48 protein-coding genes are annotated in these 56,513 nt (G+C 70.4%); 29 read left to right on the top strand and 19 right to left on the bottom strand.

The features are described 5' to 3' along the window. Nucleotides 1–11: 11 nt before the first annotated feature. A complete protein-coding gene (locus tag SLW55_RS16000) occupies nucleotides 12–1,136 on the top strand; it encodes an acyl-CoA desaturase (RefSeq protein WP_152235636.1) in 1,125 nt (374 codons plus the stop codon). A 167-nt stretch (nucleotides 1,137–1,303) separates the two neighbouring features. Beyond that, nucleotides 1,304–1,735: a low affinity iron permease family protein gene (locus tag SLW55_RS15995; RefSeq protein WP_017910123.1), complete on the top strand. Its 432-nt coding sequence runs from the start codon at nucleotides 1,304–1,306 to the stop codon at nucleotides 1,733–1,735. A gap of 79 nt (nucleotides 1,736–1,814) precedes the next feature. Here the strand turns inward: SLW55_RS15995 and SLW55_RS15990 are convergent, their stop codons facing one another. After that, nucleotides 1,815–2,042 (bottom strand): hypothetical protein, encoded by a 228-nt coding sequence (locus SLW55_RS15990; protein ID WP_017910124.1) that lies wholly within the window; start codon nucleotides 2,040–2,042, stop codon nucleotides 1,815–1,817. Nucleotides 2,043–2,239: 197 nt separating this feature from the next. On the opposite strand from SLW55_RS15990, the gene SLW55_RS15985 reads away from it, so the two are divergent. The 7 genes from SLW55_RS15985 (at nucleotide 2,240) to SLW55_RS15955 (ending at nucleotide 10,544) form a co-directional block, all read left to right on the top strand. Next, nucleotides 2,240–2,581, top strand: coding sequence for a hypothetical protein (locus tag SLW55_RS15985; RefSeq protein WP_152235635.1), 342 nt, complete (start codon nucleotides 2,240–2,242; stop codon nucleotides 2,579–2,581). A 128-nt stretch (nucleotides 2,582–2,709) separates the two neighbouring features. Continuing rightward, a complete protein-coding gene (gene poxB, locus SLW55_RS15980) occupies nucleotides 2,710–4,419 on the top strand; it encodes a ubiquinone-dependent pyruvate dehydrogenase (protein ID WP_320745470.1) in 1,710 nt (569 codons plus the stop codon). A gap of 75 nt (nucleotides 4,420–4,494) precedes the next feature. Next, a complete protein-coding gene (locus SLW55_RS15975; RefSeq protein ID WP_320745389.1) occupies nucleotides 4,495–5,931 on the top strand; it encodes a HAMP domain-containing sensor histidine kinase in 1,437 nt (478 codons plus the stop codon). Continuing rightward, entirely contained in the window at nucleotides 5,916–7,253 is a 1,338-nt protein-coding gene (locus tag SLW55_RS15970; RefSeq protein ID WP_320745388.1) for a sigma-54 dependent transcriptional regulator, read from the top strand. The genes SLW55_RS15975 and SLW55_RS15970 overlap by 16 nt, the downstream gene beginning before the upstream one ends. A gap of 325 nt (nucleotides 7,254–7,578) precedes the next feature. Next, nucleotides 7,579–8,367, top strand: coding sequence for a hypothetical protein (locus SLW55_RS15965; RefSeq protein ID WP_152235631.1), 789 nt, complete (start codon nucleotides 7,579–7,581; stop codon nucleotides 8,365–8,367). A 96-nt stretch (nucleotides 8,368–8,463) separates the two neighbouring features. Continuing rightward, the gene (locus SLW55_RS15960) at nucleotides 8,464–9,141 is read left to right on the top strand and encodes a hypothetical protein (protein WP_320745387.1); all 678 of its coding nucleotides are present in this window, start codon (nucleotides 8,464–8,466) and stop codon (nucleotides 9,139–9,141) included. Nucleotides 9,142–9,290: 149 nt separating this feature from the next. Beyond that, complete coding sequence (locus SLW55_RS15955; RefSeq protein ID WP_320745386.1) at nucleotides 9,291–10,544, top strand: MFS transporter; 1,254 nt, start codon at nucleotides 9,291–9,293, stop codon at nucleotides 10,542–10,544. A 3-nt stretch (nucleotides 10,545–10,547) separates the two neighbouring features. Here SLW55_RS15955 and SLW55_RS15950 read toward each other — a convergent pair whose 3' ends face one another. After that, entirely contained in the window at nucleotides 10,548–11,531 is a 984-nt protein-coding gene (locus SLW55_RS15950) for an NAD(P)-dependent oxidoreductase (protein ID WP_320745385.1), read from the bottom strand. 300 nt (nucleotides 11,532–11,831) lie between these two features. On the opposite strand from SLW55_RS15950, the gene SLW55_RS15945 reads away from it, so the two are divergent. Next, nucleotides 11,832–13,778: a PEP/pyruvate-binding domain-containing protein gene (locus tag SLW55_RS15945; RefSeq protein WP_320745384.1), complete on the top strand. Its 1,947-nt coding sequence runs from the start codon at nucleotides 11,832–11,834 to the stop codon at nucleotides 13,776–13,778. Nucleotides 13,779–13,985: 207 nt separating this feature from the next. Here SLW55_RS15945 and glgX read toward each other — a convergent pair whose 3' ends face one another. From glgX to glgA, 7 genes are all read right to left on the bottom strand, one after another. After that, entirely contained in the window at nucleotides 13,986–16,151 is a 2,166-nt protein-coding gene (glgX, locus tag SLW55_RS15940) for a glycogen debranching protein GlgX (RefSeq protein ID WP_295928453.1), read from the bottom strand. A 9-nt stretch (nucleotides 16,152–16,160) separates the two neighbouring features. Continuing rightward, complete coding sequence (locus tag SLW55_RS15935; RefSeq protein ID WP_153750618.1) at nucleotides 16,161–16,367, bottom strand: DUF2934 domain-containing protein; 207 nt, start codon at nucleotides 16,365–16,367, stop codon at nucleotides 16,161–16,163. 14 nt (nucleotides 16,368–16,381) lie between these two features. Continuing rightward, a complete protein-coding gene (treY, locus tag SLW55_RS15930) occupies nucleotides 16,382–18,997 on the bottom strand; it encodes a malto-oligosyltrehalose synthase (RefSeq protein ID WP_320745468.1) in 2,616 nt (871 codons plus the stop codon). Further along, a complete protein-coding gene (gene malQ / locus SLW55_RS15925; protein WP_152235626.1) occupies nucleotides 18,994–20,961 on the bottom strand; it encodes a 4-alpha-glucanotransferase in 1,968 nt (655 codons plus the stop codon). The genes treY and malQ overlap by 4 nt, the downstream gene beginning before the upstream one ends. Nucleotides 20,962–21,109: 148 nt before the next feature. Next, on the bottom strand, nucleotides 21,110–22,897 hold the full coding sequence (gene treZ / locus SLW55_RS15920) for a malto-oligosyltrehalose trehalohydrolase (RefSeq protein ID WP_193312530.1): 1,788 nt from the start codon (nucleotides 22,895–22,897) through the stop codon (nucleotides 21,110–21,112). A gap of 2 nt (nucleotides 22,898–22,899) precedes the next feature. Next, nucleotides 22,900–25,062 carry a 1,4-alpha-glucan branching protein GlgB gene (gene glgB / locus SLW55_RS15915; protein WP_320745467.1) on the bottom strand — a complete coding sequence of 721 codons (2,163 nt, stop codon included), beginning with the start codon at nucleotides 25,060–25,062 and terminating at the stop codon, nucleotides 22,900–22,902. Nucleotides 25,063–25,142: 80 nt separating this feature from the next. Continuing rightward, nucleotides 25,143–26,768, bottom strand: coding sequence for a glycogen synthase GlgA (gene glgA / locus SLW55_RS15910; protein ID WP_295934052.1), 1,626 nt, complete (start codon nucleotides 26,766–26,768; stop codon nucleotides 25,143–25,145). Between the two features lie 406 nt (nucleotides 26,769–27,174). On the opposite strand from glgA, the gene SLW55_RS15905 reads away from it, so the two are divergent. Next, nucleotides 27,175–27,399 carry a hypothetical protein gene (locus SLW55_RS15905; RefSeq protein ID WP_320745383.1) on the top strand — a complete coding sequence of 75 codons (225 nt, stop codon included), beginning with the start codon at nucleotides 27,175–27,177 and terminating at the stop codon, nucleotides 27,397–27,399. Between the two features lie 65 nt (nucleotides 27,400–27,464). Here SLW55_RS15905 and SLW55_RS15900 read toward each other — a convergent pair whose 3' ends face one another. Further along, the gene (locus tag SLW55_RS15900) at nucleotides 27,465–27,839 is read right to left on the bottom strand and encodes a response regulator (RefSeq protein ID WP_017907677.1); all 375 of its coding nucleotides are present in this window, start codon (nucleotides 27,837–27,839) and stop codon (nucleotides 27,465–27,467) included. Nucleotides 27,840–27,954: 115 nt separating this feature from the next. Between SLW55_RS15900 and SLW55_RS15895 the strand changes: the two genes are divergently transcribed. Beyond that, nucleotides 27,955–29,262 carry an ATP-binding protein gene (locus tag SLW55_RS15895; RefSeq protein WP_152235622.1) on the top strand — a complete coding sequence of 436 codons (1,308 nt, stop codon included), beginning with the start codon at nucleotides 27,955–27,957 and terminating at the stop codon, nucleotides 29,260–29,262. Between the two features lie 6 nt (nucleotides 29,263–29,268). On the opposite strand, the gene SLW55_RS15890 is transcribed toward SLW55_RS15895, so the two are convergent. Next, a complete protein-coding gene (locus SLW55_RS15890; protein WP_320745382.1) occupies nucleotides 29,269–29,871 on the bottom strand; it encodes an isochorismatase family cysteine hydrolase in 603 nt (200 codons plus the stop codon). Nucleotides 29,872–30,179: 308 nt separating this feature from the next. Between SLW55_RS15890 and mdoH the strand changes: the two genes are divergently transcribed. The 4 genes from mdoH to hemC all read left to right on the top strand — a co-directional run bounded on the left by mdoH (nucleotide 30,180) and on the right by hemC (nucleotide 34,651). Continuing rightward, complete coding sequence (gene mdoH, locus SLW55_RS15885) at nucleotides 30,180–32,129, top strand: glucans biosynthesis glucosyltransferase MdoH (protein WP_191091353.1); 1,950 nt, start codon at nucleotides 30,180–30,182, stop codon at nucleotides 32,127–32,129. 39 nt (nucleotides 32,130–32,168) lie between these two features. After that, a complete protein-coding gene (locus SLW55_RS15880) occupies nucleotides 32,169–32,834 on the top strand; it encodes an alpha/beta hydrolase (RefSeq protein WP_017907673.1) in 666 nt (221 codons plus the stop codon). An 88-nt stretch (nucleotides 32,835–32,922) separates the two neighbouring features. Further along, nucleotides 32,923–33,669: a LytTR family DNA-binding domain-containing protein gene (locus SLW55_RS15875; RefSeq protein ID WP_193312529.1), complete on the top strand. Its 747-nt coding sequence runs from the start codon at nucleotides 32,923–32,925 to the stop codon at nucleotides 33,667–33,669. A gap of 58 nt (nucleotides 33,670–33,727) precedes the next feature. Then, nucleotides 33,728–34,651, top strand: a complete 924-nt coding sequence (hemC, locus tag SLW55_RS15870) for a hydroxymethylbilane synthase (protein ID WP_320745381.1) — start codon at nucleotides 33,728–33,730, stop codon at nucleotides 34,649–34,651. A 378-nt stretch (nucleotides 34,652–35,029) separates the two neighbouring features. Here the strand turns inward: hemC and SLW55_RS15865 are convergent, their stop codons facing one another. Beyond that, the gene (locus tag SLW55_RS15865; RefSeq protein WP_017907670.1) at nucleotides 35,030–35,824 is read right to left on the bottom strand and encodes a DUF481 domain-containing protein; all 795 of its coding nucleotides are present in this window, start codon (nucleotides 35,822–35,824) and stop codon (nucleotides 35,030–35,032) included. Nucleotides 35,825–36,004: 180 nt separating this feature from the next. Between SLW55_RS15865 and SLW55_RS15860 the strand changes: the two genes are divergently transcribed. Then, on the top strand, nucleotides 36,005–36,976 hold the full coding sequence (locus SLW55_RS15860; RefSeq protein ID WP_010341069.1) for a YafY family protein: 972 nt from the start codon (nucleotides 36,005–36,007) through the stop codon (nucleotides 36,974–36,976). Between the two features lie 97 nt (nucleotides 36,977–37,073). Here SLW55_RS15860 and SLW55_RS15855 read toward each other — a convergent pair whose 3' ends face one another. Both SLW55_RS15855 and SLW55_RS15850 read right to left on the bottom strand, forming a co-directional pair. Then, nucleotides 37,074–37,490 carry a helix-turn-helix domain-containing protein gene (locus SLW55_RS15855; RefSeq protein ID WP_043094676.1) on the bottom strand — a complete coding sequence of 139 codons (417 nt, stop codon included), beginning with the start codon at nucleotides 37,488–37,490 and terminating at the stop codon, nucleotides 37,074–37,076. A gap of 243 nt (nucleotides 37,491–37,733) precedes the next feature. After that, nucleotides 37,734–38,279 (bottom strand): lipocalin family protein, encoded by a 546-nt coding sequence (locus SLW55_RS15850; protein ID WP_267084229.1) that lies wholly within the window; start codon nucleotides 38,277–38,279, stop codon nucleotides 37,734–37,736. Nucleotides 38,280–38,446: 167 nt separating this feature from the next. Here SLW55_RS15850 and SLW55_RS15845 point away from each other — a divergent pair, with 167 nt between their 5' ends. Both SLW55_RS15845 and SLW55_RS15840 read left to right on the top strand, forming a co-directional pair. Continuing rightward, nucleotides 38,447–38,746, top strand: a complete 300-nt coding sequence (locus SLW55_RS15845) for a hypothetical protein (protein WP_267084164.1) — start codon at nucleotides 38,447–38,449, stop codon at nucleotides 38,744–38,746. Nucleotides 38,747–38,813: 67 nt separating this feature from the next. Beyond that, nucleotides 38,814–40,919 carry a prolyl oligopeptidase family serine peptidase gene (locus SLW55_RS15840; protein ID WP_267121987.1) on the top strand — a complete coding sequence of 702 codons (2,106 nt, stop codon included), beginning with the start codon at nucleotides 38,814–38,816 and terminating at the stop codon, nucleotides 40,917–40,919. Nucleotides 40,920–41,081: 162 nt separating this feature from the next. On the opposite strand, the gene SLW55_RS15835 is transcribed toward SLW55_RS15840, so the two are convergent. Together SLW55_RS15835 and SLW55_RS15830 are read right to left on the bottom strand one after the other, a co-directional pair. Further along, nucleotides 41,082–41,564, bottom strand: a complete 483-nt coding sequence (locus SLW55_RS15835) for a GNAT family N-acetyltransferase (protein ID WP_226978440.1) — start codon at nucleotides 41,562–41,564, stop codon at nucleotides 41,082–41,084. Between the two features lie 38 nt (nucleotides 41,565–41,602). Continuing rightward, nucleotides 41,603–42,814: a pyridoxal phosphate-dependent aminotransferase gene (locus SLW55_RS15830; RefSeq protein ID WP_320745380.1), complete on the bottom strand. Its 1,212-nt coding sequence runs from the start codon at nucleotides 42,812–42,814 to the stop codon at nucleotides 41,603–41,605. A 457-nt stretch (nucleotides 42,815–43,271) separates the two neighbouring features. Here SLW55_RS15830 and SLW55_RS15825 point away from each other — a divergent pair, with 457 nt between their 5' ends. The 9 genes from SLW55_RS15825 (at nucleotide 43,272) to hslU (ending at nucleotide 51,475) form a co-directional block, all read left to right on the top strand. After that, nucleotides 43,272–45,362, top strand: a complete 2,091-nt coding sequence (locus SLW55_RS15825) for a S9 family peptidase (protein ID WP_295963985.1) — start codon at nucleotides 43,272–43,274, stop codon at nucleotides 45,360–45,362. Between the two features lie 523 nt (nucleotides 45,363–45,885). Further along, nucleotides 45,886–46,266 (top strand): YbaN family protein, encoded by a 381-nt coding sequence (locus SLW55_RS15820; protein WP_267092840.1) that lies wholly within the window; start codon nucleotides 45,886–45,888, stop codon nucleotides 46,264–46,266. A 61-nt stretch (nucleotides 46,267–46,327) separates the two neighbouring features. Continuing rightward, nucleotides 46,328–46,579: a lipoprotein gene (locus SLW55_RS15815; protein WP_017914634.1), complete on the top strand. Its 252-nt coding sequence runs from the start codon at nucleotides 46,328–46,330 to the stop codon at nucleotides 46,577–46,579. Then, the gene (gene dapF / locus SLW55_RS15810) at nucleotides 46,572–47,429 is read left to right on the top strand and encodes a diaminopimelate epimerase (protein ID WP_295944906.1); all 858 of its coding nucleotides are present in this window, start codon (nucleotides 46,572–46,574) and stop codon (nucleotides 47,427–47,429) included. The genes SLW55_RS15815 and dapF overlap by 8 nt, the downstream gene beginning before the upstream one ends. Continuing rightward, nucleotides 47,426–48,091: a DUF484 family protein gene (locus SLW55_RS15805; RefSeq protein ID WP_267084157.1), complete on the top strand. Its 666-nt coding sequence runs from the start codon at nucleotides 47,426–47,428 to the stop codon at nucleotides 48,089–48,091. Before dapF ends, SLW55_RS15805 begins: the two co-directional genes overlap by 4 nt. Nucleotides 48,092–48,183: 92 nt before the next feature. Continuing rightward, nucleotides 48,184–49,098: a tyrosine recombinase XerC gene (xerC, locus tag SLW55_RS15800; protein WP_320745466.1), complete on the top strand. Its 915-nt coding sequence runs from the start codon at nucleotides 48,184–48,186 to the stop codon at nucleotides 49,096–49,098. A gap of 89 nt (nucleotides 49,099–49,187) precedes the next feature. Continuing rightward, nucleotides 49,188–49,397: a DUF3079 domain-containing protein gene (locus SLW55_RS15795; RefSeq protein WP_295963981.1), complete on the top strand. Its 210-nt coding sequence runs from the start codon at nucleotides 49,188–49,190 to the stop codon at nucleotides 49,395–49,397. A 48-nt stretch (nucleotides 49,398–49,445) separates the two neighbouring features. Continuing rightward, on the top strand, nucleotides 49,446–49,997 hold the full coding sequence (gene hslV / locus SLW55_RS15790) for an ATP-dependent protease subunit HslV (protein ID WP_010341232.1): 552 nt from the start codon (nucleotides 49,446–49,448) through the stop codon (nucleotides 49,995–49,997). A 113-nt stretch (nucleotides 49,998–50,110) separates the two neighbouring features. After that, nucleotides 50,111–51,475 (top strand): ATP-dependent protease ATPase subunit HslU, encoded by a 1,365-nt coding sequence (gene hslU / locus SLW55_RS15785; RefSeq protein ID WP_152180727.1) that lies wholly within the window; start codon nucleotides 50,111–50,113, stop codon nucleotides 51,473–51,475. Between the two features lie 701 nt (nucleotides 51,476–52,176). Here hslU and SLW55_RS15780 read toward each other — a convergent pair. From SLW55_RS15780 to SLW55_RS15770, 3 genes are all read right to left on the bottom strand, one after another. After that, nucleotides 52,177–53,541, bottom strand: a complete 1,365-nt coding sequence (locus SLW55_RS15780) for a DUF2252 family protein (RefSeq protein WP_017910014.1) — start codon at nucleotides 53,539–53,541, stop codon at nucleotides 52,177–52,179. Between the two features lie 66 nt (nucleotides 53,542–53,607). After that, on the bottom strand, nucleotides 53,608–54,795 hold the full coding sequence (locus tag SLW55_RS15775) for a heparan-alpha-glucosaminide N-acetyltransferase domain-containing protein (RefSeq protein ID WP_320745379.1): 1,188 nt from the start codon (nucleotides 54,793–54,795) through the stop codon (nucleotides 53,608–53,610). A gap of 240 nt (nucleotides 54,796–55,035) precedes the next feature. Beyond that, nucleotides 55,036–55,491, bottom strand: coding sequence for a nucleoside deaminase (locus tag SLW55_RS15770; RefSeq protein ID WP_320745378.1), 456 nt, complete (start codon nucleotides 55,489–55,491; stop codon nucleotides 55,036–55,038). Between the two features lie 114 nt (nucleotides 55,492–55,605). On the opposite strand from SLW55_RS15770, the gene ubiE reads away from it, so the two are divergent. Further along, on the top strand, nucleotides 55,606–56,367 hold the full coding sequence (gene ubiE / locus SLW55_RS15765) for a bifunctional demethylmenaquinone methyltransferase/2-methoxy-6-polyprenyl-1,4-benzoquinol methylase UbiE (RefSeq protein WP_017910016.1): 762 nt from the start codon (nucleotides 55,606–55,608) through the stop codon (nucleotides 56,365–56,367). Nucleotides 56,368–56,513 lie beyond the last annotated feature (146 nt).

Genomic DNA, 56,513 nt, shown 5'->3' with positions numbered 1-56,513 from the left:
AGGACTTCCCCATGGCGGCTCCCCGCAACCGCGCACTCACCCCTGCCGAACTGCAGGCCTTCGGCGACGAACTGGATGCGCTGCGCATGCGCACCCTGGCCGACCTGGGCGCGCGCGATGCGCGCTACATCCGCCGCATCGTCGCCGCGGTGCGCTACACCGGCGTGGCCGGCCGTGCGCTGCTGTTCCTCGGGGCGTTCGTGCACAGCGTGCTGGTGCCGGCGTGGATCGCCGGCGTGCTGCTGCTGACCCTGTCCAAGATCCTGGAGAACATGGAGCTGGGCCACAACGTGATGCATGGCCAGTACGACTGGATGGGCGATGCGCACCTGAACGGCAACACCTACGAGTGGGACATCGTCGCCACCGGCGACAACTGGCGCAAGACGCACAACTTCAAGCACCACACCTACACCAACGTGCGCGGCATGGACGACGACATCGGCTATGGCCTGCTGCGCATCTTCCCCGAGCAGCGCTGGCGCCCGTTCTACCTGGCGCAGCCGTTCATCGCGGTGGTGTTCGCGCTGCTGTTCGAATGGGGCGTGGCGATTCAGGACCTGCGCCTGGGCCGCTGGCTGGCCGGCAAGATGAAGCGCGGCGAATTGAAGCGGACGTTCCTGCCGGTCGGGCGCAAGATGGGCCGGCAGATCTTCAAGGACTACATCCTGTTCCCGGCGCTGGCCGGACCGTTCTTCCTGCCGGTGCTGCTGGGCAACCTGGCCGCCAACGTGCTGCGCAGCATCTGGACCTTCGTGATCATCTTCTGCGGCCACTTCACTGCCGACGCCGAGACCTTCCCCAAGGAGTCGATCAAGAACGAGTCGCGCGGCCATTGGTACCTGCGGCAACTGCGCGGTTCCTCCAACCTGGCCGGCGGCAAGCTGCTGAACGTGCTGTCGGGCAACCTCAGCCACCAGATCGAGCACCATTTCTTCCCGGACGTGCCGGCCAACCGCTATGCGGCGCTGGCGGTGCAGGTGCGCGAGATCTGCGCGCGCTACGGCCAGCACTACAACACCGGCTCGCTGCCCAAGCAGTTCGGCCAGGTGGTGTGGCGGATCCTGCGCCACGCCTTCCCGAGCCGGCCGCGCCCGGTGCGGGCGCTGCAGCCGGCGACGCAACAGGCCGGCTGAGCCTCGCGCACAGGTCAAGCAAAAAGGCGGGGGGCGACCCCGCCTTTTTCATTGGCCCGGCGCTGGCGCGATATGCACGCCTCGCTCACGGGAGGCTGTCGATCATCCTTAGCCGCCTGCAGACGCTGGCGGCGGTGCAGGCGTCTCCCGTCGAGCGAGGGCCTGCGATGAAACCTGCCAAGCTGTTCAACGTGGTCGCCAAGAAGGCGTCGTATGCCGCCGGCACGCCCTGGACCTTCTGCATCGCGCTATGCATCGTGCTGGTGTGGGGCCTCAGCGGCCCGGTGTTCGGCTTCAACGACACCTGGCAACTGGTCATCAACACCGGCACCACCATCATCACTTTCCTGATGGTGTTCCTGATCCAGCACACCCAGAACGCCGACACCGCGGCGATGCAGATCAAGCTCGACGAACTGATCCGGGTCAGCGCCAAGGCCAACAACGAGCTGCTGGACCTGGAAGAGCTGGACGAGAAGCGGCTGGAAGAAATCCGCAAGCAATACGAGGAACTGGCGCGCAAGGCCAGCGAGGAACTGCGTGCGCGCAATGCGCGCCACGGCGATGGCCGCGAAACCCACGATCGCCCCAAAGGTTGAGCTGACGCCCACGCTCCTGCGACGCTGGCAGCAGCGTGTCGGCGGTGAGCGCGCGACACGCCGCTGCGCGTTGCAGGGATCAGGCCGGCACGGCGCCGTCCGGATCGTCTGTGGTCGCAGTTGTCGACGCGCGCTCGGCGCCCTGCAGGGTGTCGCCGTGCGGCGGCGTGGCCCGACCGTCATCCAGTTCGGCTGGTGGCATGGACGAGGCCGCGTCGGCCATGGTGGTGTGGGTGTTGCGGCGATAGGCGCGGATGGCGGCGTAAGCCGTGCCGGCCAGCGCAAGTTTCCAGAGTAGACCGGACATCGCAGGGCTCCAATGTGGAAGGAGCGGCCAGCGTCGGCCAGCACGGGTGGCGCAGGCGTGCAGGTCACGTGCGTGCGGCGTGGTCGCGCCGGTCGGCATCGCAGTCGCCGCTCGCGCGGCCTTCATCGCAACTTGCATGCCGGCTAACGTGCGCCGGCCTAGCGTGATCCGCTCACACGCTTCTGCAGGAGATCGTCATGGCGCAGCGCACTTCACCTCCCACCGGCACGCACGATGTACGCCAGGCCGCCTACCGCGGCACGCAGGGCGATGTGTCCGCCGACAGCGGCGTGCCACGCGGCCGCGACCGTGATGTGCCGTCGCAGCCCATGCCGCCGCCGCAGGCGCCTGCGCCACAGGATCACGGCGAAGACCGCAGCGGACGCAGCCAGCCGAACCTCGGCCAGGCCGGCACCTATGGCGCCACCGGCGAGCATCCCGGTGGCGCCCACGGCAAGGCCGCCACGTCCGGCAGTTATCACGAGGACGATGCGGACAATGCGGCGCACGATGCCGCCGCTGCACGCGGCGAAGACTAGCCGCACCGTGCGCTGAACATGGAGGCGGCAGGCACGGGCGTGCATCTGCTGCGCCACGCGTCGGTAACGCACGCGGTGCGACCATGCCGTTCCCCACCCGGAGATCAGCACGTATGTCCAAGCAGACCATGGCTCGCCTGCTCGCCGAAACCCTGCACAGCGCGGGCGTGGAGCGGATCTGGGGCGTGACCGGCGACAGCCTCAACGGCCTGACCGACGCGCTGCGGCAGATGGACAGCATCGAGTGGATGCACGTGCGCCACGAGGAAGTGGCCGCCTTCGCCGCCGGCGCCGAAGCCGCGGTCAGCGGCAAGCTGGCGGTGTGCGCCGGCAGTTGCGGCCCGGGCAACCTGCATCTGATCAACGGCCTGTTCGATTGCCACCGCAGCCACCAGCCGGTGTTGGCGATCGCCGCGCACATTCCGTCCTCGGAGATCGGCCTGAGCTATTTCCAGGAAACGCATCCGCAGGAACTGTTCCGCGAGTGCAGCCACTACGTCGAACTGGTGACCAACCCGGCGCAGATGCCGGAAGTGCTGCAGCGGGCGATGCGCACGGCGATCCTGCGCCGCGGCGTGGCGGTGGTGGTGATCCCCGGCGACGTCGCCCTGCAGGAAATGCCCAAGGGCACGCCGACGACGTGGCCGGCGCTGGCCGCGCCGCGCATCCTGCCGGCCGACGCCGACGTGGCGAAGCTGGCCGATCTGCTGCAGGCGAGCAAGGCCACCACCTTGCTGTGCGGCAGCGGCTGTGCCGGCGCGCACGACGAGGTGGTGGCGCTGGCCGACGCGCTGGGCGCGCCGATCGTGCACGCGCTGCGCGGCAAGGAACATGTGGAGTGGGACAACCCGTTCGACGTCGGCATGACCGGCCTGATCGGCTTCAGTTCCGGCTACCAGGCCATGCTCAACTGCGACACGCTGCTGATGCTCGGCACCGATTTCCCGTACCGGCAGTTCTATCCCAAGGACGCCACCATCGTGCAGGTCGACAACGATCCGGCCGCGCTGGGGCGGCGCACGCCGCTGCAGCTGGGCATCGCCGCCGACGTGCGCGAGACCATCGCCGCGCTGCTGCCGCGCCTGCAGCGGCGCGAGAACCGCGGCTTCCTGGAGAAGTCGCTGGCTCACTACCGCAAGGCGCGCGAGGGCCTGGACGACCTGGCCGTGGCCTCGGCCCCCGGCGAGCCGTTGCATCCGCAGTTCGTCACGCGCATGGTCGATGCGCTGGCCGATGCCGATGCGATCTTCACCTGCGACGTCGGCACGCCGACGGTGTGGGCGGCGCGCTATCTGACCATGAACGGCCAGCGCCGCCTGCTCGGCTCGTTCAACCACGGCTCGATGGCCAATGCGATGCCGCAGGCGTTGGGCGCGCAGGCGCAGTTCCCGCGCCGGCAGGTGATCTCGCTGTCCGGCGATGGCGGTTTCACCATGTTGATGGGCGACTTCATCACCCTGGCCCAGCTCGGCCTGCCGGTGAAGGTGGTGGTCTACAACAACGGCTCGCTGGGCTTCGTGGCGATGGAAATGAAGTCGGCCGGCTACCTGGATACCGGCACCGACCTGAGCAATCCGGACTTCGCGGCGATGAGCAACGCCATGGGCATCCTGGGTCTGCGCGTGGACGAGTCGGCGCAACTGGAGCCGGCCCTGCGCGAGGCGTTCGCGCATCCCGGCCCAGCGCTGGTGGACGTGCGCGTGGCCAGCCAGGAGTTGGCGATCCCGCCGGCGGTCAAGCTGGAACAGGCCAAGGGCATGGGCCTGTACCTGCTGCGCGCGGTGATGAGCGGACGCGGCGAAGAGGTGCTGGAACTGGTCAAGACCAACCTGCGCTGAGTCGCCGCAGGCACCGCGGCGCGGTTACGATCGCCGCGGTTCGCCCCGCCTCTTCCGTTGCGCCCAAGGACGTCCATGCCCCGTTCGCTGTTGCGGCAACTGCTGCTGATCTGGATCGTCATCGTCGCCGCCTGCGTGGGCATGGCGGTGGTGCTGGTCGGGCTGTACCGGCACAGCGAGGGCGTGCGCAGCGAACGCGCGCAGGCCGGGTTGCGCGAGGTGTGCACGCGCATGGTGCAGCGCTACAACGGCGCCAGCGCCGCCGCCCACGGCAGCGACGGCACCGGCCTGGCGGCGGTGGTCTCGCAACTGGTGCTCGCCGATGCCGCCGGCGTGGAAGGCGGCTTCTGGGACCGCCAGCGCGGCTTCGTCGCCTATGCCTATCCGACGTACGACGGCAGCGAGCACAAGACCGACGTGCCCTCGGCCGAGCGCAACGTCATTGTGTCCACCGTGCAGCGCGGGGTGGAGGCGCAGCACCCGGTCGACTACCGCCGCGACGGGCAGCGCGAGAGCCTGCTGATCGCGGCCTGCCCGCTGGACCGCAATGCCGCGGCCTGGGCCATGACCCGCGTGGCCTCCAGCGACGCCGCCGCCAGTCTGCCGCTGGCGTTGGGCATGGCGCTGATCCTGGCGCTGGTGGTGGTCTCGGCGCTGGCGCTGGGCTGGGTGGTGCGGCGCTGGAGCCAGCGCTTGCAGGGCATCCAGCAGGCCTTGGCGACGCCGGCCGAGGTACCGCAGATCCCCAAGACCGGCGCGCCGGAGCTGGACCGGCTCGGCGCCGCGGTCACCGACTATGCGCAGCGCAACGCGCAGGCGCTGGCCGAGACCCGCCGGCTCGGCGAGGAGCTGTCGCGGCACGAACGCCTGGCCGCGCTGGGGCGCATGACCGCGACCGTGGCGCACGAAATCCGCAACCCGATCGCGACCCTGCGCCTGGCGCTGGAAAACCAGATCGCCGCGCACGCGGACGGCGCCGCCGACGCCCAGGCGCAACTGATGCTGGCGCAGATCCAGCGCCTGGACGGCGTGGTGGAAAGCCTGCTCGGCATGGTCCAGCCGATCCGCCTGCACCGGCAGACGGTGGCGCTGCAACCGTGGCTGCAGGCGCTGCTGGACCCGGCCGACTGGGACGGGCAGACGCCGCCGATCGCGCTGCGCCTGCAAGCGGCGCCAGCGCAGTGGATGCTGGATCCGCAGCAGGCTGCGCGCGCCCTGCACAACCTGCTGCGCAATGCGCTGCAGCACGCCGCTCCCGGCACCGAGGTCACGTTGGCGGCGCAGGCCGAGAACGACTTGCTGCACCTGCGCGTGCGCAACCAGGGCGAGCCGGTGCCGGCGCCGGTGGCCGCGCATCTGTTCGAACCGTTCGCCAGCGGCCGCAGCGACGGCAACGGCCTGGGCCTGGCGCTGGTGCGCGAGATCGCCCGCGCCCATGGCGGCGAGGCGCACTACGCGCATCGCGACGGCATCACCGAGTTCAGCCTGGAGCTGCCATGGCGCGCATCCTGATCATCGACGACGACCTGGCCTTCCTCAGCACCCTGCAGGCGACGCTGCGCTCGTTCGGCCACGAGGTGGTGGCCGTGGCCGACCCGCGCGAGGGCCTGGCGCGCCTGGGCGAGGGTGGGCTCGACCTGGCCTTCGTCGACTTCCGAATGCCCGGCATGGACGGCATCGCACTGATGCGTGCGCGCCAGGACGATGCGCTGGCCATGCGCGTGCCGCTGGTGATGCTCACCGCGCATGCCTCCAGCGGCAACACCATCGAGGCGATGAAGCTCGGCGCCTTCGATCACCTGGTCAAGCCGGTGGGCCGTGCCGACATCGCCGAGGTGGTCGAGCGCGCCCTGCGCAGCCGCGGCGACGCCATGCCGGAGGCCGCACCGGCCATGCCCGCCGAGGAGGACGACGCGCTGCTCGGCCACAGCGCGGCGATGCGCACCGTGCACAAGCGCATCGGCCTTGCCGCCGCCTCCGACCTGCCGGTGCTCATCACCGGCGAAACCGGCACCGGCAAGGAACTGGCGGCGCGCGCGCTGCACCGTGCCAGCGCCCGTGTCGCGCAGCCGTTCGTGGCGATCAATTGCGCGGCGATTCCCGCCGAGCTGATGGAGAGCGAGCTGTTCGGCTACCGCAAGGGCGCGTTCTCCGGCGCGGTGAGCGACCGCAACGGCCTGATCCGCGACGCCGATGGCGGCACCCTGTTTCTCGACGAGATCGGCGACATGCCCTTGCCGATGCAGGCCAAGCTGCTGCGTTTCCTGCAGGAAGGCGAGGTCTCGCCGCTGGGCGGGCGCGGCGCGCAGAAGGTGGATGTGCGGGTGATCGCCGCCACCCACCGCGACCTGCTGCAGGCGGTGGACGCCGGGCGCTTCCGCAGCGACCTGCGCTACCGGCTCAACGTGGTGCCGATCGAACTGCCGCCGCTGCGCGAGCGCGGCGACGACATCCTGCTGCTCGCCCAGCACTTCCTCGCCGCCGGCGCCAGCGCCCCGCAGACCCTGTCGATGGCAGCGCAGGCGCGCCTGCGCGCCTATCCCTGGCCGGGCAATGTGCGCGAACTGCGCAACGCCATGCAGCGCTGCCAGGTGCTGGTGCGTGCGCCGGTGGTCGAGGCGCACGACCTGGACGAACTGCTGGCCCAGCCCGCCGAGACGCCCACGGCGCTCGACACCGACGCGCTGACCCTGCCGCAGGCGATCGCGCAACTGGAACGGCAGATGATCCAGGCGGCGCTGACCCAGGCCCACGGCAACCGCGCCGAGGCCGCGCGCCGACTCGGCATCCATCGCCAGCTGCTGTACCGCAAGCTCGACGAGTACGGGCTGTAGCGGCGCGCTGGCGCGCCGCGGGATTGGGGATTGGGGATTGGGGATTGGGGATTGGGGATTGGGGATTCGGGATTCGGGATTCGGGATTCGGGATTCGTCACAGCACCCGACATCAGGCGACGCGTCCGCTTTTGCGAATCCCCAATCCCCAATCCCCTTCCATCCAAACCTGTCCGCAAAGCGGACAGATGTGGATGGAATGGAGACGCTGCCAAAGCCAGATCGGCACTCGATTCATTTAAAGATCAATGACTTAAAAGTTGGCACGGCCTCTGCATTATTTCTCCTGCGAGCGGCGCCCCCTTGCCGCTCAGGAGGAACTCCCATGATCCGTCGTAGCGCACTCGCTCTGTCCCTGGTGCTGGCCACCGCCGCCGCTGCCGCCACCGCGCAGGTGCCGGCGCCGCCCGCACCTCCCGCCCCGCCGGCGCCCGGCAGCGTCCCGGCACCGCCGCCGCCGCCCGCGGCCCCCGTCGCTGCCACGCCGGTGCGCGTGGACGGCACTGTCGAGCGTTTCATGCTCAACCCCAACGGCGACGTCGATGGCCTGTGGCTGATGGACGGCACCCAGGTCAGCTTCCCGCCGCACCTGTCGGCCGATCTGCAGGCCGCCGTGCGTCGTGGCGATGCGATCTCGGTGCAGGGCTATCGCCTGGGCAGCCTGCCGCTGCTGCAGGCCAACACCATCACCGCGCGCCGCAGTGGCAAGCAGGTGGTCGACCGCCCGCCGAACCCGATGACGCCGCCGCCGGCGCCCCCGGCACCACCGGCCCTGACCCCGCTGCAGGCCGATGGCCGCATCGAGCGGCTGGTCTATGGCCCGCGCGGCGACACCGCCGGCGTGCTGCTCAGCGACGGCACCGTGGTGCGCATGCCGCCGCACGCCGCCGTGCAGTACAGCGAGTTGCTGCGGCCCGGCGCGCGCCTGAGCGTCAACGGCTTCGGCGTGTTGACCCAGGTGGGTCGCTCGGTGGAAGCCACCCAGGTCGGCCGCGACCGCAACTCGCTGCAGGCGGTGTTCGCGCCCCCGGCCCCGCCTGCGCCGCCGGCTGCTCCGCCGCCGGGCGCGCCGGGTGCGCCGGCCGCCCCGCCGCCGCCGCCGGCCCCGCGTTGATCCGGGCGCGGTTCCATCGCGCCTGACCCCGCGCCCGCCGTTCGCGGCGGGCGCTGCCGGCCCCCGCCGGCATCCCTTGTTCGTCTGGAGAATGCAATGCATTGGGTCGATCCCGATTCCCTGCCGGAAACCCGTGGCACGCTCGCACGCTTCCTGCTCAACCCCAAGGCCGACGTCGACGGCCTGCTGTTCGACGACGGCACCGAAGTGCACACCCCGCCGCACCTGTCGGCGCAACTGCTGAAGGCGCTGCGTCCGGGCGCCGGCCTCGGCGTACGCGGACTCAAGCCGCGCGGCGCCGATGTGCTGGTGGCGTTTGCGGTGGGCCCGGACGGCGCCGCGCGCATCGTCGATGAAGGTCCGCATGCCGGTCCTCATACACCCAAGCCCAAGCCGCCGGCCAAGCACAAGCCTGCGCAGGACGCGGTGCGTCACGCCGGCACCATCGCACGGCTGCTGCACGGCCCGCACGGGCAGGTGCATGGCGCGCTGCTGGAGGACGGGCTGATCGTGCGCTTCCCGCCGCACGCGGTGCCGGAATCGGCGCGCTGGCTCGCCGCCGGCAAGCCGCTGACGGCGCAGGGCGAATTGCTGGAGTCCGCGCATGGCCAGGTGCTGCATGCGCAGGCGTTGGGCGCCAGCGACGCGACGCTGCAGCCGCTGAAGCCGAAGCCGCCCAAGCCTCATCACAAGCCGTTGCACGCGCATGCGGATGATGCTGCACCGAAGGACGGGCCCAAGCCGAAGCGGAAGCCCAAGCCCAAGTCCCACTAAGTTCCGAGTCGTCGCGGCGGTGTGCCCCTGGCCACCGCCGCGCCTGTGTTTCCCGCGCTCATCCAGGACACCGTCATGCCGCCCGTCGCGCCTGCGCAGCACCACGTTCTCCTGTCCTTGTCGCCGCTCGCGTCGCCGGCGGTGCGCGCATGAGCGGCACTGGCAAGCGCCCGCGCGGCACGCGCGCGCTGGAAGCGCTCAATTTCACCATGGCCGACGTGCAGGACGGGCTCGGCCCGTTCCTGAGCGTGTTCCTGCAATCCAAGGGCTGGTCGCTCGGCGCGATCGGTTCGGTGATGACCGCCGGCGGCATCGTCGGCATGCTCGCCACCACGCCGGGCGGCGCGCTGGTCGATGCGACTAAGCGCAAGCGCAGCATCGTGGTGGTCGGCTGCAGCATGATCCTGCTGGCCTCGGCGCTGCTGTGGTGGTCGCCGACGCTGCCGGGCGTCATCGCCGCGCAGGTGATGACCGCGCTCGCCGCCGCCGCGCTGGGGCCGGCGCTGTCCGGCATCACCCTGGGCCTGGTGCGCCAGGCCGGCTTCGATCACCAGATCGCGCGCAACCAGGTCGGCAGCCATGCCGGCAACGTGGTGGCCGCGGCGCTGGCGGGCTTGCTCGGTTGGAAATTCGGTTTCGGCGCGGTGTTCGTGCTGACCGGCTGCTTCGGCGTGCTGGCGATCATCTCGGTGTTGATGATTCCGCGCGACGCCATCGATCACCGTGCGGCGCGCGGCATGGCCGAGACGGAGGACGCGCATGGCGAGCACGTCAGCGGCTGGTCGGTGCTGCTGACCTGCAAGCCCTTGCTGGTCCTGGCCGCGGCGCTGGCGCTGTTCCACCTCGGCAATGCGGCGATGCTGCCGCTGTACGGCATGGCCGTGGTGGCCGCGCATCAGAGCGACCCGAACGCGCTGACCGCCACCACCATCATCGTCGCCCAGTCCACGATGATGCTCGCCTCGCTGCTGGCGATGCGCCTGATCCGCGTGCGCGGACACTGGTGGGTGCTGCTGCTGACCTTCCTGGCGCTGCCGTTGCGCGGGCTGATCGCCGCCAGCGTCATCCACACCTGGGGCGTGTTCCCCGTGCAGATCCTCGATGGCGTCGGCGCGGGCCTGCAGAGCGTGGCAGTGCCGGCGCTGGTGGCGCACCTGCTGCAGGGCACCGGCCGGGTCAACGTGGGGCAGGGCGCGGTGATGACGATGCAGGGCGTCGGCGCGGCGCTGAGCCCGGCACTGGGCGGCTGGATCGCACAGGGGTTCGGCTATCGCGCCGCATTCCTGCTGCTGGGCGGCATCTCGCTGCTGTCGCTGGCGTTGTGGGTGGGGATGCGCAAGCACCTTGTGACGGCGAAGCGCGGGCGTTCGGACGAGGAACCGGTGCCGCCGCTGCCAGCGTAGGCGTCAGTCCGGCGTCACCCCGGGCACCACCTCGCAGGCGATCCCGGCGGCGGTCAATTGCGCCGCCAGCGCCACGTGTGGCGCCTGCCGGAACGCATCGCCCGGCAGCAGGCTGACCACGCGCTGTCCGGCGTGCGCCCGTTCGATCAGCAGCGCCAGATGCGCGGCCGGATCGTCCGGCAGCGGCTGGCGACTGGCATCGCGGCGTGCCAGGCTCAGCACCGCCGCGCTCAACTGCGCACCGCACAGCAACAGGTCGGCCTGGTTGAGCGCACGCAGCGCCTTCAGCGTCAGCGCGCCGGGGTCGCCGTTGCCGGTGCCGACCAGCCACACGCTGCCCTGCCGCGGTACCGCGTCGCTGTGCTGCAGGCTCTCGGCGAAGGCCTGTTCGGCGGCATCGCGCTGGCCGCTCTGCAGCAGGGTCTGCACCGGTCCCTCCAGTACCTGTTCGAACCAGCGGCGGCGCTGCGGCAGGTCCGGCAGGCGCGCGCGGATGGCGGCGCGGTGGCGCGCGAACAGTTGCGCCAGTTCGGCGTAGGAATGGTCCAGTTCGGTTTCCCAGCGCTCGCGCAGGCGCCGCGCCAGCATCGGTGCCGCACCGCTGGAGGAGATCGCGATCAACAGCGGGTCGCGGTCGATGATCGCCGGCACCTGGAACGTCGACAGCGCGGCGTCGTCGACCACGTTGACCCACTTGCGTCGCGCTCCGGCCTGTTCGGCCAGTTGCCGGTTGAACGCCTCATCGTCGGTGGCGGCCACCACCAGCCAGGCGTCGTCCAGCCACTGCGGGTCGAAGGCGCCGTCGGCGCGTTGCAGGCGGCCCTGCGCCAGCCACTGCGCTACGGTGGGGTTGAGCGCGTGCGCGTACACCAGCACGTCGGCGCCGGCGTGCAGCAGCGCCTCGATCTTGCGCATCGCCACCTCGCCGCCGCCGACGACCAGCACGCGGCGTCCGGCCAGGTCGGCGAACAGGGGATACAGCGGCATGCGGACTCCTGGCTGGGGCGAGGTGCGTCAGGTCGCGGGCAGGCATGTGGCGGGACCGCACGCGGCTGCGCAGCGTTCTGTCGGTCAACGATACAGAAAGGAGGGCCTGGCGGAGCTGTCCGCAGCGGATGTCATTCTCCCCCGTCATCCCAACGGCCCGCGGCGGCGGCAAACGCCGAACCATGCCCGGCAGCGCCTCGCCGCGCAGCCAACGCGCAGGCGCTGGCGTATGATCCGCGCTCGTCGCCCTCCCGAACCGGCATCATGGATCGAGCCCGTCCGTCCCTTTCGTGGCCACGCGTGTCGGCGTGGTGTGTCCTTTTCGCGCTGCTGTGGCCGGTGGCGCCCACGCTGGCGCAGACCGCGCGCAAGCCGTCGGCCTACGAGCAACGCCCGGGCAGCAATGCCGCCGTGCAGCCGGCGACGGGGCCCGATTCCCTGTCGCGCCTGGACAGCCGTGCGCAGTTCCTGCAGCTCGCGCGGGTCTACAACGCCGGCACCGCGCTGGAGCTGCCGCATCTGCTGTTCGTGATCGACCGGCAGCAGGGTGGACGCGTCTACTACCTCAACACCCCGCGCTTCGCACTGCACGAGCAATTCGTGCGCCAGCGCCTGGCGCCGGGCATGGGCAAGGCGGCGCTGAAGGCGCAGTACCGCGATCCGCAGCGCCGCTTCCTGTTCGGCACCCTGAGCTGGCAGCAGGATCTGCCGGGCTACACCTACGAGTTCTGGGAGGGCGACGTCCTTACCGCGCCCTTGTTGCAGCAGACCGATGCCGCCTTGCGCGCCTCGTTCTTTGACGCGCTGCGGTTCAAGACCAACTCCACGCTGCACGAACAGGTGGCCAAGTCCGCCGGGCTGGCCTTCGTCACCCAGGAGGCGCTGCTGCGCGAGCAGCGCTTCCTGCCGTTGAACACCGGCCATGCCGAGGGACGGCTGCGCATCGTGCGTTCGGAGGCGCAGTTCCGTACGCTGTCGCCGCGCGATATCCCGGTGCTGGACGAGGTGCCGATCGCGTTGGCGCCGGTCGCCGGCCTGGTCACACAGCGCCCGTCCACGCTGTTGTCGCACGTCAACCTGCTGGCCAAGGGCTGGGGCATTCCCAATGTGTACGTGCGCGATGCGCAGGCGGCGTTGCGCCAGTACGACGGGCGCTGGGTGCAACTGGATGTCACCCACAACGACTACCGGGTGACAGCGCTGGCGAGTCCGCCGACGGCCGCACCCGCTGCCGCTCCCCGCACCGCGGCCCGCGCGCTGCCGCGTCCGGACCTGAGCGTGACCGCGCTCCAACCGCTGGCGGCGCTGCGCGCCCGCGACAGCCGCGCCTGCGGGACCAAGGCCGCCAATCTCGGCACGCTGAAAGCGGTGCTGCCGCCGGCCGCGCGCGTGCCGGACGGCTTCTGCATTCCGTTCGCGTTCTACCAGGCGACGCTGCAGCGCCTGCAGGTCGACCAGCGCCTGCGCGATCTGCAGCGACGCCCCGGCTTCGCCACCGATGCGGAGGTGCGCCGCGCCGCGCTGGCGACGCTGCGTGCCGAGATCGCCGACGCCACGCCCGATCCCGCCTTCGTGCGTGCGCTGGAGGCGCAGTGGCGCGAACAACTGCATGGTGCCGGTGTGTTCGTGCGCAGCTCGTCCAACTCCGAGGATCTGCCCGGCTTCAGCGGCGCCGGCCTGTACACCACCGTGCCCAACGTCACCCGCGCCGACGCATTGGCCAAGGCGGTGCAGACGGTGTGGGCGTCGGTGTACAACTTCGAGGCTTACGAGGCGCGCGCCGCCGCCGGCCTGCCGCAGGACGCGGTGGCCATGGCGGTGCTGGTGCAACTGGCCGCGCCGTCCGACAGCTCCGGAGTGATGATCACCCGCGATCCGTTCGATGCCGCGCGCCGTCATGTCACCTACATCTCGGCCAAGCGCGGCCTCGGTATCCGGGTGGTCGAGGGCAAGCGCCAGGCCGAACAGGTGATGTATTCGAGCTGGTCCAAGGCGGTGCAGGTGCTGAGCCGCTCGGCCGAGGACACCCAGCTCGTGGCCAACGCCGCCGGCGGCGTCCGCGAGGTGCCGATCGTCGGCACCCGCCAGGTACTGACCGACGCGCTCATCGCGCGACTGGCCAAGGTTGGCGCGATGACCAAGCAGGCGCTGGGCGGCGCCGATCAGGACATCGAATGGGCGGTGGTCGGCGACGAGGTGGTGATCCTGCAGGCGCGGCCGTATGTGGAGCGGGGTGGGCGCCAGTGAACCACCCTCACGTTGCTGCCGGGGCGCTATCGGTGCAGCCGCTTGCGGTGGGCAGCCAGCGCGGCACGGCGGTATCTGAGTTCCATTGATGTCCGGTCGCGGCTGAAGCCGCTCCTATGGACGACAGTTCGCCACGTCCGCCTTCTGTAGGAGCGGCCTCAGCCGCGACCCGCAGCGCCCGACAACGCGTCGGACGCTCCCATCAGCTCACGCCGTCGGCGCATCCGCATTCTGGTGACGCGCCGCGGCGGTCTTGCTGTCGCGTTCGGCCGCCAGCAGGGTCAGCGAGCGGCCGATGCCGTGCCACTGCGAACCACCGGGCAGGCCGTGTTCGCCGTTGCGTTCGGCGGTGTCGATCAGCACGCGCCAGTGTTCGCCTTCGACCAGCGGCAGGGTGAACGGCACGTCCTCGACCGCGCCGTTGACGATCATCAGCAAGGTCACGTTGGACGCGGCCTGTCGCAGGCCGCTGGATGGGGCGCGGCCGTCCAGGCGCATCATCAGTGCGCGGGCGTGCGGGTCGTGCCAGGAGGCTTCGGTCATCTCCTCGCCGTCCGGGGCCAGCCAGGTCACGTCCTTGATGCCCAGTTCCTCGTCGTAGACGCCGTCGAAGAAGCGGGCGCGGTGCAGCAGCGGGTAGTGTGCGCGCAGGTGGGTCAGGCGCGAGACGAAGGCGCTGAGCTGATGCGCGCGCGGGCCGGCTTCCCAGTTGAGCCAGGTCAGTTCGTTGTCCTGGCAGTAGGTGTTGTTGTTGCCGCCCTTGCTGCGGCCGAACTCGTCGCCGGCCAGCAGCATCGGCGTGCCCTGCGACAGCAGCAGGGTGGCCAGCATGTTGCGCATCTGCCGCAGGCGCAGCGCGTTGATCTGCTCGTCGTCGGTCTCGCCTTCCACGCCATAGTTGGCGGAGATGTTGTTGTCCGAGCCGTCGCGGTTGTGCTCGCCGTTGGCCTCGTTGTGCTTGTGTGCGTAGCTGACCAGGTCGTGCAGGGTGAAGCCGTCGTGGGCGGTGACGAAGTTGACCGAGGCGGTGGGGCGGCGGCCGCGGTGGTGGAACAGGTCGGCCGAGCCGGTCAGGCGCGTGGCCAGTTCCGCCAGCTGGCCTTCGTCGCCGCGCCAGAACGCGCGCACGTTGTCGCGGAACTTGTCGTTCCACTCCGACCAGCCCGGCGGGAAGCCGCCGACCTGGTAGCCGCCGGGGCCGACGTCCCATGGCTCGGCGATCAGCTTGACCTGGCTCAGCAGCGGGTCCTGGCGGCAGGCGTCGAGGAAGCCGCCCTTGGGATCGAAGCCGTGGTGCTCGCGGCCGAGGATGGTGGCCAGGTCGAAGCGGAACCCGTCCACGTGCATCTCCGACACCCAGTAGCGCAGCGAGTCGTTGACCATGCGCAGCGCGCCGGCATTGGTCAGGTCGAACGTGTTCCCGGTGCCGGTGTCGTTGATGTAGAAGCGGCGGTCCTCGGCCAGGCGGTAGTAGCTGGCGTTGTCGATGCCCTTGAACGACAGCGTCGGCCCCAGTTCGTTGCCTTCGGCGGTGTGGTTGTAGACCACGTCCAGGATCACTTCCAGCCCGGCGCTGTGCAGCCGGGCCACCATCTGCTTGAACTCGGACACCGTGCGCGTGGCCATGTAGCGCGGGTGCGGGGCGAAGAAGCCGATGGTGTTGTAGCCCCAGTAATTGCGCAGGCCCTGCTTGAGCAGATATTCGTCGTCGACGAAGGCGTGCACCGGCAGCAGTTCCACCGCGGTCATGCCCAGGCGCTTGATGTGCTCGACCACCTCGTCCACCTTCAGCCCGGAGAAGGTGCCGCGCCAGGCCTCGGGGACCGAGGGGTGGCGCATGGTGGTGCCGCGCAGGTGGGTCTCGTAGATCACCGTGCTGTCCCACGGCGTCTGCGGGCGCTGGTCCTTGCCCCAGGTGAAGGCCGGATCGATCACCGCGCACTTGGGCATGTAGGCGGCGCTGTCGCGACGGTCGAAGCTGAGGTCGGCATCCTTGTGGCCGATGGTGTAGCCGAACAGGGCCGGCGCCCATTTCAGTTCGCCGACCAGTTGCTTGGCGTAGGGATCGAGCAGCAGCTTGTTGGGATTGAAGCGGTGCCCGGCGTCGGGCGCGTACGGGCCGTACACACGGTAGCCATAGAGCTGGCCGGGGCGCGCGTCGGGCAGGTAGCCGTGCCAGATCTCGTCGGTGTACTCGGGCAGGGCGATGCGTTCGATCTCGCGGCCGCGATCGTCGAACAGGCACAGCTCCACCTTGGTGGCGTGCGCCGAGTACAGGGCGAAGTTCACCCCCAGGCCGTCCCAGGTGGCGCCCAGCGGATACGGCAGGCCCTCGCGGATACGCGAACGGCGGGTGAGCTTGCGCACGGGCATGAAGGATCCTTAGGAAGAGATGCTGCCGTTGCCGGCGCTGCGTCGCGGTTGCGACGGCGGCAGCGCCTCGGCATCGGCTTCGGCGGCCGCTTCCGCGGCCACCAGGCGTTCGGCCATGGCCCAATGGCGGGCGGCGTGGCCATCGGGTCGCCCTTCGGCTTCCCAGATTTCGTGTGCGAGTTGGCGGATGCGGCGTTGGCGTGTTTCTGCGTCCATGGCTTCTTGCGAGATCAGGGGGAGGCGACCAGCACGGCCACCGGGAACTCGGCGAACAGCGCCGACACCGCAATGGCCGACGTCGCGTCGACGGTAGCACTGGCCAGCACCGGGCGATACTGTGCCTGCGGCAGTGTCAGAACCGTGTTACGCCAATCGAACGGCGCCCGCAGCGGCGTGTCCGGCCGCAGCGCCTGTGCGGCCGCGCCCAGCCGCGGCACCGCCACCACCAGCGAGGCGCCCTCGTGTTCGCGCACGAAGCCGAGCACGTGTTGGGCCTGCGGGCCCTGCGCCTGCAGCGGCGTGTAGCTGCCGTGCGCGAACAGGTCCGGATGCGCGCGCCGCAGCTGCAGCAGCTGTGCGGTCAGCCACGCCTTGACGTGGCCGCTGTGCCAGTCCTGCAGCAGCGCGTCCGCGGCGGTGGCATCGCGCAGCCAGGCCTGGCGCAGCGCGTAGTCCACCGGGCGGCGGTTGTCCGGATCCACCAGCGACAGATCCCAGCCCTCGCTGCCCTGGTACAGGTCGGGCACGCCGGGCAGGGTCAGGCGCAGGGTGGTCTGCACCAGGCTGTTGAGCGCGCCGGCCGGGGCCAGCGCCGCGGCCGCCTGCGCCAGCGCCTCGCGCAGTGCGGCGCCGGCCGGCTGCAGCAGTGCGGCGTCGAGCAGCGCGCGCGCATTGCGCTCGTAGTCCTCGTCCGGCCAGGTCCAGTGGGTGCGCAGCTTGGCTTCGCGCGCGGCCTTGAGCTGCCAAGCGCCGATGCGCTCGGCGTAGTCGCGCAGGCCGTCGGCGTCGTCCACCGCCAGTTCCAGCGGCCACGCCGCCACCAGCATCTGCCACAGCATCAGCAGGTCGCCGGGTAGCGGCGCGGCGCTACCGGCCGGCAGCAGGTCGGCCGACAGCGCCTGGAACCGCCCCACCTGCGCCTCCCACCACCGCGCCTGCGCGCTGAGCACGGCCAGGCGCATGCGCACGTCTTCGCCGCGCTTGTGGTCGTGGGTGGCGGTGGCCAGCAGCGCGCGCGGATAGCGCTCCGCGCGCACGGCATTGGCCGCGTGGAACGCCTCCGGCGTCAGCGCGAACACGTCCGGCTCGCTGCCGACTTCGTTGCGCGAGAGCAGCACGCCGTGGCGGTAGAAGGAGGTGTCCTCCACCGACTTGGCGTTGAGCGGTGCCGACAGTTGTTCCAGGCGCCGGCGCACGATCCGCCGCAGCGCCACCTGCGCCTTGCCGGTGCCGCGGCCGTCGCGGCTCCAGCGCTCGATCGCATCGATCGCCGCGCACACCCGCGGCTCGGCGCCGACGCGCGCACGCTGCGCGGCCTGCGCCAGGCGCGCCGCGTCGTCGTCGTCCAGGCCATCGGGCCCGGCATAGGTGCGGTACACCTCGAAGTGCCGCAGCAAGGCCATCAGCCCGCGCGCCAGCATCTGCGGGCTGAACTCGCGGGTCAGCGGATCCAGGTGCGCGGCGGCGCCCAGCGCCTGCACGGTGCGCACGAACTCGGCCTGCAGCGAACCCTGCAGGATCTCGTCGCGCGCGGCGCGCTGCTCCTGGCCGAAGTCGCCACTGCGCCCGCTCCAGCGCCGCCACAGCGCGGTCAGCGGTTCGGCGCCGGCCGGGTCGTGCAGCACCGCGGCGACCTGGTCCATGAAGTCGTAGCCGGTGGTGCCGTCGCAGGGCCAGTCGCTGCGCAACTGCTCGTGCGGCGCCAGGATCTTTTCCAGATACAGGGCGATGCCGCCCGGGGCGATGCCGCGGCGGCGGCCGGCGCGGTCCAGTTGCGTGCGCAGCCGCTGCACGTAGCCGGTGGGATCGGCCAGGCCATCGACGTGGTCGACCCGAACGCCATCGAGATGGCCCTCGGCGACCAGCCGCAGCGGCAACTCGTGGACCGCGGCGAACACGTCGTTCTGCTCCACCCGCAACGCCGCCAGCGAGGTGATGTCGAAAAAGCGGCGGTAGTTGAGCATGTCGTTGCCGACCCGCCACCAGGCCAGGCGATAGCACTGGCGTTCGATCAGCCGGTGCAGGGCGTCGTCGCCCAGCCGCGCGGCGTCGTTGAGCCGGGCGGCCCAGGCCGGGCGCGCGCTGGCCGGTTCCTGGGCGATGGCGCCGTCCAGGCGGATCGGGAAGCGCTGGTCGTGGTGCAGCAGGACCACGCTGCCGTCCTCGGCCACCTGCAACTGCAGCGCGCCTTCGCTCAGCGCCTGCGCATAGGGGCGGTCCAGCACCGGCAACCACAGCTTGCCCTCGCGCCCGGGCGCGCGCCAGTCGATGTCGAACCAGCCGGCATGGCGGCTGCGCCGGCCATGGGTGAGCACGTCCCACCACCACGGATTGCTCGGGTGGGTGGCCATGTGGTTGGGCACGATGTCCAGGATCAGGCCCATGCCGTGGCTGCGCGCGCGCTCGGACAGGTGCAGCAGCGCCGGCTCGCCGCCGAGTTCGGGATTGACCTGGCGCGGGTCGGTGACGTCGTAGCCGTGGGTGGAACCGGGCACCGCGGTGCCGATCGGCGACAGATACAGGTGGCTGATGCCCAGCCCGGCGTAATACGGCACCTGTGCGGCGGCATCGAGCAGGGTGAAACCGGCATGCAGCTGCAGGCGGGCGGTGGCCCGCAGGGGAATCATGCGCATGCGTCGGCTCCTTGCGCGGCGGTGGCGGTGGATTGGCGGGTCTGGGCGAAGGCATCCAGGCGCGTGGCGAGGGTAGCCGCGGTCGCGGCGGCGTCGGGCGCGGGCAGGCGCCGGCGCCAGTTCGGGTGGCCGTCGACGGTGCCGGGCAGGTTGGGTTGCTGGTCCAGGCCCAGCGCGTCCTCGGCCGGCAGCAGGGCCAGCGGCGAGGGCGTGGCGGCGACGAAGCGCAGCGCGCCCAGTTCAGGGTCGGCGGCCTCGGCGGGCGGCAGCGCCGCGGCGACCGCCTGGTCCATGCGCGCGACATCGTCGGTGCGTGCCTGGTGGTCGGCATGTTGCTGCGCGGCGTCGCTCAACTGCAGGCGCCGGCGCCAGTCGATGTCCTCGCCGCGGCGCCAGCCGCGCAGGGTCGGCAGGTCGTGGGTGGTGGTGGTGGCGAGTGCGTCGGGGCGCCACTGCGCCGGCGGCAGGAACGCGCCGGCGCGGTCGCGGGTGAACAGCAGCACGTCGATGCCCATCACCCCGCGGCGCGACAGTTCCGCGCGGATGCCGTCCGGCACCACGCCCAGATCCTCGCCGATCACGATCGCGCGGTGCCGCCAGGATTCCAGCGCCAGCAGGCGCAGCAGGTCGTGCAGCGGATAGCGCAGGTACACGCCGGTGGAGGAGGGTGCGCCGCGCGGGATCACCCACAGCCGCAGCAGGCCGAGGATGTGGTCGATGCGCACGCCGCCGCGATCGCGCATCACCGCGCGCAGCAGTTCGATGAACGGCGCAAAGCCGGTGGCGCGCAGCGCGGTCGGCGCATAGCCGCAGATGCCCCAGGCCTGGCCGTCGCCGTTGAACGCGTCCGGCGGCGCGCCCAGTTCCAGCCCCTGCAGCAGCGCCTGCGGCCATGCCGCGGCCTCGGCGCCATGCGCGTCGAAGCCCACCGCCAGGTCGGCGATCAGGCCGATGCCCATGCCGTCGGCACGCGCCTGGCGCTGCACGTCGGCCCAACTGCGCGCGGCCAGCCACTGCGCGAACCGATGCAGGCCCGGATCGGCATCGCCGAAATCCTGCGCGGCGAACGCGGCATGCGCGTGCAGGGCGCTGCCGCCGTCGCGTTCGAACGCGGCCAGGTCGGCGTGCAGCGCGGCATCGGCCTGACCGAAGTCGGTATGCAGTTGCCGCAGCCACTGCCACTTCAAGCCAGCGGAGGCCGGCCAGTCGATCAGCGGGCGGGCCTGCGCCTCGGCGAAGGCCTGCACCAGCCCGGCCGCCTCCAGCGCGCGCTGCGCGGCGGCGGCACCGAGCACGCGCGCCGGCGCTGCCTGCAACGGATCGAGGAAGCGGCGGTCGCTGGGCGAGTAGGGGCTGTAGTGCGCACCGATCGGTCGCGCCGCATGCACCGGGCTCAGCGCGATGGCATCGCCGCCGGCCGCGGCGATACGCGCGGCCCAGGCGGCGGTGCCGTCGGCGTCGCCGATGCCGGCGTCGTAGCCGCCCGGCGCCGAGTACACCTGCAACGACAGGCCCCAGCGCCGCGGCTGCGCCGCGCCCACCGCGTCGGCGACGCCGTAGCAGCGTGGCGGCGCCACCGCCAGGGTGGTGCTGCGGTCGCCGTGCTGCAGGGTCCAGTAGCCGGCGGTATCGGGTGCGACCAGGCGGCCCTGCGCGTCGCAGTGGCCGTGCAGTGCGCGCCCGTCCTCGCTGTCGAGCCGGTACGCCGTGCCGGGGGCGGCGCCGATTTCGACCGGCACGTCGACGTCGGCAGTCAGCAGCGGCGGCAGCGCGGCATCGGCCTGCAGCCGGCGCAGGCTGTCGCGGCAGGCGGCGGCGTCGCGCGCGTCCAGGCCCAGTGCGCCGAGTACGTGGCGCAGGGTGTCGTCGGCGACCGTGCGCGGCGTATCGCCGGCATCGATCCAGTCGACCAGCAGGCCGGCGGCGTCGGCCAGGGTGTGCAGGGAAGTGTCGGTCATGGGCAGGGCAAACCGGGCAGCAAGGCGAAAGAGGGATCCGCCGCGGTCCCGCCCGCGCGCGACGGCGGCGCGTGCGCGGCGGTGGGCAGCGAACGAGGCGGCCAGCGTGCCGGGGACGCTGTCGCGATGGCGTCGCGACAGCGGGTGCTCATGCGGCGTTGCCGGGCCGGTAGCGCGCGACGAAGGCGTTGGGCGGCAACTGCGCGGCGTCGTCGCCGGCGTTCTCCGCATGCACGGTGCTGCCGGGCAGGTCCAGCGCCACCGGCGCGTCGCCGAAGTTGGCGGCCACGTGCCATTCGCCGTCGCCCAGGCGCCAGCCCGCCGCGATCGCCTTCGGGCCGATCACCCGCGCCCCCAGCGCGCTGGCCTGGCTGAGCGCCGGCACCAGGTACTGGCGCCGCAACGCCATCAACGCCGCGAACCAGTCGCGCCAGCGCGCACCGTCGCCGTGGGTGGCGTCGCTGATGTCGGCGATGGACGCGTGGAAGGTGCCAGGTGCGTTGGGATCGGGAATGGTGGCGCGCTGTTCCGGGTCGGCGAAGGCGGCGAAGTGCGCGAACTCACGGCGCCGGCCCTCGCGCACCGCCTCGTCCAGCGGCGGCGCGAAATCGGTGAAGAACTGGAACGGGGTCCGGCTGCCCCACGGCTCGCCCATGAAGAACAGCGGGATCATCGGGGTCAGCGCGGTCAGCGTCAGCGCCGCGCGCAGCGCCGGTTCGCTCACCTGGGTGATCAGCCGGTCGCCGCGGGCGCGGTTGCCGATCTGGTCGTGGTTCTGCGCGAAGATCACGAACTTGTGCGGCGGCAGGTGGCCGCTGGGCTCGCCGCGCGCATGCCCGCGGTGGTCGGCCTCGCCCTGGAAGGCGAAGCCTTCGCCGAGCACCCGCGCCAGGTGCTGCGCCGGCGCGTCGGCGAAGCCGGCGTAGTAGCCCTCGTGTTCGCCGGTCAGCAGCACGTGCAGGCTGTTGTGGAAGTCGTCGTCCCACTGCGCGCTGTAGCCGCGCTCCAGCACGTCGGCCTGGTTGGCCTCGTTCTCCAGCACCAGGTGCACGTGGCGCCCGTCGGCCACGCTGGCCGTGATCGCCTCGCGCAGGGTGTCGAGGAAGGCGTTGGGCACGATCGCGTGCACCGCGTCCAGGCGCAGGCCGTCGAAGCGGTACTCGTGCAGCCACATCAGCGCGTTGTCGATGAAGTAGCGCTGCACCGGCGCCAGGCGGAAGTCGATCGCCGCGCCCCAGGGCGTCGGCGCGTCCTCGCGGAAGAAGGTCGAGGCGTACTGGCCCAGGTAATTGCCGTCCGGGCCGAAGTGGTTGTAGACCACGTCCAGGAACACGCTCAGGCCCAGGCCGTGGGCCTCGTCGATCAGTGCCTTGAGTTCGTCGGGATGGCCGTAGGCCGAGGCCGGCGCGTACGGCAGCACGCCGTCGTAGCCCCAGTTGTGGCGGCCGGGGAATTCGGCCAGCGGCATCAGTTCGATCGCGGTGACGCCGAGCGCGACCAGGGTCGGCAGCTGCGCGCGCAACCCGGCGTAGCCGCCGCAGGTGCCCACGTGCAGTTCGTAGAACACCGTCTCGGCCCAGGGCCGGCCGCGCCAGTCGCCGTGGCGCCAGGCGTAACCGTCGGTGGCCAGCACCGCGCTGGCGCCGTGCACGCCGTCCGGCTGCCAGCGCGAGGCCGGGTCCGGCACCGGCGTGCCGCCGTCGATGGCGTAGCGGTAGCGGGTGCCGGGTGCGCACGCCAGGGTGGCGGCGAAATAGCCGTCGCCGATCGCCTGCAGCGGCTGCCGCCGATCGTCGCCGAACACCAGCTCCACGCGCTCGGCATCCGGCGCCCACAGCGCGAAGGCGACCTCGCCGTTGGCGCCCGGCCAGGCGCCGGGGCGCAGCGCCGCGCGCGGGGCGGCAGGGGAGTCGGTCGAGACAGCGGTCGTGGCCATGGTCAAAGGTCCGGTTGCAGCCAAAGGGTGGACAGCGGCGGCAGGGTCAGCGCCAGCGATTGCGCATGCCCGTGCATCGGCTGCGGCAGGGTCGACAGCACACCGCCGTTGCCCTGGTTGGAACCGCCGTAATAGCCGCTGTCGCTGTTGAGAATCTCGCGCCAGCGTCCGCCACGCGGCACCCCCACGCGGTAATCGTGGTGGACGGTCGGCGTGAAGTTGCTCACCGCCAGCAGCGGCGGCGTATCGTCATCGCGATCGTGGCGGACGAAGGCGAACACGCTGTTGTGGTGATCGTCGGCGATGCTCCATTCGAAGCCGTCGCTGCTGCGGTCGCTGCGGTACAGCGCCGGCAACGCACGCAACTGCCGGTTGAGGTCGGCGACCAGTCGCGCGACGCCGCGGTGCTCGGGCTGCTGCGCCTGCACCCAGTCCAGCGGCCGGTCGTGGTCCCAGTCCTGCCACTGCCCGAACTCGCAGCCCATGAACAGCAGTTTGCGTCCGGGATGCGCCCACATGAAGGCCAGGTAGGCGCGCAGGTTGGCGAAGCGCTGCCAGGCGTCGCCGGGCATGCGCGCCAGCAGCGAGCCCTTGCCGCGCGCCACCTCGTCGTGCGACAGCGGCAGCACGAAATGCTCGGAGAACGCGTACACCAGGCCGAAGCTCATCTCGCTGTGGTGGTGCTGCCGGTGCAGCGGATCGCGCTGCAGGTAGCGCAGGGTGTCGTGCGCCCAGCCCATGTTCCACTTGTGGCTGAAGCCCAGGCCGCCCTGCGCCGTGGGCGCGGTCGCACCCGGCCACGCGGTGGATTCCTCGGCGATGGTGCGCACGCCCGGGAAGCGCTGCGCGATCTCGTCGTTGAGCCGGCGCAGGAAGGCGATCGCCTCCAGGTTCTCGCGGCCGCCATGGGCGTTGGGAATCCACTCGCCGGCGTTGCGGCCGTAGTCGCGGTACAGCATCGCCGCCACCGCATCCACGCGCAGGCCGTCGACGTGGAAGCGCTCGATCCACTCCAGCGCGCTGCCGATCAGGTAAGCCACCACTTCCGGGCGGCCGTAGTTGTAGACCAGCGTATTCCACTCGCGGTGCAGGCCTTCGCGCGGGTCGGCGTGTTCGTACAGGGCGCTGCCGTCGAAGCGCTGCAGGCCGTGCGCATCGTCGGGGAAGTGCGCGCCGACCCAATCCAGCAACACGCCGATGCCAGCCTGGTGACAGGCATCGACGAAGCGCGCGAAGCCGTCGGCGTCGCCATGGCGCGCGGTGGGGGCGTACAGGCCCAGCGGTTGGTAGCCCCAGGAGCCGCCGAACGGGTACTCGGCGATCGGCAGCAGCTCGATGTGAGTGAAGCCGAGCCCGCGCACGTAGGGGATCAGTTCGGCGGCCAGCGCATCCCAGTGCAGCGGCTGGCCGTTGCCGTCGTGGCGCCAGGAGCCGGCATGCAGCTCGTAGACGCTCAGCGGCTGCGCGCTGCCGGCCTGGGCCTCGCGCTGCGCAAGCCAGGCCGCATCGCCCCAGGCATGGCTGTCGGCGTACGGCACCACCGAGGCGGTGGACGGCGCCAGGGCGCTGCAGCGCGCCACCGGATCGGCCTTGCGCGGCAGCACGCTGCCGTCGGCGGCCTGCAATTCGTATTGATAGTGTTCGCCGCCGTGCAGCCCGGGCACGAACAGTTCCCAGACCCCGGCGTCCGGGTGAAAGCGCAGTGGATGCCGGCGCGCGTCCCAATGGTTGAAGTCGCCGACCAGCGCCACCCGCCTGGCCTGCGGCGCCCACACCGCGAAGCGCACGCCCTCCACCTCGCCGACGCGGGCGTGATGCGCGCCGAGCGCGGTACGCAGGGCGGCGCCGTCGCCGGCGGCCAGATCCTGCAGCCAGGCCGGATCGAGCATCGGCTCGAAGGCATAGGGGTCGTCGCATTCCTGCACCGCGTCCGGCCACACGATGCGCAGCCGGTAGGGCGTGGGCTGCTTCAGCTCGCCCTCGAACAGGCCATCGGCCTGCGGGTGGGTACGCATCCGCGCAATCAGCTTGCCCTGCGCATCGAGCAGGCCCAGCGCCTCGGCGCCGGGCGCCAGCACACGCACCCGCACCGTGCCGTCGGCCTGTGGATGCGGGCCAAGCCAGGCGAACGCATCGATCGCCTCGCCGCGTGCCAGTGCCTGCAGGGCAAGGCCGTCGCCGTCGTCCTCCGTGTCCGCCGCCGGGTCCCCGCCGGCGGCCGGGTCCACGGCGTGTTCCCGATCGCTCATGCGGCGGCCATGGCACTCGCGGTGGCCGACACCGTGGCGCTGGCCGCGGCCGGGATGTTGCCGACGGTCGTGGCGGCAGTGCGCTCGTACAGCGCCATGTACTTGCGCCCGGCCAGCTCCCAGCCGCTGGGCCGCAGCATCGCCGCGCGACGCATCGCCTGCAGCAGACCCGGCAGGCGGAAGGTGCGGAACACCCGTTGCAGGCAGCGGCGCAGGCCGTCGGCCGAGGCTTCCTCGAACAGGAAGCCGGTGACGCCGTCGTCCACCGTGTCGATCAGGCCGCCGGTGGCGTGGGCGATCGGCAGGCTGCCGAAGCGCTGCGCGTACATCTGGCTCAGCCCGCAGGGCTCGAAGCGCGAGGGCATCAGCAGGAAGTCGGAGCCGGCGAACATGCGCCGCGCCAGCGGCTCTTCGAAGCCGATGTGCGCGCCGACATGGCCGGGGTAACGCCGCGCCAGCGCCGCCACCGCCTGCTCGATCTGCGGCTCGCCGCCGCCGATGATCACGATCTGTCCGCCGGCGGCGACGATCTGCGGCGCCACCTCGCAGATCAGGTCCAGGCCCTTCTGGTGCACCAGCCGCGAGACCACCGCGAACAGCGGACCGTCGCTGTCGAGCAGGCCGAACGCCTGGCGCACCTGCGCCGCGTTCTCGCGCTTGCCCTGGATCTGGCCGACACCGAAGTGCGCCGGCAGGTGCGTGTCGGTGCGCGGGTCCCAACTGGCGTCGATGCCGTTGACGATCCCGCTGAGGCGGCCGCTGGCGGCGCGCCGCGCCAGCAGCGCGTCCAGGCCGCAGCCCTGCGCCGGGCCGGTGATCTGCGCCGCGTAGCTGACGCTGACCGTGTTCACATGGTCGGCGTGGACGATGCCGGCACGCAGGAACGACATCTGCCCGTAGAACTCCAGGTCCTGCAGGCCCTCGGCGGGGATGCCCAGGGCACCGGCCATCGCATACGGAAACAGCCCCTGGTAGGCGAGGTTGTGGATGGTCAGCAGGCAAGGCGTGCGGCCGCCGGACCAGCGCACGTAGGCCGCGGCCAGCGCACACGGCCAGTCGTTGAGGTGCAGCAGCTCCGGCGTCCAGTCCAGCCCGGCCTGACCGCCGGCGATCTGCGCGGCAGCGTGGGACAGGGTGGCGAAGCGCAGCGCGTTGTCTTCCCAGTCGCGGCCTTCGCTGCACACGTACGGCGAACCCTGTCGCTCGAACAGCTGCGGGCACAGCAGCACGTAGACGCACAGACCATCCGGACGCTCGGCCCGGCCCAGCGCGCAATCCGGCAGCCCGGCATGTGCGGCGATGCGGCCGACGATCTCCAGCGGCCCGGTCGTGCGCAGCACCGCCGGGTAGCCCGGGATCAGCACGCGGATGTCGCAGCTGCCGCGCAGCGCGCGCGGCAAGGCCGCGGCCACGTCGCCCAGGCCGCCGGCCTTGATGAAGTCGGCCATCTCGGAGGTCACGAACAGGCTGGTCCGGCGCGGCGCCGGGTGCAGCTTGACGGTCACCTCGGCATTGCGGACGAAGCGGCCGCGCGCATCGCGGTAGCGGCGGCGCGGCGCATGCAGCACCGGATGGGTATCGCGTTGTCTGTCGGTCAGGTCGGCGGGAGTGGGGGGCGACATGGCGGTTCCGTCTGGGAAGGGGGAGGACGGGGCACACGAAAATCGGAAAGCGACTGCCGGCGCGCGTCCTGGCGGGCGCGCGACGTGAAGCGAAGGAAGAGGCACGGCAGCGTCGAAACGGAACGGCGATGTTGCAGTGCGATAATGCACGAGCAAAGTACAAATGGCGCGATAAAAGAGGCGTGAAGCGCGCGCTTGTCTACGGCGAAATGGAGAGTGCGGCGCATAGTGGATTTGCCGAAGGTCAGACGCCGCAAGCATGGATCGCGTTGCACGTGCGAATGAATCGTTTAGCTTCCGTTGCCGACACGTGCCGCGCTCCCGTGCGACCGTGGTCGCCACCTCCGTTGTGCGAGCTTCATGCGGTCTATGGTGCAGTGTGCTCATGACAGTCTTGAAACCGCAGATGCGCCGCGAGATGGACGGCTTCGTCCTCGACGGGCTGCTGCGTGCGTGCCCGGATGGCGTGCTCGAGCCGCAGATCTGCATCAGTGGCCACGATGGGGCGGTGCTCGGCCGGCATGCGTTCGACGGCGTGTATTTCCGCGATGCCAACGCTGGGGCCTATTTCGTCGCCGAGCGCCTGGCCGCGATCCGTTCGGCACGGTACGGAAAGCTGGTCTTCGCCTGAGTTCGCTGGCCGGCCATCTGCCGGGTGCGATTGCCGCGGAGAAGCGGCGTGGGGTGGCGCCCCGCTCAGGCTCCGGTCTGCAGACGATCCAGGGCCGCCAGCAGATCGGTGCGGCGGTAAGGTTTCGGCAGAAAGCCGGTGTGCTCCGGCAGCATCCATGGTTCCGGTGCGTGCATGCCGGAGGTCAGCAGGGCCGGGGTGACGATGCCGCGGCGGCGCAACTGGCGCACCATGCTCAAGCCGTCGCAGCGCGGCATCTGCACATCGCTGAAGATCAACGCCACGTCCGGATGCCGTTCCAGCACCGCCAGTGCTTCCTGCGCGGTCGCCGCCGACAGGACCCGGTATCCATCGGCGGCCAGCATGGCGGCGGCCAACTCCCGGATCGTCTGGTCGTCCTCCACCAGAAGAATGGTGGTGGAGGCGGAGGTGACGCGCATAATGCAGGGATCGCTTTAATAAATAATCCACTGCAGCTTCACGATTCGTCGGTGAAGCGCTGGTGACGTCCCGCAAATCCCGATATTCTCGACCTTACTTACTGCGAGACGCAGCTTGACCACGCACGCCCACTATCGGCAGATCGTCGAGCTCTCCCACGACTGCATCAAGGAAGTCGGCCGCGACGGCGTCGTGCGCTCGATCAATCCCCACGGGTTGGCCCTGCTCGGCGTGTCCGACCCCGCCGACGTCGTCGGCCACAACTGGGTCGAGCTGTGGCCCGAGGACATGCGCTCGCTGACCCAGGGCGCCTTTGCTGCGGCGTTGGGCAACGAGCAGCGTGAATTCTGGGCGGAGCGCCCCTCGCTGGATGGACGGCGGCGCTGGTGGCACGTGATGGTCAGTCCGCTGGCCAACGCCTCGGCGCGGGTGGAAAGCGTGCTGGTGATCAGCCGCGACGTCACCCAGCAACACCAGGTCGAACAGGCCCTGCGCGCGCTGGGTCACCTCGCCCCGATCGAGGGCCGGGGCGACACGATGGACGCCGACGATGCCGCTGCGCTGGGCCGTCGCTGGCAGACCGAGCAGTCGCAGCTGCGCGGGCAACTGGACATCGCCCTGGCCGCGCAGCGCGTGGCCGAGCGCGCGATGACCCAGGCGCAGAAGGGCGAGGCGGTGGGGCAGATGCTTGCCGGCGTGGTCCACGACTTCAACAACATGCTGCATACCGCGATCACCTCGGTGAGCATGGTCGCCGACCATCCGCAGCGCCTGCAGCCGGACCAGCAACGGCTGCTCGCCATCGCCAACGAGGCCTTGCAGCACGGCGCGGGCATGACCCGGCGCCTGCTCGGCTTCGCCCGCGCGCACCCGGTCAAGCCGATCTGGCTGGACCTGAACGCGCTGGTGACGCAGATGCAGCCGTTGTTGGCGCAGGCGCTGGGCGGCGAGATGCGCCTGCAATTGCTTGCATGCGCCGAGGTGGCGACGACCTATGCCGACCGCAACGCGGTCGAGCAGGCGGTACTGAATCTGGCGTTGAACGCGCGCGACGCCAGCCGCCCCGGCGATGCGGTGACGATCCGCTGCGGCGCGCTGGAGGTGCCGCCGTCGCGCGCGGCGGCGATGCGCCAGCCCGGCCGCTACGTGACCCTGGCGGTCAGCGACCAGGGCGAGGGCATGTCCGATGCGGTCAAGTCGCGCCTGTTCGAGGCGTACTTCACCACCAAACCCGAGGGCAAGGGCACCGGCCTGGGGCTGGCCCAGGTCTACGGTCTGGTCCGCCAGGCCGGCGGCTTCGTCGACGTGGAATCGGAACTGGGACGCGGCACCACCATCACCCTGGCGTTCCCGTTCGTGGCGCGGCCGCTCGGCGACGAGGGCGAGGGCGCCGACCCGATGCCGGTGCCGACGGCGGAGTAACCACGCTCATCCGCCTGCGCGCACCGGCAGCCGGTCGCTGATGCGCACCGCGAAGGCCTCGCGCAGCACCTGCAGCGCCCGTTGCTGGCGCCCCGCATCCAGCGCCGCGCAGCACGAGGGCGGCACCTGCACCTGGAAATCGCGCATGCGCGCATCGATCGCGGTCGCCAGCACGCAGGCGTCGGTGGCGATGCCGGTGACCAGCAGGCGGGTGGTCTGCAGTCGCGCCAGCAGCAGGGCCAGGGCCGAACCGAGGAAGGCGGAGTGCTTGGGCTTGAGCACGTAATAGTCCTGCGGGCGCGGCGCCAGGCAGGCGGCAATGCGTGCGCCGCGCTGCTTCGGGTCGGCGCACAGGGTCCACAGACCTTCGAAATCGGTCCGCCAGTCGGCGAAGTTGTCGTTGGCGAACAGCACCGGCCAGCCGCGGCGATGGAAGCGCGCGCGGAGCTGGGCGATGCGCTCGGCCACCGGGAGTGCGGCCTCCGCCAGCCGTGCGCCGTCCGGGAAGTCGAAACGGCTGATCATGTCCACGATCAGCAGCGCCGGCGCCCCGTGCGGCGTCGCGGGTTGCCGCTGGGTGCGTGTGCGTCGCCGGGCGGGCTGGCGCATGCGTCGATCCTCCATTGCCGGACTGGCTTCATGGTCGGCGCGACGGGTGAAACGCGGGTGAGCGCAGGTGACGGCGGCATGGCTGAACGGATCGGCCGGCGCCACCTCGGCGGCGCCGCTGGCCACCTTCGCGAAAGCTTACTATTTAGGGTTTACATTGACTGGCGTCCTTGCCCGTCGACAGGAGAGCACGTGGTACCAACTGGCGAACACAACCAGGCGCGCGTGGCCGCGGCGGCATCCGCCGTGCCGTCCGCCCGCGGCACTTCCCGAGGGCGCTGCGGCGCCGGACGCGGTCGGCGGATCGCATGAGCACGGTCGCCCCCACACCGGCCGTGCACGTCGATGCTCCCCTGGATGCCGGCCACGCGGTCCTGCCGCCCGAGGCGCCGCTGGCCATGCCGCTGCAGTCGCTGCAGGAAGGCAAACTGCGCAACACGCGCCTGCCCAGCACCCCGGTCGGGATCGGCTGGCGGCGCTTCTACGTGTTCGGCACCACCGCGGCGATGACCGCCTACGCCAGTTGGCTGATCGGCAAGGTCTTGGTGATCGGCGGCGTGAGCGTGCTCGAAGCCTGTCTGATGGTGCTGTTCATCCCGTTGTTCGCCTGGATCGCGCTGTCGTTCGTGAGCGCGCTGGCCGGCTTCTTCACTCTGGTGTTCGGCAAGGGCCGCAAGCTCGGCATCGATCCGGACGCGCCGCTGCCGCAGGTGCGCAACCGCACCGCGCTGCTGATGCCCACCTACAACGAGGATCCGCACCGGCTGATGGCCGGCCTGCAGGCGATCTACGAATCGGTGGCGGCCACCGGCCAGATCGAGCGCTTCGATTTCTTCATCCTCAGCGACACCACGCGCCCGGCCATCGGCGCGGAAGAAGAGAAGGTGTACGCCGAGCTGGTGGAGCGCGTCGGCGGCCAAGGCCGCTTGTTCTACCGGCGCCGCGCCAGCAATGCCGGGCGCAAGGCCGGCAACATCGCCGACTGGGTACGCCGCTTCGGCGGCGCCTATCCGCAGATGCTGATCCTGGACGCCGACAGCCTGATGACCGGCGACAGCATCGTGCGCCTGGCTGCCGGCATGGAGGCCAACCCCGACGTCGGCCTGATCCAGACCCTGCCGGAAGTGGTCAACGGCAACACCCTGTTCGCGCGCATGCAGCAGTTCGGCGGCCGCGTCTACGGCCCGGTGATCGCCTTCGGCGTGGCCTGGTGGCATGGGGCGGAAAGCAACTACTGGGGTCACAACGCGATGATCCGCACCGAGGCCTTCGCCGCGCAGGCGGGCCTGCCGTCGCTGCCCGGGCGCAAGCCGTTCTGCGGCCACGTGCTCAGCCACGACTTCGTCGAGGCGGCGCTGATGCGCCGCGGGGGCTGGGCGATGCACATGGTGCCGTACCTGCAGGGCAGCTACGAGGAAGGCCCGCCGACGCTGACCGACCTGCTGGTGCGCGACCGCCGCTGGTGCCAGGGCAACCTGCAGCACTCCAAGGTGGTGCGCGCGCGCGGCCTGCACTGGGTCAGCCGCATGCACATGCTGATCGGCATCGGCCATTACTTCACCGCACCGATGTGGGGCATGCTGATGCTGATCGGCATCGCCATTCCGCTGCAGAACGGCGGTTTCGACCTGGTCGCCTCGGTGATCTCGCCGTTCTCGCCGGCGCGCTACTGGCACCAGCAGGACTCCACGCGGGTGGCCTGGGTATTCGCGGTGACCATGTTCGTGCTGCTGGCGCCGAAGGTGATGGGCTACTTCGCGATGCTGCTCAAGCCCGGCGAACGCCGCGGCTGCGGTGGCGGGCTGCGCGCTTTCGCCAGCATGCTGCTGGAGACCCTGCTGGCCGCGCTGATGGCGCCGGTGGTGATGTACGTGCAGTCGCGCGGCGTGGCCGAGGTGCTGGCCGGCAAGGACTCGGGCTGGGACGCGCAGCAGCGCGACGATGGGCGCATTTCGTGGTCGGCGCTGTTGCGCAGCTACGGCGGACTGAGTGCGTTCGGCCTGCTGATGGGCGGCATGGCCTATGCCGTGTCGCCGTCGCTGGCGGCATGGATGGCGCCGGTGGTGATCGGCATGGCGCTGGCGGTGCCGGTGGTGGCGATCAGTTCCTCACGCGCCGCCGGCCTGTGGCTGCGCAAGCTGCGCATCCTCGCCATTCCCGAGGAGTCGCAACCGCCGGCAGTGCTGCTGCGCGCCGCCGAACTGCGCCGCGAGGCCGCCGCACGCCGTGCCGAGGCCGAGGCGCAGGCCGGGGGCTGAGGCCGGCATACTATCCGGCCTCATTCATCGGGAACCGACATGCTGGAGACAGTGGAACACGAGACCGGCGCCGCGCCGCGCTGGACCGTCCTGTGGCTGCACGGCCTGGGCGCCGACGGCAACGACTTCGCGCCGCTGGTGCCGGAACTGGTGCGGCCGCACTGGCCGGCGCTGCGCTTCGTGTTCCCGCACGCGCCGGTGCGGCCTGTGACGGTCAACAACGGCGTGCGCATGCGCGCCTGGTACGACATCGTCAGCATGGACTTCTCCAACCGCGCCGACAGTGCCGGCGTCGCCGAATCGGTGGCGCAGGTCGAGGAACTGATCGCGCGCGAGGACGCGCGCGGCGTGCCGGCCGAGCGCCTGCTGCTGGCCGGCTTTTCCCAGGGCGGCGCGATCACCCTGGCCGCCGGCCTGCGCCGCGAACGGCCGCTGGCCGGCCTGATCGGGCTGTCCACCTACCTGCCGGAACTGGAGAGCGTCGCCAACTGGCACGTCCCGGCGGCCCTGCGGCAACCGCTGTTCATGGCGCATGGCCAGGGCGACCCGGTGATCCCGCAGACGTACGCCGAGCGTACCGCGCAGACCCTGCAGGCGCTGGGCATGCCGGTGCAGTGGCGACGCTATCCGATGGCGCACCAGGTCTGCGCCGAGGAAATCGCCGACCTGGGCGACTGGATGGACGCCTGCCTCGCCGGCAGCTGATTGCAGCGGCCGCATGGCGGCATGGTGCGATGCCGATGGCGGGCGCCCGGAACCAGGGCTAGTATCGGCCGCAGCGCACGCCAGTCGAGTGAGGGAGACCTGGGTGAAGGTGCTGATCGCCGACGACGAACCCCTGGCGCGCGAACGCCTGCGCACGCTGCTGGCCGCGCATGCCGGCGTGGAAGTGGTGGCCGAAGCCGACAACGGCATGGACGCGCTGCACGCCTGCGCCGCGGCGCAGCCGGACCTGGTGCTGCTGGACATCGCCATGCCCGGGCTCGACGGCCTGGAGGCCGCGCGCCATCTGGCCACCTTCGAACCGCGCCCGGCCGTGGTGTTCTGTACCGCCTACGACGCGCATGCGCTGTCCGCGTTCGAGGCGGCGGCGATCGACTACCTGATGAAGCCGGTGCGCGCCGAGCGCCTGGCCGCGGCCCTGCAGCGCGCCCGTACCTTCATGGCCGGACGCGGCAACGGCGACGCCGCGGCGCCGGCCCCGCAGCGCCGTACCCACCTGTGCGCGCGCCTGCGCGGCAGCCTGCGGCTGATCCCGGTCGACGACATCCACTACCTGCAGGCCGAGGAAAAGTACGTGGTCGTGCACCACGCGCGCGGCGAGGACCTGATCGAGGAATCGCTGCGCGCGCTGGAGGAGGAATTCGCCGAGCGCTTCGTGCGCATCCACCGCAACTGCCTGGTCGCGCGCCACGAACTGGTGGAACTGCGCCGGCTCGGCGAGGGCCAGGTGCAGGCGGTGCTGCGCCATGGCAAGCAGCCGCTGGAGGTCAGCCGGCGCTGCGTGGCGCAGCTGCGCAAGGAAATCCACCAGCGCTGACGCCGCCCGGGCCGCCCGCGTGCAGCGGCGGACGGCGGCTTTCCGCGATAATGCGCGCATGAAGATCCTGCGCATCGCTACCCGCAAGAGTCCGCTCGCCCTGTGGCAGAGCGAGCATGTCGCCGCCTGCCTGCGCCGCGCGCACCCGCACCTGGACGTGGTGCTGGTGCCGATGAGCACCCGCGGCGACGAAGTCCTGGACCGCTCGCTGGCGGCGATCGGCGGAAAGGGCCTGTTCCTGAAGGAACTGGAGCTGGCGATGCTGCGCGGCGAGGCCGATTGCGCGGTGCATTCGCTCAAGGACGTGCCGATGGAGCTGGATCCGCCGTTCGTGCTGCCGGCGATCCTGCCGCGCGCCGATCCGGCCGATGCGCTGATCTCCAACCTCTACGCCTCGCTGGACGCGCTGCCGCTCGGCGCGCGCGTCGGCACCTCCTCGCTGCGGCGGCAGGCGCAACTGCGCGCGCGGCGCCCGGACCTGGAACTGCTGGACCTGCGCGGCAACGTCAACACGCGCCTGGCCAAGCTCGACAACGGCGGCTACGACGGCATCGTGCTGGCCTGCGCCGGCCTGCAGCGGTTGGGCCTGGAGGGGCGCATCACCCAGCGCCTGCAGGCGCCGGACTGGCTGCCGGCCCCGGCGCAGGGCGCCATCGCGGTGGAATGCCGCGAGGACGCCAGCGACGCGCTGGCATTGTTCGCCGCGCTGGACGACGCCCCGACCCGCACCTGCGTGGAGGCCGAGCGGGCGATGAACCGCGCCCTGCACGGCAGTTGCCACGTGCCGGTGGCGGCCTTCGCGCAATGGCGCGGCGAGGACCTGCTGTTGCAGGGCCTGGTCGGCGGCGTCGCCGACGGGCGCCTGGTGCGCGCCGACCTGCAGCGCAGTGCGCAGGATCCGCAGGCGCTGGGCCAGGCCGTGGCCGAGGCCCTGCTGGGTGCCGGCGCTCGCGAACTGCTGGATGTCGACCTGCCGGCCTGAGGGCGTGCGCAGTCCGCGCCAGCGACGGTGGGGGGGCACCTGTCATGCAGCCGCGACAAGCGAAGCCGAAAGCGGATTGACACCCTCCGTCGTCGGGACTGAAGTCCCTCCCACAGTGCAGATCCCGGCAGTGCCGGTTGCGCGCGTGGGGGAGCGGCTGCAGCCGCGATAGGCGTTACCGGGAAAGCCTGCCGCGCCTGACGCCGCTCCTGCAGGTGAGGTGCATTGGTCCCTGCGCGCCAACGCCATTGCGTGCCGTGCTGGCGGGGCGCGGCTGCAGCGGTTCCTGCGAGAAGCGAATCAACGGTTCAGCCCTGCGGCGTCGCGAGGCGACGCGCCGCCTTTCCCCAATCCCGACTCCCGACTCCCAATCCCGGCTCACTTGAACTTGTAGACCAGGTTCATCGTGGTCAAGGTATCGGTCTTCTTCTTGTCGTCGCTGACGTCGCTGTTGTAGCGCGCCTGCCAGCCGGCCTTCAGCGCCAGACGCTCGTTCATGCTCACCGAGATGCCCAGGTCGTTCTGCGCGAAGGTGTTGTACGCGCCGGATTCGACCAGCAGGGTGTTGCCCAGTTCGGTGTTGCTGGTCAGGCCGTACTTGAAGTCGACCAGGCCGCGGCCGATCAGGCCGGTTTCGGTGCGGTCCTCGACCACGTCGTGGGCGCGGCGCACGCCGGGACCGATCTGCACGTCGATGCTGCGGCGGTCGCCGTCCATGATCCGGGTGCCGTAGCCGATGCCGATCGTGGCCAGGCGGTCGTAGGTGGCGAAGTCGTCGCGCTCGTAGCGCAACGAGGCGGTCAGCTGGCGGTGCTCGCCGAGCTGCAGCGCGCTGCCGGCGCTGCCGGTGTAGCGGTTGGAGGTGGTCTGGCGCTTGCGCGAGGTGGTGCCGTCCGGATTGGTGTCGGTGTACTCGGCGCTGGCGTGCAGGGCGAGCAGGTCCAGGCTGTGGATCCAGTCGCCGTCCACGTACTGGCCCTTGAGCCGGCCGTTGAGGCTTTCGTTGGTGCTGTTGCCGTGCGAGGAGGCGAAGCCCAGTTCGCCCGATCCGCTCCACGGCGAACTGGCCGGGTCCGTGGCTGTCGGTGAGGTGGCGACGTCGGCGGCCCAGGCCGGGGACGTGCTCAGCAGCAACAAAGCGATGGCGGATACGAGGGTGGCACGGCGGGACATGGCTTCTCCGGGGATGAGGACGCAGCCTTCGGCTAACGAAATGGAAACGATTTCATCATACCGGATCCACATGACACCCTGGCCGGCCCCGGACGCCGGCTTCATCGGCGGTTCGGGCGCGCAGCCGGCTGCCGCGCCAGGCAGGCGTTTTCCGCCGTCGACTCAGACATAATCGGGGCCATGGACCGCTACGAACGCATCAACGCACTGCACCGCCTGCTCAAGTCCGCACGCTACCCGGTGACGGTGGCGCGGCTGCAGGACGAACTGGGTTGCTCCCGCGCCACCGTCTACCGCGATCTGGCCTTCCTGCGCGATGCGCTGATGGCGCCGGTGGAGGGCGACGGCGAGGCCGGCTTCCGCTACGAGTCGGGGGAGAGCGACCGTTTCGAGCTGCCGGGCCTGTGGCTGAGTTCGGAAGAGCTGCACGCGCTGCTGGCCTCGCAGCAACTGCTGGCGCGCACCGGCGGCGGGGTGCTGTCCTCGGTGCTGGCGCCGCTGCAGCAGCGCATCGAAAGCCTGCTCGCCGCCCAGGCCGGGGCGACCCATTGGCCGGTGGAGCGGGTGCGGGTGATCCCGCACCGCGGCCGCAAGCTCGACGAAGCCAGTTTCCGCACCGTCGCCTCGGCGGTGCTGGAGCGCAAGCGCCTGTCCTTCGACTACCGCGCCCGCTCCACCGACGAATCGACCAAGCGCACGGTGTCGCCGCAGCGCATCACCCACTACCGCGACAACTGGTACCTGGACGCCTGGGACCATGGCCGCGACGCGGTGCGCAGCTTCGCGGTGGACCGCATCAACCACGCGCGCCTGCTCGACCAGCCGGCGCAGGACGTGGCCGACGCCGAACTGGATTCGCAGCTGGCGGCCAGCTACGGCATCTTCTCCGGCGCGCCCAAGGGCTGGGCCACCATCGTGTTCAGCCCCAAGGCCGCGCGCTGGGTCGCCGACGAGCACTGGCATTCCAAGCAGCAGGGCCGGTTCCTGGCCGATGGCCGCTACGAACTGAAGGTGCCCTACAGCGTCTCGCGCGAACTGCTGATGGACGTGCTGCACTACGGCTCGGATGCGGAGATCGTCGAGCCGCGCTCGCTGCGCGAGCAGGCCAAGGCGCTGCTGTCGCTGGCGCTGAGCAATTACAGCGACGACTGAGGCGTCGCCGCGCGCGCTGCGATAGCCCGCGTGGGAGCTGCTCCAGCCGCGACCGCGGCTTTACCGCCAATGCGTGTCGCAGCCTGGAGGTCGACGCCTACGCCGCATCCAGCGGCGCGCCGCCGCCGAGGATCACGCCGATGTTGCGCTCGATCCAGTCCACCAGCGCGTGCACATGCGCCGCGGCTTCCTCGCCGAGCGGGGTCAGGTCGTACTCCACGTGCGGCGGCACCACCGGGTAGGCGGTGCGCTGCACCAGGCCGTCCGCTTCCAGCGCCTGCAGGGTCTGCGACAGCATCTTTTCGCTGACTCCTTCCAGGCTGCGGCGCAGATCGCCGAAGCGATGGGTGCCCTTGCGCAGCGCCACCAGCACCAGCACGCCCCAGCGGCTGGTGACGTGGCTGAGCACGGCCCGGGACGGGCAGTTCTGCGCGAACACCTGGCCGCGCAGCTGGGTCGTGTCCGCGCAGCCGCGCGGTGCTTCGTCGAGAGGTTCGGAGAGGACGCTGGCCAAGCGGTGCACCTGTCTGTGGGGGAGGGCGCCCCGATCATACGGGTCGCGCCGGGTGCTTCGCTGAGCGAAGGATGATCGTGGTGCCGGTGCAGACCACGCGCGGTGCGGCGGCGTGGCGGCGTTGGATGGTCGCAGTAAGGGGCCTGATGTGGCCCGAACGGCACACGGGCGCGCGGCGCGCGCCGGCCCAGCGCAATGCGGATCGGGTCGTCCGCGTCGCAGCCGGCTGCGACGGGAACCGCTTCAGGGCTTGTTCGGCACTTCGAAGCCGAGCTTGCCGACCTGGTCGCGGCGCTGCGCCACGCGCTTGAGCTTGTCGATGTTGACCCCGTACTGGTGGTCCAGCTTGTCGACCAGTTCGCGGTACTGCTTGTGGCTCATGTTCGGTGAGCGCGCGAACACCCAGGCCAGATCGCGGCCCGGATAGTCGATCAGCGCCCAGGAATAGTCCGGCGCCACTTCCAGGATGCGGTACTTGGTGGGCACCATTCTGAAGAACCAGGTGGTCCAGCGGCGGTTGCCGGTGCCTTCCTTGACCGTAGCGCGCGAGTTGAGCTCCTTGACCGGCTCGTCGAAGCCGTTGCGGTACTCGTAGCGCACCGCGATCTTGCCGTCTTCCTGGAGGGTGTACTCGTCGCTGCTGGCGACGTGGCCGCGCTCGGCGAAGTACGGGATGTGGGCGATCACGTACCAGCGGCCCATGAAGCGCTGCAGGTCGATCGGCGGCTGCGCAGGCTCCTGCTCCGGGTCCGGCGCCTTGGCCCGGGCCGTCGGCAACGGGACGGCCATGCCCAGCAGCAGCACGGAAGCGAACAGGGAGAGCAGGCGCATAGGAGATTCCGGGGCGAAGGGCGAACGCCGGTGAAGTATGCGCGTGCGCCATGTCAATGGTGCGTCGCAGCCCCTGAGATGTCGCGGCGGCAACCTGCGCGCCTCGACTTCCAGGAGCCGCCGTCATGCCGATCGTTCCGTCCTCCCCGCGCACCCACGTCCCGCACCCGGGCCTGCGCCGCCTGCTGCGCCAGGCGATCCTGGCCGGGCTGGCCCTGGTCCTGGTATGGCCGGCCGCGCGCGGCCACAGCGAGTGGCTGGGCTGGCGGCCGCTGTGGTTGCTGGGCATGCCGCTGAGCGCCTGGTGGGCCTTGCACCGCTTCCCGCTGCCGCCGTTGCGGCGCCTGTGGGGACAGTGGCGGGCACGCCCGCGGGTGCAGGCGCGGCGGCGCCGGCCGGCGCTGCGGACCGCACGCCCGGCCTGACCTTCGGCAGGGGAGGGCGGCGATGCTGCGTGCTACGGTGCGGCGCTGTCCTTCCACGGATCCGAACATGTCCTCACTCGCACACGCCTGCCTGATCGCCGGCCTGCTCGCCGCCGGCACCGCCGCGGCCAAGGAAACCGCGATGCCCCAAGACCCCTACGCCTGGCTCGAAGACGTCACCGGCACCAAGGCGCTGGACTGGGTCAAGGCGCAGAACGCCAAGACCGAGGCGCGGCTGGCCGAGACCCCCGCCTTCAAGGCCCGCGAGGCCGGCATCCGCGAGGTGCTGGATTCCGACGCCAAGATCCCGGCCGTGCAGAAGATCGGCCCGTACTACTACAACCTGTGGAAGGACCGCGCCCACGAGCGCGGCCTGTGGCGCCGCACCACCCTGGACGAGTACCGCAAGCCCGAGCCGAAGTGGGAGACGGTGCTGGACCTGGACGCGCTGAACAAGGCCGAGGGCGAGAACTGGGTGTGGCATGGCGCCAACTGCCTGCGCCCGGAGTACCGCCGCTGCCTGATCGCGCTGTCGCGCGGCGGCGCCGACGCCGACGTCACCCGCGAGTTCGACCTGAGCACCAAGCAGTGGATCAAGGACGGCTTCTTCCGTCCCGAGGCCAAGGGCGGGCTGAGCTGGATCGATGCCGACACCGTCTACCTGTACACCGACTTCGGCCCCGGCTCGCTGACCAGCTCCGGCTACCCGCGCATCGTCAAGCAGTGGAAGCGCGGCACCCCGATGACCAGCGCCACCCTGGTCTACGAGGGCAAGCCGGACGACATGTACATCGCCGCGATGCACGACGATACGCCCGGCTACGAGCGCGATTTCGTCAGCCGCACGCTGGCGTTCTACAACGACGAGATGTACCTGCGCGGCGCCGACGGCCGCCTGACCAAGATCGACGTGCCCAACTCGGCCAACAAGGGCGTGCACCGCCAGTGGCTGACCCTGGAACTGCGCGATCCGTGGACGGTGGGCGGCACGACCTACCCGGCCGGTGCGCTGCTGGTGACCAGGTTCGACGACTTCATGGCCGGCAAGCGCGACTTCCAGGTGCTGTTCACGCCCACCGAGACCGCGTCGCTGGCGTCCTTCGCCTGGACCAAGTCGCGGCTGGTGCTGAACGTGCTCGACGACGTCAAGAGCCGCCTGTGGGTGCTGACCCCGGGCGAGGGCGAATGGGCGCGTGCAGCGTTCCCGGTCGGCGACCTGGCCTTCGGCAGCACCAGCGTCGATGCGGTCGATGCCGACGAGAACGACCAGGTGTGGCTGACTTCCACCGACTTCCTGACCCCGACCACGCTGATGCTGGCCGACGTGCAGCGCGGGCCGAAGAGCATCGAGACGCTGAAGGCGATGCCGAGCTTCTTCGACGCGTCCAAGGACGAGATCGAGCAGCACTTCGCGGTGTCCAAGGACGGCACCAAGGTGCCGTACTTCCTGGTCCGGCCCAAGCAGCTCAAGGCCGACGGCAGCGCGCCGACCCTGCTGTACGCCTACGGTGGCTTCGAGATCTCGATGACCCCGTTCTACTCCGGCAGCCTGGGCCGCGCCTGGCTCGACCAGGGCGGCGTGTACGCGTTGGCCAACATCCGCGGCGGCGGCGAGTACGGTCCGCGCTGGCACCAGGCGGCGCTGAAGCAGAACCGGCACAAGGCCTACGAGGACATGGCGGCAGTGGCGCAGGACCTGGTCGCGCGCAAGATCACCTCGGCCAAGCACCTGGGCGTGCAGGGCGGCAGCAACGGCGGGCTGATGGCCGGCAACATGCTGATGCAGTACCCGCAGCTGTTCGGCGCGGTGGTGGTGCAGGTGCCGCTGCTGGACATGAAGCGCTACAGCCACCTGCTGGCCGGCGCCTCGTGGATGGCCGAGTACGGCAACCCGGACACCGACGACTGGAAGTTCATCCAGACCTTCTCGCCGTACCACCTGTTCGACCCGAAGAAGACCTATCCGCCGGTGATCTTCCTGACCTCGACCCGCGACGACCGCGTGCATCCGGGCCATGCGCGGAAGATGGCGGCGAAGATGATCGACGCCGGCAAAGACGTGACCTACTACGAGAACATCGAAGGCGGTCATGGCGGCGCGGCCAACAATGCGCAAGCTGCGCACATGCAGGCGCTGGCGTACAGCTTCCTGTGGGAGCGGCTGTCCAAGTGAGTGGTGTGGTCCGCGTCCCGGCTGGGGCGCGGACCATCTCCTGGCCTGGCGCGCCATCCAATGAGCGGTCGAGCCTGCGCGCAATGCGTCGCGTTGCGTCGCGATCGCGCCGGCATTGTCCGCGTTCTCAAGGTGATCTCAGGTCGTCGCCGCAGCGGGTGCTCAGGCCCCGTCGGCCAACGACTTGACCAGGGTCAGCGAACGGACTTCATAACCCAGTTCTTCGTAAACGTGCAGTGCGTGGGTGTTGAAGGCCCAGACATTCAGGCGCATTTCGACACCGCCGCGCAGCGCCACCCACTCGTGCGCACGCTGCATCAGCGCCGGGCCGATCCCCTGGCCGCGATGGCGTTGGGTGATGCCCACGCTGCCCACCCGGCCGAAGCGCATGGGCTGCAGCAGTGAGTGCGATTCCGACACCATGCCGACCGTGACGAAACCGACGAGGACGCCCTGCGCTTCGGCGACGATGGTGGTGGCATTGTCCTGGCCGATGCTGCGCTTCCAGTGCGCCACGTCGCGGTCCGCCTCGCCCGGGCCGGCGAAGATGTGGGGAAACGCGTCATGGTGGACAGCGTTCACTTCCTCGCCGAGCGCGCAGATGGCAGCCAGATCGGATTCGATGGCTTCGCGATAGATGAGCAAGGCTGGCTTCACTCGCGTCTCCCCCGCCGCTGGTCGCCTCAGCGCGCCCAGCGCTCCAGCCCGCGCGCGATCCGCGCTACCGCCTCCTGCAGCCGCGGCAGGCTCTGGGTATAGGCGATGCGCACGTGCTGGCGTGCGCGATGGCGGCCGAAATCCACGCCCGGAGTGAACGCGACGTGCTCGGTTTCCAGGAAGTGCGCGCAGAAGGCCTGCGCGTCGTCGGTGAAATCCGACACGTCGGCGTACAGGTAGAACGCGCCTTCCGGTTCGACGTCGATGCGGAAGCCGAGCGCGCGCAGCGCCGGCAGCAGGTAGTCGCGGCGCTGCGCGAATTCGGCGCGGCGCGCTTCCAGGATCTGCAGCGTTTCCGGCAGGAAGCAGGCCAGCGCCGCGTGCTGGGCGATGCTGGGCGCGCTGATGTACAGGTTCTGCGCCAGCTTCTCCAGCGACGGCACTGCCGCGCGCGGCGCCACCAGCCAGCCCAGGCGCCAGCCGGTCATGCCGAAGTACTTGGAGAAACTGTTGAGCACGTAGGCGTCGTCGTCGACTTCCAGCACGCTGGGCGCGTCGATGCCGTAGCTCAGGCCGTGGTAGATCTCGTCCACCACCAGGTGCCCGCCGCGGGCGTGCAGCGTCTGCGACAGCGCCGCCAGTTCGGTGCGCGACAGCACGGTGCCGGTGGGGTTGGCCGGCGAGGCCACCAGCGCGCCGACGCTGTCCGCGTTCCAGTGCCGCTGCAGCAGCTCCGGGGTCAACTGGTAGCGGCTGTCCGGGCCGACCGGCACCAACTGCGCGGCGCCTTCGACCAGGCGCAGGAAATGGCGATTGCACGGGTAGCCGGGGTCGGCCATCAGCCAGTGGCGGCCGGGATCGACCAGCAGCGCGCTGGCCAGCAGCAGCGCGCCGGAGCCGCCGGGGGTGATCAGGATGCGCGCCGGGTCCAGGTCGACGTCGTGGCGCTGCCGGTAGAAGTCCGCCAGCGCCTGGCGCAGGGCGGGCAGGCCGCGCGCGGCGGTGTAGCGGGTATGGCCGGCAGCCAGCGCGGCCTGGCCGGCGGCGACGATCGGCGCGGCGGTGGTGAAGTCCGGCTCGCCGATTTCCAGGTGGATCACGTCGTGGCCGGCCTGTTCCAGTTCGTTGGCGCGGGCCAGCAAGGCCATGACGTGGAAGGGTTCGATCTCGCGGCTGCGCCGGCTGTAGCCGGGGGCGGCGGGCGAGGCGCTGAGGGTGTCGCCAGGATGGGAAGCCATGCGGCCGATGATAGAGGAGCGTGTTCCCGAGCGTGTTAGCCGCGTCCAGTCGGCGAGGTCCGGCAGATTGCGCGGTGGCTGTGGCGGCGTGACCCGAGATGGGCGCTGGGCCTGGGCGAATCGGGCGTGGGTCGGGGCCGTGCACCCCCGTGCATCTGGCGTTGCTTTCCTGGTGATCGGTCGTGTGCGGTGCGATGCGGCGCCATTCGGCTTCGCTGGCCACGGCTGCCCGCCGCGATGCCATCGCGGCACCACGGCTCGCCGATTGCCCTGCGTCGCAGGCTGCACTGCCTCGGCACGCTTGCCACGGCGCAGCGTTGCAGGGAGACTCGGCCGGCACTGCGCGGCGCCCGCCCGCTGCCGCCGCCCGGCCAAGGCGGCGCGTCCCGTTGCGTTACCGCCGCCGGAGCCCCATTAAATGCCTCACCGCCCCTTGCTAGCGAGCCTCGTCCTGCTCATGACCGCCTCCTTCGCTTCCTCCGCCTCCGCCGCCGCGGCGACCCCGCCGCATCCGGCCAAGCAGCCGCACGCGGTCAAGGCGCCGTTCGGCGCCGTTCGCCAGGACGCCTACTACTGGCTGCGCGACGACGCGCGCAAGAACCCGCAGATGCTGGCCTATCTCAACGCCGAGAACGCCTACGCCGATCAGGTGCTGAAGCCGCTGCAGCCGCTGGAAGACCGGCTGTACGAGGAGATCGTCGGCCGCATCAAGCAGGACGACAGCAGCGTGCCGTACCGCGAGCGCGGCTACTGGTATTACACCCGCTACGAGAGCGGCAAGGACTACCCGATCCAGGCGCGCCGCAAGGGCAGCATGGAGGCACCGGAGGAGATCCTGCTCGATGTCAACGCCATGGCCGCCGGCAAGGGCTATTTCAGCGTCGGCGACGCGGCGGTCAGTCAGGACAATCGCATCCTGGCCTGGACCGAGGACGACGTCGGCCGCCGCCAGTACGTGGTGCGCTTCAAGAACCTGGACACTGGCGAGGTCTATGCCGACCGTATCCCCGGCGTGTCGCCGGACGTGGTCTGGGCCGACGACAACAAGACCCTGTTCTACGTCGAGAACGACCCGGAGACGCTGCTGACGGTGCGGGTCAAGAAGCACGTGCTCGGCACGCCCGCCGCGCAGGACGCGCTGGTGTACGAGGAGAAGGACGACAGCTTCTACATGGGCGTGGGCCGCACCCGCGACGACAAGTACATCGTCATCGGCGTCGAAAGCACCGTGTCCTCCGAGCAGCGCTATGCGCCGGCCGCCGATCCGCAGCGTTTCACCGTGCTGGCGCCGCGCGAGCGCGATGTCGAGTACCACGCCGATCATTTCGACGGCCGCTGGGTGATCCGCACCAACTGGAAGGCCAAGAACTACGCGCTGATGACCGCGCCCGATGGTGCTACCTCGCGCGACCAGTGGCAGAGCTGGCTGCCCTACGACGAAAAGGTGTTCATCGACGGCTTCGAACTGTTCGACGGCTTCACCGCCATCGCCGAGCGCTCCGACGGCCTGGAGCGGATCCGCCTGCACTTCGCCGACGGCAAGGAGGAATACGTCAAGGCCGACGAGCCGGCGTACTCGATGGGCCTGTCGATCAATGCCGAACCGGAGACGCCGTGGCTGCGCTACAGCTACACCTCGCTGACCACCCCGGCCACCACCTACGAACTCAACACCCGCACCGGCGAGCGCAAGCTGCTCAAGCAGCAGCCGGTGATCGGCTACGACGCCAGCAAGTACCAGACCGAGCGCGTCTGGGTGACCGCGCGCGACGGGGTCAAGGTGCCGGTGTCGCTGGTCTACAAGAAGGGCTTCAAGAAGGACGGCAGCGCCGCGCTGTACCAGTACGCCTACGGCAGCTACGGCATGTCCACCGATCCGGCGTTCAACCTGCCGGTGGTGAGCCTGCTCGACCGTGGCGTGGTCTACGCCATCGCGCACATCCGCGGCGGCCAGGAAATGGGCCGCGACTGGTACGACCAGGGCAAGCTGCTGCACAAGAAGAACACCTTCAACGACTTCATCGACGTCACCCGCGGCCTGGTGCAGCAGGGTTACGCCGCCCCGGATCGCGTCGCCGCGGCCGGCGGCAGCGCCGGAGGCCTGCTGATGGGCGCGGTGGCCAACATGGCGCCCAAGGACTACCGCGTGCTGGTGGCGCAGGTGCCGTTCGTGGACGTGGTCACCACCATGCTCGACCCGAGCATCCCGCTGACCACCAACGAGTACGACGAGTGGGGCAATCCGGAGCAGAAGGCGTACTACGACTACATGCTCAGCTACTCTCCCTACGACAACGTCAGCCGCCAGGCCTACCCGGCGATGTACGTCGGCACCGGCCTGTGGGACTCGCAGGTGCAGTACTGGGAACCGGCCAAGTGGGTGGCCAAGCTGCGCGAGAACGACACCGGCAGCCAGCCGATCGTGTTCCGCGTCAACATGGAAGCCGGCCACGGCGGCAAGTCCGGCCGCTTCCGTCGCTACCGCGAAATGGCCGAGTCCTATGCCTTCATGCTGGACCAGCTGGGCGTGGAGCAACCGTCCAAGTGAGGGCCGCACGCATCGGCCGGCCTGCGGGCTGGCCGATGCCCAGGTGGGGCGGCTGGCGTGAGGCCGGCCCATCCCGATGTTTGGTTGGATGGCGGATGGCCTGTGGCTTCACACGTCGCGGCTGAAGCCGCTCCCACGGTGGGCGGAATCACCGCGCGAGAGCCGGCAGTCGCGCTGGCGGCGTGGTCGCTCCTGTGGGAGGGACTTCAGTCCCGACTGCAATCAGATCAGACGCACCAGTGGCTTCGCGCGTCGCGGCTGAAGCCGCTCCCACAGTGAGCATGGCGGCCGAGTCGGACCTGAAGGGTCGATGGGCTGATGCGCCATGCCATGCAGCAGCGCTGACGGCATTGGTAATGCCTTGTGGGAGGGACTTCAGTCCCGACTGCAAAGAGTCGGACGCACCGCTGGCTTCTTCCATCGCGGCCGGAGCGGCTCCCACAGCCGCTGCCGCACGGCTACCTCGGTTGCGTCGGCGGGTGGTCGCCACCTGCCCGCGCCAGCGCAGGCTTATCATGCCGCCATGCGCACGCACTCCCGTTTCCGCTGGGCCTGGTGGCTGCTGGCCTATGCCAGCCTGGCGACCGGCATCGTCGGCATCTTCGTGCCGGGCTTGCCGACCACGGTGTTCGTGCTGATCGCCGCTTACGCCGCCGCGCGCGGTTCGCCGCGGCTGCGCCGGCGTCTGCTGCGCGATCCGCGTTTCGGCCGCAGCATCCGCGACTGGGAACGGCATGGCGCGGTCAGCCGCCGCGGCAAGTGGATGGCGACGCTGACCATGGCCGCGTGCGCGCTGGTGCTGCTGCTGTTCGTGCACCGGCTGTGGGTGCAGGTGCTGGCGATCGGCTGCATGAGCGCGGTGGCGCTATGGCTGTGGTGGCGGCCGGAACCGCCGCAGGCGTGAGCGCGCCGCGTCACGCGACCGCGGCACAGCCGGTTCATGCCGGTGTGGCTATACTCGGCGCATGAGCACATCGTCCTCTTCTCCGATCCGTCTCGTTCTCTCCGCCGCTGCGTTGCTGGCCCTGGCCGGTTGCGGCAACAAGGGTCCGCTGGTGATGCCGCAGAAGCCGGTGCCGGTGGAAGCCGCGCCCGCCACGCCCGCGCCGGATGCGACGCCGCCGGCGACCACCGATCCCGCCGGGCAGGCGCAGCCGGTGGACGGGCAGCGCCCGCCGGCCAACGACACCACCATGCCCACCAATGGGAATGAGTGAGGCCCGCCACGACGCGCGCCTGCGTTTCAGCAAGATGCAGGGCGCGGGCAACGATTTCGTGGTGCTCGACCTGCGCGACGGCACCCCGCCGCCAGACGCCGCACTGGCGGTGCGCCTGGCCGACCGCCACTTCGGCGTCGGCTGCGATCAGATCCTGACCATCGAACCGCCGCGCGACGCCGCGGCGGTCGCCAGCTACCGCATCTGGAACACCGACGGCAGCGCCGCCGGGCAATGCGGCAACGGCGCGCGCTGCGTCGCGGCCTGGCTGGTGCGCGACGGCATTGCGCCGGCCGCGGACGATTTCGTCATCGAAAGCCCCGCCGGCAGTCACCACATCACCCGCAGCGCCAGCGGCGAATTCGCCGTGGCGATGGGCGTGCCGCGCTTCGCGCCGGAGGACGTGCCGCTGGTCGGCTTCCCGCGTGCGCGCGACGAATACGTGCTGCCGCTGCAGGGCGGCAGCGTGCGCTTCGGCGCGGTGTCGATGGGCAACCCGCACGCGGTGCTGGAAGTGGGTCTGGTCGATGCGGCACCGGTGGAACGCCTGGGTCCGTTGCTGCAGCAGCACGCCTCGTTCCCGGATTCGGTCAACGTCGGCTTCGTGCAGGTGATCGACCGCGGCCACCTGCGCCTGCGCGTGTACGAGCGCGGCGTCGGCGAGACCCTGGCCTGCGGCAGCGGCGCCTGCGCGGCGGCCGCGGTGATGATGCAGCGCGGCCGGGTGGAGCGCGACGTGCGCGTCAGCCTGCCGGGCGGCGAACTGCGCGTGCAATGGCCGGAAGACACCGCATCGGTGGTGATGTCCGGGCCGGCGACGTTCGTCTTCGATGGAGAATGGATCCGATGAGCGACAGCCAGGACAAGATCGGTGCGCACGAGGTGGCGGCGTGGCTGCGGCGCCATCCCGGCTTCCTCAAACAGTTTCCCGATCTGGCGCTGACCCTGGTGGTACCGCGCGACGACGGTCCCACCGCGTCGCTGGCCAGCTACCAGCTGGAAGTGCTGCGCGACAAGAACCGCGAACTGTCGCGGCGGCTGGCCGACCTGGCCGCCAACGCGCAGGTCAACGAGCGGCTGGCGGTGCGCACCCATCAGTTGACCCTGGCGCTGATGCGCCAGCGCAGCGCCGCCGACAGCGTGCGCGCGATGGCCGCGTCGCTGCAGGAGGATTTCCAGGGCGACCTGGTCAGCATCGTGCTGCTGCAGCCCTTGCCCGGCCTGGAACAGGCGCCGTGGCTGCAGGTGCTGGCGGTCGACGATCCGCGGCTGGCGCCGTTCCGCGATTGCCTGAAGGACGGCGAGCCGATCTGCGGCCGCCTGCAACCGGAAAAGCAGGCGCTGCTGTACGGCGAGCGCGTGGACGAAGTGCAATCCACCGCGCTGCTGCCGCTGCCCGGCCTGGGCCTGATCGCGGTCGGCAGCCGCGACCCGAACCGGTTCTATCCCGGCATGGGCACCTTGTTCCTGCGCATGATGGGCGAGGCGCTGGCGGTGGCGTTGCAGCGATGAGTGGGGCCGGGACTCGGGATCCGGGACCCGGGACCCGGGACAGCGCCGGAACCGGCGCTGCCGATCATCAGGCCGGGCAGGGCACTGCTGGCATCGCGAGCGAGGCCGCGTCTCCCGGGTCCCGGGTCCCGGGTCCCGCGTCCCGGTTCCTCGCCTACCTGCAGGTCGAGCGGCGCATGTCCGCGCATACCCTGGACGCGTACCGCCGCGACCTGGCGGCGCTGGAGGCGTGGGCGGCCGCCAACCTGCTTGGCGAACCGGCCGCGCTGGATGCCGCGCAACTGCGCAACTTCATCGCCGCCGAGCACCGCCGCGGGCTGTCGCCCAAGAGCCTGCAGCGGCGGTTGTCGGCGTGCCGCAGCTTCTATGCGTGGCTGCTCAAGCACGGCTATATCGCCACCAGCCCGGCCGCGTCACTGCGCGCGCCGAAGGCACCGCGCAAGCTGCCGCAGGTGCTCGACGCCGACGAGGCGGTGCGCCTGGTCGAAGTGCCGACCGATGCGCCGCTGGGCCTGCGCGACCGCGCGCTGCTGGAGTTGTTCTATTCCTCCGGCCTGCGCCTGAGCGAACTGTGCGCGCTGCGCTGGCGCGATCTGGATTTCGTCGCCGGCATGGTCAGCGTGCTGGGCAAGGGCAACAAGCAGCGGCTGGTGCCGGTCGGCTCGCACGCGCGCGCCGCGTTGCTGGCGTGGCGCGAGGAAAGCCGGGGCGAGGCCGCCGCGCCGGTGTTCCCGGGCCGCGGCGGGGCGCCGATCGGTGCGCGCGCGGTACAGATCCGGATCAAGCAACTGGCCGGGCGCCAGGGCCTGTTCAAGCACGTGCATCCGCACATGCTGCGGCACAGTTTCGCCAGCCACATCCTGGAATCCTCCGGCGACCTGCGCGGCGTGCAGGAACTGCTCGGCCATGCCGACATCGCCACCACGCAGATCTACACGCATCTGGACTTCCAGCACCTGGCCAAGGTCTACGACGCATCGCACCCGCGGGCCAAGCGCAAGTCCTGAGCGCCGCATCGCGCCCGCGCTTGTTCTGGATCAAGGCGAGTCGGCAAAGGCGGGAGGACACTGTTCTCCCACGTTGCGAGGGCTCACCGATGGCCAAACCCTTTCCGCTGGCGCCGCGCCGCCCCGAACGGCTGTGTTGGGGCTGCGACCGCGATTGCGCGGCACACGACCTGTCCTGCTTCAACGGCGCCGGGCGCACCCTGCATCCGATCGAAACCCATGGAGAGGACTGGTACGTCGCGTGGGGTATCGCTGCCGATCCGGCACGGCCGGCGCATGCCCGGCTCGGCGACGCTTGAACCGCGCGCCGCCAGCCCCCACACCTGAGTCATCGCTCCGGAGGCCGCATGGATCCCAGTCAGAACCCCAATGTTTTCCACGCCACCACGATCCTGTCGGTGCGCCGCGATGGTCGCGTCGCCGTGGCCGGCGATGGCCAGGTGACCCTGGGCCACACCGTGATGAAGGGCAATGCGCGCAAGGTGCGCCGGCTCGGCCGCGAGGGCCAGGTGCTGGCCGGCTTCGCCGGCGCCGCCGCCGATGCATTCACCCTGTTCGAACTGTTCGAGGCCAAGCTGGAGAAGCACGGCCAGCTGACCCGCGCCGCGGTGGAACTGGCCAAGGATTGGCGCACCGAGCGCCGCCTCGGCAAGCTCGAGGCGCTGCTGGCGGTCGCCGACAAGGAAACCTCGCTGATCATCAGCGGCACCGGCGACGTGATCGAACCGGAGGACGGCATCATCGCCATCGGCTCCGGTGGTTCCTACGCCTTGTCGGCGGCGCGCGCGCTGCTTGGCCACACCACGCTGGACGCGCGCACCATCGCCGTCGAAGCGCTGAACATCGCCGGCGACATCTGCATCTACACCAATCGCAACGTGGTGGTGGAAGAGCTGTGAATCGGGAATGGGGACTGGGGAATCGCAACAGCGGTTCCCGTCTCCGTCACCGATGACGCCTGCTTTCCCATTCCCGATTCTCCATTCCCGATTCCCTCTTCGATTTCCCGACCATGACCGATACCCATAGCACCATGACCCCGCGCGAGATCGTGCAGGAGCTGGACCGCCACATCGTCGGCCAGCACGAGGCCAAGCGCGCGGTGGCGATCGCGCTGCGCAACCGCTGGCGGCGCATGCAGTTGCCCGATGCGCTGCGCAACGAAGTGATGCCGAAGAACATCCTGATGATCGGCCCCACCGGCGTCGGCAAGACCGAGATCGCGCGGCGCCTGGCGACGCTGGCCAATGCGCCGTTCGTCAAGGTCGAGGCGACCCGCTTCACCGAGGTCGGCTACGTCGGCAAGGATGTGGAGCAGATCGTGCGCGACCTGGCCGACACCGCGGTCAAGCTGTACCGCGAGCAGGCCAAGACCCGCGTGCGCACGCAGGCCGAGGAGCGCGCCGAAGACCGCATCCTCGATGCGCTGCTGCCGCGGCGCAGCGCCGGCATCGGCTTCGATCCGGAAGCCGCACGCAACGAGCCCTCGGCGCAGGACAGCGACACCCGCAGCAAGTTCCGGCGCATGCTGCGTGCCGGCGAACTGGACGAGCGCGAGATCGAACTGGATGTCGCGGTCAACGTCAGCATGGACATCATGACCCCGCCGGGCATGGAGGAAATGGGCCAGCAGTTGCGGCAGATGTTCTCCAACCTCGGTGGCGGCAAGTCGCAGTCGCGCAAGCTGACCATCAAGGCCGCGCGGCCGCTGCTGATCGAGGAAGAGGCGGGCAAGCTGGTCAACGAGGACGATGTGCGCGCCGCGGCGATCGAGGCCTGCGAACAGCACGGCATCGTGTTCATCGACGAGATCGACAAGGTGGCCAAGCGCAGCGAGGCCGGCGCCACCGGCGGCGACGTCTCGCGCGAAGGCGTGCAGCGCGATCTGCTGCCGCTGGTGGAAGGTTCCAACGTCAGCACCAAGTACGGCACGGTCAAGACCGACCACATCCTGTTCATCGCCTCCGGCGCGTTCCACCTCGCCAAGCCCAGCGACCTGATCCCGGAGCTGCAGGGCCGCTTCCCGATCCGCGTGGAACTGTCGGCGCTGTCGAAGGACGACTTCATCCGCATCCTCACCGAGCCGAAGGCGGCGCTGACCAAGCAGTACGAAGCGCTGTTGCTGACCGAGGGCGTGAGCCTGCGCTTCACCGACGAGGCCATCGCGCGCCTGGCGGAGATCGCGTTCCTGGTCAACGAGCGCCAGGAGAACATCGGCGCGCGGCGCCTGCACACCGTGCTCGAGCGCCTGCTCGACACGCTGAGCTACGAAGCCCCGGACCGCGACGGGCAGAGCGTCACCGTGGACGCGGCCTATGTCGATGCGCACCTGGGCGAACTGGTGCAGGACCCGGATCTGAGCCGGTACATCCTGTAATTCCGGGTCGACGCACGCCCGCGATGCGTTCCCCTTTGTGGAAGTCAACTGTCATGCAACCACGACGAACTGCGTAGGCGGACGATCTGGCCTCGGAAGCCGTCGTGCCTGATCCCACAAAAGGGGACGAAGGTCCCTCCCACATTGCGCCCGGACAGCGATCACCACGAGTCCCTGTGGGAGTCGCGGTCGCTTGGCTCTTGCCCTTGCCCTTGCTTTTGACTTACTGGGTTCCCTTTCGAAGCGGCGGCCATCGCGGGGAAAACCCGAAGGGCGGCGCACAGGGATGTGCGCCGTCCGCGGCAGGGGCAGGATGCCCCTTCCGCGGATCCCCGTGATGGACGCGGACCCGGAGCGCGTTAGCGCGGAGGGCGCGAGGCAGGGCGCGCTTTCTTTTGGTTACCTTTTCTTTGCGCGAGCAAAGAAAAGTAACTCGCCCGTCAGGGCGAAAGTCTTTGCTTTCGCTTGAGATTTGCGTGTCGGACGAAAAGAAGAACCGTAGACATGACGCCATCAGGGCTCCATGTCCAAATACAAGGAGCGACTTCCGTCGTGACGGGACTTGCCGGTAAGGCCTCGTCGCGACTGGGATCCCACAAAAGGGGACGAGAATCGCTCCGACAGGAGAGCGTGCCGCAGGCCGGGGTATGTTTCCCGCAGCGCCAAGACGGCGTGGGCGATCCCGGCCACCCCCGCCGCGTTCAATACAGTGGCGTGCCCGCCTTGTACGCAGCCACGAACGACTGCCAGTCCAGTTGCACCTGCGCGGCGTAGTCGAACGCGAACTGGCGCAGTTCCGATTTCAGCCCGCTCTTGCTGCTGGCCGCCTGGTCGATCTGCTTGTCGATGCTGTAGGGCACCACGTTCGGGTCGTAGTCCTGGTCGGCCAGCGCATGCGCCGAGGCCAGGGCCTGACCCAGGTAGGTGGCGGCGGTGGCGAGCTTGCCGGCGCTGTCCAGCGCGGTCGGGTCCAGGTCCTGCTGGAACGGGGATTTCTCGTGCACGTAGAACGGGGTGCCGTCGACGCTGGCGTAGCCGACCAGCACGTCGGCGTCGATGGTCTGCGCCTTGGCGGTACGCGCCACCCGCGCGCCCTCGTTGTTGTCGTAGGTGGAGGCCGGCATCTGCGACGGCGCGGCCACGGCGACCACGCTGGCCGCTTCCTGCTTCCACTCCAGGATCACGTCGTCGCTGGTCGACGCGCTCGGGCCTTCGATCAGCACGTACAGACGCAGGCGGCCGAGGCTGCCGGTGCCCGAGCCCAGCTTCTGGCGCACGTCCTTGATGCTGTAGTAGCTGGCGGCATAGCGCTTGGACGCGGCGATCGAGCCGATGTAGCCGTTCATCGCCGCGGCCACCGCCGAGGCGGTGCCGGCGTCCACCGCGACCAGGTTGTCCAGGTTCTGGAACTGGCGCTTGCCGCCGTTGACCACCGTGTACTTGGACAGCAGGCTGCTGCGGCTCTTGCCGTCGGCGCTGTCGATGATCTTGGCCACCGCGCCGCTGGTGTTGCGCTTGCTCAGCTGGAAGCTTTCTTCGGCGTCGCTGCCGCGGAAATCGGCGATCTTGTCCAGGTAGGCGCCGACCATGGTGTCGATGGCGTCGCCGATGTCGCTGTCGGACAGGCCGTTGTCGCGCCCGGCCAGGACCATGCTCGCGGCCAGCCGGCGCAGGTCCCACACGTACTGGCCGAGGTGGCCTTCGTCGAAGTCGGCGACTTTGAACACCGCCTTGCCGCTGCTGTCGCGCGCCGCATCGAAGTTGCCGAGGTGGGTGTCGCCGCCGAGCCAGGTGTAGCCGGTCTGCGGCGAGGTCCACAGCGAGCCCGGCAGGGTTTTCATGTCCTGGTAGAAAATGTGGTCGGTGCCGCGGTAGAAGGCGTAGGCGCCGGTGGCCATGGTCGCCATCTTGGTATCCAACTCGGCGCGCTGCGCGGCGTAGGGATGGTTGTAGTCATGGATCTGCTGCACCACCCAGGCGTCGCGCTTGCTCGCCGCAGTCGCGCATCCGGCGCAGGCGGCGAGGGTCAGGCCGATCAGCAGCAACTGCGGCAGGCGGGTGGACATCGCAGGTCTCCAGGCGCGGACGAGGGAACCGGCAGTCGACCACGCCTGCATTGCACGCGGATGAACCTAGAAGTAGCGCAGCCAGCCCAGGTCGCGGCGCCGCGCCTTCAGCCGCGCGAACGCGGCGGTGGGCCAGTACAGGGCCAGACCCAGCAAGGCGGCGATCGCCCACAGCGCGGCCACGCTGTCCACGCCGAACAGGTCGCCCTGGTTGGTGCCCCACAGCGCCAGCGCGGCCAGGTAGGCGAGCTTCAGCACGTACAGGTGCAGCAGGTAGAAGAACATCGGCGCCGCGCCGATCGTCGCCAGCGGCGCCAGGGTACGGGCCACGGCGGGGTGCTCGTACAGGCGCAGCAACAGCAGGCCCACGCCCAGGGTCAGCAGCAGGAACTGCAGCGACGGCGGGTACTTGGTGACGTTGAAGAAGCTCATTGCGGTATGCGCGAGGTCGTCCTGCGCCTGCCAGGGCGCATCGCCGTAGCCGTTGTGCCAACGCAGCAGGTGGAAGCCGGCCAGCGCGCCCAGCCCCCAGGCCAGCAGGCGCTGCTGGCGCTGCGCTGGCTCGGCGGCGGCGCCGTACCAGGGGCCGGCGGCGTAGCCGAGCGCGATCACCCCGATCCACGGCAGCACCGGGTAGGAGGTGCGCAGGCGCAGCTCGCCCAACTCCAGCCAGCGCCGGTCGTGCAGCACCGCCCAGGCGGTCGCAAGCGGACCGTCGCCCTGCACCTGCACGTCGTCCAGCAGGTGGTGGCCGGCGACCAGCGCCGCGCCGAGCAGGGCCAGCGCCGGCCGCGGCAGCCACAGCAGTGCGGCCAGGGCGAGCATGCTCAGGCCGATCGCCCAGATCACCTGCAGGTACAGCGCCTGCGGCGGGAAGGCGCCGCTCCAGGCCAGGTTGACCAGGGTCAGCTCCAGCACGATCAGGAACAGGCCGCGCTTGAGCAGGAAGCGGGCGGTGGCCGCGCGCCCGTCGGCCTGCCGGGACGCATACAGCCAGGCCGACAGGCCGGTGAGGAACACGAACACCGGCGCACACAGGTGGGCGAGGGTGCGCGCGACGAACAGCGCCGGCGCCGTGCCCTCCACCTCCATCGGGTCGCCGACCGGGTGGTGCAGGTAGAAGGTCTCGCGCACGTGGTCGAGCAGCATCAGCAGCATCACCGTGCCGCGCAGCAGGTCGATCGGGGCCAGTCGCGCGGCGGGCGTCGCGGGAACGGCGAGGGAGGCGGGCGAAACGAGGGCAACAGACGGCATGCGGTGTGATCGGTGTCGATTTTTTGAAACAATATAACACTCGACAAGCAGAGCCCTTACCGCCGCTGCTGGCGCGGGGATTCTCAGGCTTGGCCGCGCAAAGGGGGGGGGGTGCGGCGGCGGCGAGGGTCGGGCGGGGCAAGCCGGCGCGCCAGGTTGGCGTCGCTCGGCATGGCCTGGTGTCGGCCCGTGGGCGCGTCGGCGGGCGTCTGGCCTGGTGCGCCGAGCGCGGCGGGCCGCTCAGTCCTCGCCGATGTCCTCGTTCCACACGTCCGGGTGCGCGGCGATGAAGCCGCCGAGCAGGTCGATGCACTCCTGGCTGTGCAGGTCGATGACCTCCACGCCGCTCTCGCGCAGCCAGTCGATGCCGCCCTGGAAGGTCACCGATTCGCCGACCACCACCGTGCCGATGTTGAACTGCCGCACCAGGCCGCTGCAGTACCAGCAGGGCGCCAGGGTGGTGACCATGATGGCGTCCTTGTAACGGCGCTGGCGCCCGGCCTTGCGGAAGGCGTCGGTCTCGCCATGCACGGACGGGTCGCCTTCCTGCACGCGGCGGTTGTGGCCGCAGCCGAGCAGGCGGCCGTCGCGGTGGTACAGGGCGGCGCCGATCGGGATGCCGCCCTCGGCCAGGCCCTGGCGGGCTTCGGCGATGGCGGTGTCGAGCAGGGCGCGGTAGTCGGGGGTGGTCAGCATGGGATGGCCCGGGGAAAAGGGAGTCGGCCGGCAGTCTGGCGCAGGCAGCCGGCGGCTGTCATCCCGGGCGGCGCTTCACCGGCACGGAGCGTCCGGCAGTGCGATAATCCCGGCATGAGCGAATCCCCCTACAAATCCGGCACCACCCATTTCGGCTTCCGCGACGTCGCCGCCAAGGACAAGCAGAAGCTGGTCGGCGAGGTCTTCACCTCGGTCGCCGGCAACTACGACCTGATGAACGACCTGATGAGCATGGGCATCCATCGGGTCTGGAAGCGCTATTTCGTCGCCACCGCGCAGGTCAAGCCGGGCGACCGCGTGCTCGACCTGGCCGGCGGCACCGGCGACATCGCCGCGCTGCTGAAGGACCGGGTCGGTGCCGACGGCGAGATCGTGCTGGGCGACATCAACGCCGGCATGCTCTCGGTGGGCCGCGACCGCCTCACCAACCGCGGCCTGGTCGCGGGCCTGGACTACGTGCAGTGCAACGCCGAGGCGCTGCCGTTCCCCGACCAGAGCTTCGACCTGGTGACCATCGCCTTCGGCCTGCGCAACGTCACCGACAAGGACGCCGCGCTGCGCGAGATGTACCGCGTGCTCAAGGTCGGCGGCCAGGCGCGGGTGCTGGAGTTCTCCGAAGTCACCGCCGACTGGTTCAAGCCGCTGTACGACTTCCATTCGTTCAAGGTGCTGCCGCGCCTGGGCCAACTGTTCGCCAAGGACGCCGACAGCTACCAGTACCTGGCCGAAAGCATTCGCAAGCATCCGCCGCAGGACGCGCTGAAGGCGATGATGGAAGAGGCCGGCTTCGCCCGCAGCCACTACAAGAACCTGACCGGCGGCATCGTGGCGATCCACTCGGGCTATAGGATCTGAGAGGCCGGGAATTGGGAATCGGGATTGGGGAATCGCAAAAGCGGGCGATCGGTGGCTGACTGATCGCGGAGCTGTGTTGTCCTTGTGGAAGGGACTTCAGTCCCGACGCGCGGTCCGGCGGCGCCGGCGCAGCATCTGCCACAGAA

The sequence above is a fragment of the Xanthomonas sp. LF06-19 genome, from assembly GCF_034105425.1.
Taxonomy (GTDB): Bacteria; Pseudomonadota; Gammaproteobacteria; order Xanthomonadales; family Xanthomonadaceae; genus Xanthomonas_A; species Xanthomonas_A sontii.
The sequence above is the reverse complement of the archived record's forward strand: the minus strand, read 5'-3'. Positions and strand labels throughout refer to the sequence as shown.

Bases quoted from the DNA above. Each gene is read 5' to 3' on its own strand.
- SLW55_RS16000 (WP_152235636.1), top strand. From the start codon at position 12: ATGGCGGCTCCCCGCAACCGCGCACTCACCCCTGCCGAACTGCAGGCC.
- SLW55_RS15995 (WP_017910123.1), top strand. From the start codon at position 1,304: ATGAAACCTGCCAAGCTGTTCAACGTGGTCGCCAAGAAGGCGTCGTAT.
- SLW55_RS15990 (WP_017910124.1), bottom strand. From the start codon at position 2,042: ATGTCCGGTCTACTCTGGAAACTTGCGCTGGCCGGCACGGCTTACGCC.
- SLW55_RS15985 (WP_152235635.1), top strand. From the start codon at position 2,240: ATGGCGCAGCGCACTTCACCTCCCACCGGCACGCACGATGTACGCCAG.
- poxB (WP_320745470.1), top strand. From the start codon at position 2,710: ATGGCTCGCCTGCTCGCCGAAACCCTGCACAGCGCGGGCGTGGAGCGG.
- SLW55_RS15975 (WP_320745389.1), top strand. From the start codon at position 4,495: ATGCCCCGTTCGCTGTTGCGGCAACTGCTGCTGATCTGGATCGTCATC.
- SLW55_RS15970 (WP_320745388.1), top strand. From the start codon at position 5,916: ATGGCGCGCATCCTGATCATCGACGACGACCTGGCCTTCCTCAGCACC.
- SLW55_RS15965 (WP_152235631.1), top strand. From the start codon at position 7,579: ATGATCCGTCGTAGCGCACTCGCTCTGTCCCTGGTGCTGGCCACCGCC.
- SLW55_RS15960 (WP_320745387.1), top strand. From the start codon at position 8,464: ATGCATTGGGTCGATCCCGATTCCCTGCCGGAAACCCGTGGCACGCTC.
- SLW55_RS15955 (WP_320745386.1), top strand. From the start codon at position 9,291: ATGAGCGGCACTGGCAAGCGCCCGCGCGGCACGCGCGCGCTGGAAGCG.
- SLW55_RS15950 (WP_320745385.1), bottom strand. From the start codon at position 11,531: ATGCCGCTGTATCCCCTGTTCGCCGACCTGGCCGGACGCCGCGTGCTG.
- glgX (WP_295928453.1), bottom strand. From the start codon at position 16,151: ATGCCCGTGCGCAAGCTCACCCGCCGTTCGCGTATCCGCGAGGGCCTG.
- SLW55_RS15935 (WP_153750618.1), bottom strand. From the start codon at position 16,367: ATGGACGCAGAAACACGCCAACGCCGCATCCGCCAACTCGCACACGAA.
- treY (WP_320745468.1), bottom strand. From the start codon at position 18,997: ATGATTCCCCTGCGGGCCACCGCCCGCCTGCAGCTGCATGCCGGTTTC.
- malQ (WP_152235626.1), bottom strand. From the start codon at position 20,961: ATGACCGACACTTCCCTGCACACCCTGGCCGACGCCGCCGGCCTGCTG.
- treZ (WP_193312530.1), bottom strand. From the start codon at position 22,897: ATGGCCACGACCGCTGTCTCGACCGACTCCCCTGCCGCCCCGCGCGCG.
- glgA (WP_295934052.1), bottom strand. From the start codon at position 26,768: ATGTCGCCCCCCACTCCCGCCGACCTGACCGACAGACAACGCGATACC.
- SLW55_RS15905 (WP_320745383.1), top strand. From the start codon at position 27,175: ATGCGCCGCGAGATGGACGGCTTCGTCCTCGACGGGCTGCTGCGTGCG.
- SLW55_RS15900 (WP_017907677.1), bottom strand. From the start codon at position 27,839: ATGCGCGTCACCTCCGCCTCCACCACCATTCTTCTGGTGGAGGACGAC.
- SLW55_RS15890 (WP_320745382.1), bottom strand. From the start codon at position 29,871: ATGCGCCAGCCCGCCCGGCGACGCACACGCACCCAGCGGCAACCCGCG.
- mdoH (WP_191091353.1), top strand. From the start codon at position 30,180: ATGAGCACGGTCGCCCCCACACCGGCCGTGCACGTCGATGCTCCCCTG.
- SLW55_RS15880 (WP_017907673.1), top strand. From the start codon at position 32,169: ATGCTGGAGACAGTGGAACACGAGACCGGCGCCGCGCCGCGCTGGACC.
- hemC (WP_320745381.1), top strand. From the start codon at position 33,728: ATGAAGATCCTGCGCATCGCTACCCGCAAGAGTCCGCTCGCCCTGTGG.
- SLW55_RS15865 (WP_017907670.1), bottom strand. From the start codon at position 35,824: ATGTCCCGCCGTGCCACCCTCGTATCCGCCATCGCTTTGTTGCTGCTG.
- SLW55_RS15860 (WP_010341069.1), top strand. From the start codon at position 36,005: ATGGACCGCTACGAACGCATCAACGCACTGCACCGCCTGCTCAAGTCC.
- SLW55_RS15850 (WP_267084229.1), bottom strand. From the start codon at position 38,279: ATGGCCGTCCCGTTGCCGACGGCCCGGGCCAAGGCGCCGGACCCGGAG.
- SLW55_RS15845 (WP_267084164.1), top strand. From the start codon at position 38,447: ATGCCGATCGTTCCGTCCTCCCCGCGCACCCACGTCCCGCACCCGGGC.
- SLW55_RS15840 (WP_267121987.1), top strand. From the start codon at position 38,814: ATGTCCTCACTCGCACACGCCTGCCTGATCGCCGGCCTGCTCGCCGCC.
- SLW55_RS15830 (WP_320745380.1), bottom strand. From the start codon at position 42,814: ATGGCTTCCCATCCTGGCGACACCCTCAGCGCCTCGCCCGCCGCCCCC.
- SLW55_RS15825 (WP_295963985.1), top strand. From the start codon at position 43,272: ATGACCGCCTCCTTCGCTTCCTCCGCCTCCGCCGCCGCGGCGACCCCG.
- SLW55_RS15820 (WP_267092840.1), top strand. From the start codon at position 45,886: ATGCGCACGCACTCCCGTTTCCGCTGGGCCTGGTGGCTGCTGGCCTAT.
- SLW55_RS15815 (WP_017914634.1), top strand. From the start codon at position 46,328: ATGAGCACATCGTCCTCTTCTCCGATCCGTCTCGTTCTCTCCGCCGCT.
- dapF (WP_295944906.1), top strand. From the start codon at position 46,572: ATGAGTGAGGCCCGCCACGACGCGCGCCTGCGTTTCAGCAAGATGCAG.
- SLW55_RS15805 (WP_267084157.1), top strand. From the start codon at position 47,426: ATGAGCGACAGCCAGGACAAGATCGGTGCGCACGAGGTGGCGGCGTGG.
- SLW55_RS15795 (WP_295963981.1), top strand. From the start codon at position 49,188: ATGGCCAAACCCTTTCCGCTGGCGCCGCGCCGCCCCGAACGGCTGTGT.
- hslV (WP_010341232.1), top strand. From the start codon at position 49,446: ATGGATCCCAGTCAGAACCCCAATGTTTTCCACGCCACCACGATCCTG.
- hslU (WP_152180727.1), top strand. From the start codon at position 50,111: ATGACCGATACCCATAGCACCATGACCCCGCGCGAGATCGTGCAGGAG.
- SLW55_RS15780 (WP_017910014.1), bottom strand. From the start codon at position 53,541: ATGTCCACCCGCCTGCCGCAGTTGCTGCTGATCGGCCTGACCCTCGCC.
- SLW55_RS15775 (WP_320745379.1), bottom strand. From the start codon at position 54,795: ATGCCGTCTGTTGCCCTCGTTTCGCCCGCCTCCCTCGCCGTTCCCGCG.
- SLW55_RS15770 (WP_320745378.1), bottom strand. From the start codon at position 55,491: ATGCTGACCACCCCCGACTACCGCGCCCTGCTCGACACCGCCATCGCC.
- ubiE (WP_017910016.1), top strand. From the start codon at position 55,606: ATGAGCGAATCCCCCTACAAATCCGGCACCACCCATTTCGGCTTCCGC.